50 protein-coding genes and 1 pseudogene (2 of these 51 running past the window's edge) are annotated in these 57,671 nt (G+C 44.4%); 14 read left to right on the top strand and 37 right to left on the bottom strand.

From position 1 onward, the window contains the following. A protein-coding gene (locus DW251_RS01650; protein WP_118300024.1) for an ATP-binding protein crosses the window boundary here: on the top strand, positions 1–581 show its final stretch. It extends 829 nt beyond the left edge of the window; the window shows 581 of its 1,410 coding nt (coding positions 830–1,410); its start codon lies beyond the left edge, outside the window; its stop codon occupies positions 579–581. 278 nt (positions 582–859) lie between these two features. Here DW251_RS01650 and DW251_RS01660 read toward each other — a convergent pair whose 3' ends face one another. From DW251_RS01660 to DW251_RS01685, 7 genes are all read right to left on the bottom strand, one after another. Beyond that, on the bottom strand, positions 860–1,324 hold the full coding sequence (locus tag DW251_RS01660) for an Hsp20/alpha crystallin family protein (protein ID WP_021870290.1): 465 nt from the start codon (positions 1,322–1,324) through the stop codon (positions 860–862). A 175-nt stretch (positions 1,325–1,499) separates the two neighbouring features. After that, positions 1,500–1,646 carry a hypothetical protein gene (locus DW251_RS01665; RefSeq protein ID WP_243034837.1) on the bottom strand — a complete coding sequence of 49 codons (147 nt, stop codon included), beginning with the start codon at positions 1,644–1,646 and terminating at the stop codon, positions 1,500–1,502. 352 nt (positions 1,647–1,998) lie between these two features. Next, a complete protein-coding gene (locus tag DW251_RS01670) occupies positions 1,999–2,877 on the bottom strand; it encodes an MATE family efflux transporter (protein ID WP_243034838.1) in 879 nt (292 codons plus the stop codon). A 70-nt stretch (positions 2,878–2,947) separates the two neighbouring features. Continuing rightward, positions 2,948–3,535: a cytidylate kinase-like family protein gene (locus tag DW251_RS01675; RefSeq protein ID WP_118300025.1), complete on the bottom strand. Its 588-nt coding sequence runs from the start codon at positions 3,533–3,535 to the stop codon at positions 2,948–2,950. A 13-nt stretch (positions 3,536–3,548) separates the two neighbouring features. Continuing rightward, the gene (locus DW251_RS01680; protein ID WP_118300026.1) at positions 3,549–4,916 is read right to left on the bottom strand and encodes an MATE family efflux transporter; all 1,368 of its coding nucleotides are present in this window, start codon (positions 4,914–4,916) and stop codon (positions 3,549–3,551) included. Positions 4,917–5,003: 87 nt separating this feature from the next. Beyond that, a complete protein-coding gene (locus DW251_RS17850) occupies positions 5,004–5,153 on the bottom strand; it encodes a hypothetical protein (protein ID WP_182433555.1) in 150 nt (49 codons plus the stop codon). Positions 5,154–5,372: 219 nt separating this feature from the next. Continuing rightward, the gene (locus tag DW251_RS01685) at positions 5,373–6,533 is read right to left on the bottom strand and encodes a pyridoxal phosphate-dependent aminotransferase (RefSeq protein ID WP_118300027.1); all 1,161 of its coding nucleotides are present in this window, start codon (positions 6,531–6,533) and stop codon (positions 5,373–5,375) included. A 198-nt stretch (positions 6,534–6,731) separates the two neighbouring features. Between DW251_RS01685 and DW251_RS01690 the strand changes: the two genes are divergently transcribed. From DW251_RS01690 to DW251_RS01700, 3 genes are all read left to right on the top strand, one after another. Further along, positions 6,732–7,649 (top strand): LysR family transcriptional regulator, encoded by a 918-nt coding sequence (locus tag DW251_RS01690; RefSeq protein WP_118300028.1) that lies wholly within the window; start codon positions 6,732–6,734, stop codon positions 7,647–7,649. 126 nt (positions 7,650–7,775) lie between these two features. Then, positions 7,776–8,579 carry a threonine/serine exporter family protein gene (locus DW251_RS01695; RefSeq protein WP_243034839.1) on the top strand — a complete coding sequence of 268 codons (804 nt, stop codon included), beginning with the start codon at positions 7,776–7,778 and terminating at the stop codon, positions 8,577–8,579. Next, positions 8,576–9,028: a threonine/serine exporter family protein gene (locus DW251_RS01700; protein WP_021870281.1), complete on the top strand. Its 453-nt coding sequence runs from the start codon at positions 8,576–8,578 to the stop codon at positions 9,026–9,028. Before DW251_RS01695 ends, DW251_RS01700 begins: the two co-directional genes overlap by 4 nt. A 335-nt stretch (positions 9,029–9,363) precedes the next feature. On the opposite strand, the gene DW251_RS01705 is transcribed toward DW251_RS01700, so the two are convergent. Beyond that, complete coding sequence (locus DW251_RS01705) at positions 9,364–11,325, bottom strand: aconitate hydratase (protein WP_118300029.1); 1,962 nt, start codon at positions 11,323–11,325, stop codon at positions 9,364–9,366. Positions 11,326–11,373: 48 nt separating this feature from the next. Continuing rightward, a complete protein-coding gene (locus DW251_RS01710) occupies positions 11,374–12,420 on the bottom strand; it encodes a DUF4349 domain-containing protein (protein ID WP_021869212.1) in 1,047 nt (348 codons plus the stop codon). Between the two features lie 365 nt (positions 12,421–12,785). Between DW251_RS01710 and DW251_RS01715 the strand changes: the two genes are divergently transcribed. The 4 genes and pseudogenes from DW251_RS01715 (at position 12,786) to DW251_RS01735 (ending at position 15,367) form a co-directional block, all read left to right on the top strand. Then, positions 12,786–13,130, top strand: a complete 345-nt coding sequence (locus tag DW251_RS01715; protein WP_021869213.1) for a VOC family protein — start codon at positions 12,786–12,788, stop codon at positions 13,128–13,130. A 261-nt stretch (positions 13,131–13,391) separates the two neighbouring features. After that, positions 13,392–14,249 (top strand): YitT family protein, encoded by an 858-nt coding sequence (locus DW251_RS01725; RefSeq protein WP_021869214.1) that lies wholly within the window; start codon positions 13,392–13,394, stop codon positions 14,247–14,249. 127 nt (positions 14,250–14,376) lie between these two features. Next, positions 14,377–14,750: pseudogene (locus DW251_RS01730) on the top strand (MerR family transcriptional regulator). A 56-nt stretch (positions 14,751–14,806) separates the two neighbouring features. Continuing rightward, positions 14,807–15,367 carry a flavin reductase family protein gene (locus tag DW251_RS01735; protein ID WP_021869217.1) on the top strand — a complete coding sequence of 187 codons (561 nt, stop codon included), beginning with the start codon at positions 14,807–14,809 and terminating at the stop codon, positions 15,365–15,367. Between the two features lie 67 nt (positions 15,368–15,434). Here DW251_RS01735 and DW251_RS01740 read toward each other — a convergent pair whose 3' ends face one another. Genes DW251_RS01740 through DW251_RS01755 form a run of 4 tightly spaced genes read right to left on the bottom strand, consistent with a single transcriptional unit; the run spans position 15,435 to position 20,602 of the window. Further along, complete coding sequence (locus tag DW251_RS01740) at positions 15,435–16,478, bottom strand: beta-propeller fold lactonase family protein (RefSeq protein ID WP_021869218.1); 1,044 nt, start codon at positions 16,476–16,478, stop codon at positions 15,435–15,437. Between the two features lie 2 nt (positions 16,479–16,480). After that, positions 16,481–17,581: a U32 family peptidase gene (locus tag DW251_RS01745; protein WP_021869219.1), complete on the bottom strand. Its 1,101-nt coding sequence runs from the start codon at positions 17,579–17,581 to the stop codon at positions 16,481–16,483. Between the two features lie 42 nt (positions 17,582–17,623). Further along, the gene (locus tag DW251_RS01750) at positions 17,624–19,231 is read right to left on the bottom strand and encodes a hypothetical protein (RefSeq protein WP_118300030.1); all 1,608 of its coding nucleotides are present in this window, start codon (positions 19,229–19,231) and stop codon (positions 17,624–17,626) included. 54 nt (positions 19,232–19,285) lie between these two features. Further along, the gene (locus tag DW251_RS01755; RefSeq protein ID WP_021869221.1) at positions 19,286–20,602 is read right to left on the bottom strand and encodes an MATE family efflux transporter; all 1,317 of its coding nucleotides are present in this window, start codon (positions 20,600–20,602) and stop codon (positions 19,286–19,288) included. Between the two features lie 50 nt (positions 20,603–20,652). On the opposite strand from DW251_RS01755, the gene DW251_RS01760 reads away from it, so the two are divergent. Further along, positions 20,653–21,435 (top strand): M20/M25/M40 family metallo-hydrolase, encoded by a 783-nt coding sequence (locus DW251_RS01760; RefSeq protein WP_118300031.1) that lies wholly within the window; start codon positions 20,653–20,655, stop codon positions 21,433–21,435. 240 nt (positions 21,436–21,675) lie between these two features. Here the strand turns inward: DW251_RS01760 and DW251_RS01765 are convergent, their stop codons facing one another. From DW251_RS01765 to DW251_RS01775, 3 genes are read right to left on the bottom strand one after another with little or no spacing between them, the layout of a single operon-like run. Next, entirely contained in the window at positions 21,676–22,821 is a 1,146-nt protein-coding gene (locus DW251_RS01765; protein WP_118300032.1) for a mandelate racemase/muconate lactonizing enzyme family protein, read from the bottom strand. A 42-nt stretch (positions 22,822–22,863) separates the two neighbouring features. Next, entirely contained in the window at positions 22,864–23,766 is a 903-nt protein-coding gene (locus DW251_RS01770; protein ID WP_021869224.1) for an alpha/beta hydrolase, read from the bottom strand. Between the two features lie 18 nt (positions 23,767–23,784). Further along, positions 23,785–25,080, bottom strand: coding sequence for an SLC13 family permease (locus DW251_RS01775; protein WP_243034840.1), 1,296 nt, complete (start codon positions 25,078–25,080; stop codon positions 23,785–23,787). 446 nt (positions 25,081–25,526) lie between these two features. On the opposite strand from DW251_RS01775, the gene DW251_RS01780 reads away from it, so the two are divergent. Then, positions 25,527–26,465 (top strand): helix-turn-helix domain-containing protein, encoded by a 939-nt coding sequence (locus DW251_RS01780; RefSeq protein WP_118300033.1) that lies wholly within the window; start codon positions 25,527–25,529, stop codon positions 26,463–26,465. Between the two features lie 104 nt (positions 26,466–26,569). Here the strand turns inward: DW251_RS01780 and DW251_RS01785 are convergent, their stop codons facing one another. The 8 genes from DW251_RS01785 to DW251_RS17860 all read right to left on the bottom strand — a co-directional run bounded on the left by DW251_RS01785 (position 26,570) and on the right by DW251_RS17860 (position 35,494). After that, positions 26,570–28,069: a tagaturonate reductase gene (locus DW251_RS01785; protein WP_021869226.1), complete on the bottom strand. Its 1,500-nt coding sequence runs from the start codon at positions 28,067–28,069 to the stop codon at positions 26,570–26,572. 465 nt (positions 28,070–28,534) lie between these two features. After that, positions 28,535–32,746, bottom strand: coding sequence for an InlB B-repeat-containing protein (locus tag DW251_RS01790; protein ID WP_147352207.1), 4,212 nt, complete (start codon positions 32,744–32,746; stop codon positions 28,535–28,537). Between the two features lie 15 nt (positions 32,747–32,761). Continuing rightward, on the bottom strand, positions 32,762–33,073 hold the full coding sequence (locus DW251_RS01795; RefSeq protein ID WP_118300035.1) for a hypothetical protein: 312 nt from the start codon (positions 33,071–33,073) through the stop codon (positions 32,762–32,764). Positions 33,074–33,493: 420 nt separating this feature from the next. After that, on the bottom strand, positions 33,494–33,865 hold the full coding sequence (locus DW251_RS18465) for a PrsW family glutamic-type intramembrane protease (RefSeq protein ID WP_279217485.1): 372 nt from the start codon (positions 33,863–33,865) through the stop codon (positions 33,494–33,496). Then, positions 33,862–34,473 carry a hypothetical protein gene (locus tag DW251_RS01805; protein WP_118300036.1) on the bottom strand — a complete coding sequence of 204 codons (612 nt, stop codon included), beginning with the start codon at positions 34,471–34,473 and terminating at the stop codon, positions 33,862–33,864. Before DW251_RS01805 ends, DW251_RS18465 begins: the two co-directional genes overlap by 4 nt. Further along, the gene (locus DW251_RS01810) at positions 34,463–34,813 is read right to left on the bottom strand and encodes a DUF4179 domain-containing protein (RefSeq protein WP_118300037.1); all 351 of its coding nucleotides are present in this window, start codon (positions 34,811–34,813) and stop codon (positions 34,463–34,465) included. The genes DW251_RS01805 and DW251_RS01810 overlap by 11 nt, the downstream gene beginning before the upstream one ends. Continuing rightward, a complete protein-coding gene (locus DW251_RS01815) occupies positions 34,800–35,354 on the bottom strand; it encodes a sigma-70 family RNA polymerase sigma factor (protein WP_118300038.1) in 555 nt (184 codons plus the stop codon). Before DW251_RS01815 ends, DW251_RS01810 begins: the two co-directional genes overlap by 14 nt. Beyond that, the gene (locus DW251_RS17860) at positions 35,351–35,494 is read right to left on the bottom strand and encodes a hypothetical protein (RefSeq protein ID WP_182433557.1); all 144 of its coding nucleotides are present in this window, start codon (positions 35,492–35,494) and stop codon (positions 35,351–35,353) included. Before DW251_RS17860 ends, DW251_RS01815 begins: the two co-directional genes overlap by 4 nt. Before the next feature lie 326 nt (positions 35,495–35,820). On the opposite strand from DW251_RS17860, the gene DW251_RS01820 reads away from it, so the two are divergent. After that, positions 35,821–36,867: an XdhC/CoxI family protein gene (locus DW251_RS01820; protein ID WP_021868707.1), complete on the top strand. Its 1,047-nt coding sequence runs from the start codon at positions 35,821–35,823 to the stop codon at positions 36,865–36,867. Positions 36,868–37,036: 169 nt separating this feature from the next. Here the strand turns inward: DW251_RS01820 and DW251_RS01825 are convergent, their stop codons facing one another. Together DW251_RS01825 and hydE are read right to left on the bottom strand one after the other, a co-directional pair. Further along, positions 37,037–37,576: a histidine phosphatase family protein gene (locus tag DW251_RS01825; protein WP_021868708.1), complete on the bottom strand. Its 540-nt coding sequence runs from the start codon at positions 37,574–37,576 to the stop codon at positions 37,037–37,039. 60 nt (positions 37,577–37,636) lie between these two features. Next, positions 37,637–38,686, bottom strand: coding sequence for a [FeFe] hydrogenase H-cluster radical SAM maturase HydE (hydE, locus tag DW251_RS01830; RefSeq protein ID WP_118300039.1), 1,050 nt, complete (start codon positions 38,684–38,686; stop codon positions 37,637–37,639). A 220-nt stretch (positions 38,687–38,906) separates the two neighbouring features. Here hydE and DW251_RS01835 point away from each other — a divergent pair, with 220 nt between their 5' ends. Next, entirely contained in the window at positions 38,907–39,182 is a 276-nt protein-coding gene (locus DW251_RS01835; RefSeq protein WP_021868710.1) for a metal-sensing transcriptional repressor, read from the top strand. A gap of 250 nt (positions 39,183–39,432) precedes the next feature. Continuing rightward, positions 39,433–41,310, top strand: a complete 1,878-nt coding sequence (locus DW251_RS01840; protein WP_118300040.1) for a cation-translocating P-type ATPase — start codon at positions 39,433–39,435, stop codon at positions 41,308–41,310. Positions 41,311–41,460: 150 nt separating this feature from the next. On the opposite strand, the gene citF is transcribed toward DW251_RS01840, so the two are convergent. The 4 genes from citF to DW251_RS01860 all read right to left on the bottom strand — a co-directional run bounded on the left by citF (position 41,461) and on the right by DW251_RS01860 (position 46,798). Next, positions 41,461–43,017, bottom strand: coding sequence for a citrate lyase subunit alpha (citF, locus tag DW251_RS01845; protein WP_118300041.1), 1,557 nt, complete (start codon positions 43,015–43,017; stop codon positions 41,461–41,463). 1 nt (position 43,018) lies between these two features. Further along, the gene (locus DW251_RS01850; protein ID WP_118300042.1) at positions 43,019–43,921 is read right to left on the bottom strand and encodes an aldolase/citrate lyase family protein; all 903 of its coding nucleotides are present in this window, start codon (positions 43,919–43,921) and stop codon (positions 43,019–43,021) included. After that, on the bottom strand, positions 43,918–44,217 hold the full coding sequence (gene citD, locus DW251_RS01855; RefSeq protein ID WP_021868958.1) for a citrate lyase acyl carrier protein: 300 nt from the start codon (positions 44,215–44,217) through the stop codon (positions 43,918–43,920). The genes DW251_RS01850 and citD overlap by 4 nt, the downstream gene beginning before the upstream one ends. A gap of 274 nt (positions 44,218–44,491) precedes the next feature. Next, positions 44,492–46,798 carry a hydratase gene (locus tag DW251_RS01860; protein WP_118300043.1) on the bottom strand — a complete coding sequence of 769 codons (2,307 nt, stop codon included), beginning with the start codon at positions 46,796–46,798 and terminating at the stop codon, positions 44,492–44,494. A gap of 268 nt (positions 46,799–47,066) precedes the next feature. Between DW251_RS01860 and DW251_RS01865 the strand changes: the two genes are divergently transcribed. Continuing rightward, on the top strand, positions 47,067–48,005 hold the full coding sequence (locus DW251_RS01865; protein ID WP_118300044.1) for a LysR family transcriptional regulator: 939 nt from the start codon (positions 47,067–47,069) through the stop codon (positions 48,003–48,005). Between the two features lie 76 nt (positions 48,006–48,081). On the opposite strand, the gene asnB is transcribed toward DW251_RS01865, so the two are convergent. The 7 genes from asnB to DW251_RS01900 form a co-directional block, all read right to left on the bottom strand. Beyond that, on the bottom strand, positions 48,082–49,932 hold the full coding sequence (gene asnB / locus DW251_RS01870; RefSeq protein ID WP_118300045.1) for an asparagine synthase (glutamine-hydrolyzing): 1,851 nt from the start codon (positions 49,930–49,932) through the stop codon (positions 48,082–48,084). A 70-nt stretch (positions 49,933–50,002) separates the two neighbouring features. Then, positions 50,003–51,439 (bottom strand): citrate transporter, encoded by a 1,437-nt coding sequence (locus DW251_RS01875; protein ID WP_118300046.1) that lies wholly within the window; start codon positions 51,437–51,439, stop codon positions 50,003–50,005. Between the two features lie 161 nt (positions 51,440–51,600). Continuing rightward, the gene (locus tag DW251_RS01880) at positions 51,601–52,743 is read right to left on the bottom strand and encodes a PrpF domain-containing protein (protein WP_118300047.1); all 1,143 of its coding nucleotides are present in this window, start codon (positions 52,741–52,743) and stop codon (positions 51,601–51,603) included. Between the two features lie 11 nt (positions 52,744–52,754). Further along, on the bottom strand, positions 52,755–53,912 hold the full coding sequence (locus DW251_RS01885; RefSeq protein WP_118300048.1) for an isocitrate/isopropylmalate family dehydrogenase: 1,158 nt from the start codon (positions 53,910–53,912) through the stop codon (positions 52,755–52,757). Between the two features lie 188 nt (positions 53,913–54,100). Next, on the bottom strand, positions 54,101–55,258 hold the full coding sequence (locus tag DW251_RS01890) for a LysR substrate-binding domain-containing protein (protein WP_118300049.1): 1,158 nt from the start codon (positions 55,256–55,258) through the stop codon (positions 54,101–54,103). Between the two features lie 243 nt (positions 55,259–55,501). Continuing rightward, positions 55,502–56,812, bottom strand: coding sequence for an O-acetylhomoserine aminocarboxypropyltransferase/cysteine synthase family protein (locus DW251_RS01895; RefSeq protein WP_021868950.1), 1,311 nt, complete (start codon positions 56,810–56,812; stop codon positions 55,502–55,504). A 132-nt stretch (positions 56,813–56,944) separates the two neighbouring features. Further along, positions 56,945–57,671 carry the 3' portion of a LysR family transcriptional regulator gene (locus tag DW251_RS01900; protein WP_021868949.1) on the bottom strand. The gene runs 191 nt beyond the window's last position, so only the last 727 of its 918 coding nucleotides appear in the window; the start codon falls outside the window, past its right edge — the gene reads right to left on this strand; the stop codon is at positions 56,945–56,947.

Raw genomic sequence — 57,671 nt, forward strand, 5'->3', positions numbered from 1 at the left:
TCGAGGAAGTATGGGAACCTACAAAAGAGCGGCTTCAAAGCTGCTATGATGAACTCGGCCGGATCTCCGGTATCATTTCTGACCTGGAAAAACTGCGCCAGATCGAGGCTTCCAATATGGTTCTGGAGAAAGAACCAGTTGACCTTTTAGAATTGGCTCAGGCAGTAAAAACTGCTTTTGAACCGGAACTGGCAAAAAAGAAACTCACCTGCATGGTAACAGGTGAGTCTGCTATTATCTCCGGAGACCAGAGACGGCTCCACCAGGTGATCTTCAACCTGGTATCCAATGCTGTTAAATATTCTACCGAAAGCGGTCAGATCCTGATAGATATCCACAATTCAGGCAAAAACGTGCAGCTGACCGTCAAAGATCAGGGCATCGGTATCGCTAAAGAAGACATTCCTCTGATCTTTGAACGCTTCTACCGTACCGACCGCTCCCGCAACCGCAAAACCGGCGGCGCAGGTATTGGTCTGACCATTGTAAAAGCCATTGTGCTGGCACATGGTGGAAATATTTCTGTGGAAAGTGTAAAAGGCTGCGGAAGCTGCTTTATGGTGGTATTACCGAAAAAATAAATCCCGCTTTTATTTATCCTAACACTGATGTTCCCCACAGTGATGTTCTCCGCAGGAATGTCCCGCTCCATGCTCATGATGAGTGCAGTGCACATCCGGGTTATAGTCTAATTTTCCTTCTGCATATGCTTTTATTTGTCTGGCGGAGCTGTCGGCCCTTTTACAGCTGCCGGTGCAGCAAAAAGCCGCCGGAAAAAGCTTTTACACTTCTTCCGGCGGCTCTTATTTATAACCTTATGACCTTATTTAGTTGACCAGCTCCCGCTCCCTGTTTCATATTAACCTTCAATAGAAACATACTTCTTCTGCTCTACTGCCGGCTTTGCTTCCTTCTTCGGAACGAACAACTTCAGGATACCATGTTTGAACTCACCCTTGATATCTTCTTCTGTGATGTCTTCGCCTACATAGAAGCTTCTCTCACAGGATCCTGCGTAACGCTCTTTACGAATGTAACGGCCAGATTTCTTATCCTGTTCGTCTTTATCAAGTCCCTTGGCTGCACTGATGGTCATATAACCATTCTCCAGGGATACCTTGATCTCATCTTTTGTAAATCCAGGCAGATCCATTTCCAGCTCATAACCGCCTTCGGTTTCCTTGATATCAGTCTTCATCAGGTTTTTACCTCTGCGGCCGTACAGCTTCTTTTCTACATTGCTTTCTGTGTTATCATCAAAAAATGGAAAATCCTTCATAAAGTTATCAAATAAATCTTCTCCAAAAATACTAGGCATTAACATAAGTCATCTCTCCTTTTCCTATACTCTCTATGTTTTATTTTACTTGTTATCTTCTGGAACCGGGGATGTCTGGAAACTTCCCGGAACCTTTGGCATCTTACTTCTTTGCCTCTTTGTTCCTTTCTGTTTCCCTTCCTTTGTTCTAGCTGTAATATAACACTTATTATTAGCAATGTCAAGAGGCGAGTGCTAATTTTTTATAAAAAACTTCCACACCGAGCTGGTCACGGAACAGCTCATAATCAATGGATAAATCAAACCATCGAGAAGTTTTATCCTCTGCTGATTTGGTCGTTTCAATCAATACGCTACATTCTTCCATCGTAATTCAGTCCTTTCTTCTGATTTTGAGTATGAAAAAAGCAGTCGATCATAACGGAAAGACTGCTTTAAACCATATCCTTTATTGCTTTGTGTGGAGATTTAACTGATTGTCTATGTCCCGTCCGGCATACATTACTCTAAGAAAAGCAATATATTCAAAAATTCCTCTCAAATCACTGTCAGCCTGTTCGGATACTTCTATTTCATATATCATAAGCCATAATCCTTGCGAATGTCAGCACAATAGCAATACTAATTTTATGCTCCAATAATCTTATTGAATATGTTCACATATAATAATGAGGTCACATTCCATGACCTCATCACTTTCATTTTTTCCAGATCTGCCATTATTCGGCTATACTCTGTTCCAGCGGCATAGAGGCCAGAAATGACAGTTCTTTCTTTTCAGCTATTCCCAGATAAATGATTGCAAATACAACTGTTACTGTTTCACTGATGAGAAAGCTCCACCATATTCCATTGATTCCCATCATCTTACCCATAATTGATGCAAGTGGAAGCAAAATGATCACCTGCCTTAGCGCGGAAATTAAAAGACTGGCTATTCCTCTTGAAAAGCCCTGTAAAGCATAGCAGGTCATAACAGAAATTCCTCCAAACACAAAACTAAGTCCCAAAATACGCAATGCAGTCACACCCAGTAAAAACATTTCTTCTGATGGTGCAAATGCTGATATTAACTGTATCGGCAGCATCTCCATTATGATCAAACCAACCAGTCCGATCAAAGCAGAATACGCCCCGCTAAGCCGGATAACTTTCTTAATCCGTTCTGCATGTTTTGCGCCAATGTTAAATGCTACGATCGGGATCAAAGCATTATTTAATCCAAAAACTGCCATATACACAAATGTCTGTAATTTAAAATATGCTCCAAATACTGCTGTCGAAGTTGTTGAAAAATCCAGAAGAAGTTTGTTAATGCCAAAACACATAACGCTGGACATAGATTGCATAATAATCGTTGGAATTCCAACAGTGCAAATCCCCTTAAAATAATAGCTTTCTAATTTAATGCATTTAAAATCAAACTGCACATCTGTATTTTTAGTCAGATTAAAATATAATCCCAACAGCATTGCTATGATCTGACCTGCCACTGTAGCAATTGCCGCACCTCTGGTTCCCATTGCCGGCAAACCGAAATATCCAAAAATAAAGATGGGATCTAAAATAATGTTGATGACCGCACCAACGATCTGCATTACTTAACATTAATTAATCCTGGATCATTCATATGCAAAACCATAAATAATCCAGGATCATCTATACTTTTTATTTACTGCATTCTATGATAATTGCTTCACACTTATCATATCCAATCTCTGAACTGTTCAGACACAACGTATAATTGCTGGCTTTTCCCCAGTTCTGCTCCGTATAAAAGTTGTAATTTGCCATACGTCTTTTATCTGTGTCTGCCATCATTTTAACAGCTTCCTGCTCTCCTACATTGTATAAATGGGTGATACGCTGTATTTTTTCCGGCATATCCCCATGAATAAATACATTCAGCACATCGTCCCGGTCTTTCAGGATAAAATCAGCATTTCTTCCAATGATCACGCAGGGCTCCTTCCCAGCCAGATCTAAAATAACTTTTCTCTGTGCCTCATACACCATATCTTCCACTGATTTTCCTGTAATATCACGTCCTACAAGTGCATATGCAAATAATCCTTTCTTCGGAGACAGCTCTGCTTTTTCCTGGATATAATCTGGAGACAGACCTGACTCTTCTGCAATATGACTAATGATGTTTTTATCATAATAGGCTATTCCCAGTTTCTTTGCTACTTCTTCACCGATAAAACGTCCACCGCTTCCAAATTCCCTGCTGATCGTAATAATTTTTTTTGCCATTTCCAGTTCCTCCTTAAATTAAAGTATTAACTCTGTTTTTTCTGATTTTCTTTAAAAATACATATCCAACCAGACATGCGATCACTTCAGTGACCGGAAATGCCCACCAGATCAGTGAAATTCCCATCTGTCCATTTCTGACAAATAATGAAAAGATTCCCGCCAATGGCAATATGATAATAAGCTGTCTCAAAAGTGAAATAACCAGTGATTCCAAGCCGCCATCTAATGCCTGATAAATTCCCTGATAAGCAACGTTAATTCCGGCAAACAGAAAGCTGACAGAGATCACTCTCATTGCACCGATAAAATATTCTCTTGACTGTCCTGCATTAAACAAAGTTGCAAATGCCCCAGGGAAAATCTCTGTGATCCCAATTCCCAGGATCATTAATGCAATGGTATAGATCAGGCCATATTTGATCCCATCCTGAATTCTCTTTTTATTTCTCATTCCATATGCAAATGCAATGATGGGAGTGATCGCATCCCTCAGGCCAAAGGCAAGGAAGAGAACGAACTGCTGAACCTTATAGAACAATCCATAAGCTGTCTGTGCTGACGGATTGAATTTCAGGATCAGATTCATCACATAAACCATAATGGACATCAATGCCTGCGCAATAATTGCAGGAAGTCCGATCGCATAGATTTCTTTTATAACACCGGCATCCGGCTTCATGTATTTCACTCCATGCCCGAATTCCTTATTCAGCCTTATATGAAATATAAGCAGCAATACTGCTGATGCTACCTGGCCAATTACAGTTGCGTAGGCCGCACCTTCCACTCCCATTTCGGGACAAGGTCCAATACCATAGATCATGACCGGATCAAGGATAATATTTACAACAGCTCCAACTACCTGGCCAATTGTTGAATAAAGGGAACGGCCCGTTGCCTGTAATAACTTTTCAAATAAAGAAAAGAAAATAATACCAAAAGAGATCACGCAGCATATCCTCAGATAACTGACTCCCATTTCCAATGCTTCTGCATCAACTGTCTGTGATGAAATATATGCTCTCACACCAAAGATGCCAAACAATAAACATACCACATAAATGATCACACCAAGAAACAGGCTGTTTCCTGCTACCTTTGCAGCCTTTTTACTGTTCCCCTGTCCCAGTGTCCTTGCAAGAAGCGCATTTGTTCCTACACCTGTTCCGATCCCCACTGCCACCATAAGCATCTGCACCGGAAATACCAGGGTCAGTGCATTTAATGCTGCTTCACTGCCCACTCTCATATTTCCTACAAATGCACTGTCTACAATGTTATAGACCGCCTGCAATGCCATGGATAAGATCATAGGGATCCCCATCTGGATCATCAGCTTATTCACCGGCATATCTTTCATCTTGTTACTTTCTGCCATTTTGTTTTAACTCCTCTCTTTTTGGCACAAAAAAAGTGCGCACCTTGTCATATAAGCTGGACTTACGCTGACAAGCTACACACTTTTTCATGGCAAATATTCTATTTTAATAAAATAAAAACGAGCAGCATGTAAACTGGATTTACGCTCACCTGCTACTCGTTCGTTGTAATTATATTTCCTGTTTTTCAAAAAGTCAAACAAAATTTTTCTGGCATTTTCTCTTTTATGAACCATTTATGATAATGTCCTAATATACCACAAGGAAAACGATATCACTGTAAGTCATCCCATCGGATTTATATAATAAAATTTGGCACGATCCACATACCAGTCTTTTCAAACATATTATAAGCAGAAATACCGCATGCCACCGCCTATAAGGATAAGCACTACCGGCAAACTCCCCCATAACGATCAGGCGGTCTGGTGAAATTCAGGCATTTACCTGTATATTTACATAATACTTTCCATAAACCGCTGGATCCGGTCCATCCCCCGGTTAATCTGCTCCATGGATGTTGCATAGGAAAGGCGCACATATCCTTCGCCCTGTTCTCCAAATGCTGATCCGGGAGCTGTTACGACGCCTTCTTTCTCCAGAAGTTTCTCGCAAAATTCCACAGAAGTCATCCCTGTTTCTTTAATATTTACAAACGCATAGAATGCTCCGTTTGGCGGTGTACAGGATAAACCTTTGATGCCATTGATCCGCTCCAGAACGAGTTTTCTTCTTTCTGCATACTGTCTGTTCATCATTGCAATATCTTCATCGCCATTTTTTAACGCTTCAATTCCTGCATACTGTACAAACTCGGGAAGACAGGAAGGCATATTTTCCTGCAACTTTGGCAGTCTGGAAAGGATATTTCTTGGTCCCGCCATATATCCAAGACGCCAGCCTGTCATGGCATATGTTTTTGAAAAAGAATCTACATAAATAGTGCGTTCTCTCATTCCATCTAAAACTGCAATATTGATATAATCTGTATCATTATAGATAAGATGTTTATATACAGCATCGTAGATCACATAAAGATCATATTCTAAAGCTACTTTTGCAACGGTCTCCATGGTTTCCCTTGTTGCAACGCCTCCCGTAGGATTGCAGGGAGAATTAAGGATAATGGCTTTTGTTTTATCTGTCACTCTGCTTTTAAGGTTTTCATAAGTAAAATTAAAATTATCCTTTTCATACACAGGCACCGGAACTGCAACTGCACGGTTCATCACAATCTCGCCTACATAATTGGTATAAGACGGATCTGCGATCAGGATCTCATCCCCAGGATTAACAAGGGCAAGGATCGCCATATACATTCCCATCATTCCGCCTACTGTTACTACAATCTCACCTTCTGGATCGTAATCTACTTTGTCGTACTGTTTTAAAGCTCTGGAAATTTCCTGACGCAGCGGTAAAATGCCTGCATTATCCGTATAATGGGTACACCCTTCATCTAACTTTTTCTTTGCGGCTTCAATAATGTGCTTTGGTGTCACAAAATCTGGCTCACCAAGAACAAAACTTACAGTATCTTTTTTATTTTTTGCCAGATCATACATTCTTCTGATTCCTGACTGCGGCAGATTTAAAAAACTACTTGTTGGCTTCATTTTGTCTCCCCTCCGTTTATTTAGAAATACCTTCTCGAGCAAGTATACCTTTTCGTTTTTCTATCGACTTCTTAACTGTAACATAGTCTTATTATGAATGGAATTGCTATGTATTCATATTAAGTTGAACAAAATTCACCATCCTTATTTACATTTGTTTGTACAGAAATTATAATTTCTAACAAGGAGGGAATCACTATGACATTATCAGATTATATTATTTTTACAACTGTTTCCGAACTGAAAAATATGAGCCTTGCTTCTGATAAACTCTACCTGACAAGGTCTGCTATCAGCCATGCCATTTCCCGCATAGAACGAGAAATCGGCTTTCCATTATTTATAAAAAATACGCACGGAATCGAACTTACAGACAACGGAACTAACCTTCTTCCCCTTGCATACGCTGTTATACAAAGCCACCAGCATTTCAATGAAAAAATCGCAGCGATCAATGGACTGGCTTCTGGCAATGTCCGCCTTGGAACCTGCTCCAGCATCTGCATTAACTGGATACCTGAACTTGTGAATAATTTCCGTCATCATTATCCTGACATACAGATTCATATATTTGCAGGTATCAATAATGCGCAGATTGTAAAAAAACTGGAGCAAAATGAAATCGATATTGGTATTAGTTCTTACTACTCTTGTGATACCATCAACTCCTCTGTCATCAGCTCTACCGTCATCTATGAAGATGAAATGGTTTGTGTTGCAAATTCCAACTTTCATACAGCCACTCCTGGGATCATCACTGCGGAAGAACTGCAAAATTCTGCTTTCATCATCAGTGATCAGGACTATGGTGTAGAATCCCGCAGTGTTCTTGAAAAACTTCACTTAAATGCAAATTCCACCATTACAGCCACTGACGATGCAGGACTGGTTGCAATGGCATCTGCTGGCTTAGGCTTTTGTATTTTAGGGCGCCTGATATTAAAAGGGACAACTTCCCCTGTAAATGTTTATTCCTTCCATCCACAGCAATTCCGCCATATTGCTTTGCTGCAAAAGAAGAATACAACACCTTCTCCTGCTGCAGAAATTTTCCAGAAACATATTATAAGCTATGCCTCTTCCTATCCAAATCCAGCAATTCCATTCAACATTTGATGAAAAATGTTCAATGGTTCTGTATCTGACAGGTACTTGTAAAAAAATCACTTGCTCCGTATAATAAACGTAGATCTATTACCAAACAAAGCATTCCTGAAAATATTTATTAAAAGGGGAAGCAAAATGCAGATAAAACAAGAAAATGACGGACACGCCATTATTGATCATCTGACAGGAGAAGAAGTATTGACCTGCGCCATTAATATTGGAGAACAACTTTTAATGAGTGGTGCAGAAATCAGCCGTGTAGAAGATACGATACGCAGGATCTGTGCAGCTTACGATATCAGGCAAAGCCATATATTTTCCATTGCATCCTGCATCATCGTGACATTAGAAACAAAAGATCATAAATGGATCACCCAGACCCGGCGGATATTAAGCTATGGAACAGATATGTGGAAGCTGGACCGGTTAAATAATCTTTCCCGGCTGATATGTTCAACAAAACCACCATTAGAAAGGATCAACCGGGAATATGCACTTATATTAAACGGGCCGGTCTATCCTCCTGTGGTCCAATGCCTTATCTACGCAATGACAGCCGGTGCATTTGCGATCTTCTTTGGCGGAAATCTATTGGACGGTTTTTCTGCCATGTTTGTGGGGGCACTGATCCGGATAACATTGTACGCATTTACCGCAATAAAAATGAAAGCCATTTTTTCTAATATCCTGTGTTCCATGATCTCCGGTATGGTATGTATCCTTACCCACTATATCGGTCTCGGACATCATGTAGAAATGATCATGATCGGAAATATCATGCTTTTAATTCCCGGTGTCCTGATGACAAACTCTTTCCGTGATTTCATCAGTGGCGATATGATCAGCGGACTTTTACACTTTTCAGAAGCGATCATCACTGCCATCTGCATTGCTGCCGGATTTATTTTTTCAAAAATACTGCTTGGAGGTATCTTATGAATCAGGAACTTATCTCTGTCATTTCAGCATTTTTCGGTTCTCTGGGATTTTCTATCATCTACAACATCAGAGGACTGCGGATCTGGATCCCGGCAATTGGAGGTGCTGTTTTCTGGGCTGTGTATCTGATATTCCTTCATTTTATAAATAATGAATTTTTAGGTTTTTTCTTTGTGGCGATCCTGATCACAATTTATTCAGAAATATGGGCAAGAATATTAAAAACACCTTCCACCGTTATTTTAATGCCCACAGTTATTCCACTGATCCCCGGCGGATCACTATACTATGCAATGGATGCCGCTCTCCGGCATGATATGCCACAATTTTTCTTAAAAGCCCAGGCCGCTGTCGGACTTGCTGTGGCACTTGCAGCAGGTATCATGGCCGTAACCTCCATGCAGCATTTAATATCGGCGCTTATAAAAATGATTAAACCAGCCCCATGACCGGAAAATTACCGGAAAAACGGCCGCAAAGATAAGTGCAGGAAAGACTCCGGGAGTACATCTATCTAAAAAAAGAGAACCAGCCGCCGCAGCTGCCGGTTCTCCCCTGATCATTTTACTTTTCTTTTCAGGATCACCATGGCTAAGAGGATCAATCCACTAAATATCAAATTTGCCATTGCTACCTTCGTCTCTAAACGAATAGGCTAATATCCACACATTAGACAGTGTGATATCCATTTCTTTTAATGTACTTAATGCGACACGATAAAATAAAGGGCATTGATACATTTGTATCTAAATTACTATTATCATACCTCATTGATAAGCATTTATCAAATATTCCCCTGCTTTGCCAGTTCCTTCTTCAAATACCGCAACTGGCCTCCGCAGAGCACTACTTCCAGTTCATTATCTGTCAGGTCTAGCTTTGTCTTAAAAATAAAGCCTTTTGTCACATCTTTGACTACTACTCTCCTTGTTGGAATCTGGTCCAGGAAATTTTCAATCTCCAGTTCATCTCTCAGATCAACTTTTTCATAATCTGCCGGATCCTCAAAAAGCATTGGCACGATGCCGTGGTTTACCAGATTTCCCTTGTGGATACGGGCAATGCTCTTTGCGATCACACATTTTATACCCAGATACATTGGATTAATGGCTGCATGCTCTCTGGAAGAGCCCTGACCATAGTTTTCACCACCGATAATGATACTGGATCCCATTTCTCTTGCTCTTTCAGAAAACTCAGTATCATATCTGTAGTAGCAGTATTTGGACATCAGCGGGATATTGGAACGCATGCTGGAAAATTCCGCGCTGGCCGGTGTTATATCGTCAGTGGAAATGTTGTCGCCGCCTTTTAAGCTTACCGGCACTTTTAAGTGCTGAACCGGTACTTCCGGAACCGGCAGGAACTTGATGTTTGGTCCACGGACAATTTCTACCTTCTTTGCTTCCTCTTCTGGAAGAGGTTTGATGATCAGGTTGTCATTGATCTCATACTCTTCTTTTTCATGAACTTCTGCCAGAATATCGATCTGATCTCCTAAAATATCTGCTGCTGATGCAAAAGTACCCATAATAGCAGTGGCGGCTGCGCTTTCCGGGCTTACCAGATAGATCTTGGCATTTGGATTTCCTGCACGACCCTTAAAATTACGGTTAGAAGTACGCACTGCAATTCCTTCTGTAGCCGGTGTCTGGCCAATGGCGCAGCATGGTCCACAGGCAATCTCCAATATACGCACACCTGAATCCATAAGCATTCCCAGATAGCCATCTTCCATCAGTGCCTTATAGGTCTGTCTGGAGGCAATGGCACAGGTACAGCTTACATTATCATTTACCTTATGTCCTTTAAATACCAGGGCTGCCTTTGCAATATCTGCATAGCTTGCATTAGTACAGCTGCCGATAAATACCTGCTGAACAGGAAGTTTTTCTACCTCGGATAGTGGTTTTACATTGTCCGGCTGATGAGGACATGCCACTAATGGCTGTAAGGAACTAAGATCCAGGTCGATCACTTCGTCATATTCTGCGTCCTCATCCGCAAGCAGCTCTCTGTACTCATCTTCTCTTTTCTGGGACTTCATGAATTTACGTACCTGTTCATCTGCCGGGAAAATGGACGTGGTTGCACCCAATTCTGCCCCCATATTTGTAATAGTCGCTCTCTGAGGTACTTCCAGAGTTGCTGCACCAGGACCTGCATATTCGTATACATTTCCAAGACCGCCTTTAATGGTCACACGGCGCAGCATCTCTAAAATTACCTCTTTTGCGTTGACACCTGGATTTAAAGCGCCGGTCAGGTTAACTTTGATCACTCTCGGCATTTTCAGACGCATAGGAACGCCGGTCATGGCAGTAGCAACATCCATACCTCCTACACCGATACACAGCATACCAATAGAACCGCCGTGAGGTGTATGGCTGTCACCTCCCATGCTTACCTTTCCAGGAGCGCCGAAGCGTGATACCTGGACTGCATGACAGATACCGTTTCCAGGTCTGGAAACATGAACACCGAAATGCTCAGCTGCAGACTGTAAGTAAATATGGTCATCCGGAGTCTTATGATCTACATAAAGAAGATTATGATCCAGATAGCTTACGCTGCATTCTGTGCGGATCCGGTCCAGGCCAATGGCTTCAAATGCCAGATATGTCATAACTGCGTTAATATCATGTGTCAGTGTCTGATCTACTTTTATAAAAACTTCTTCTCCGGCTTTCATGCTTCCGGATACATAGTGAGCTTCAATGATTTTTCTTGTAAGTGATTTTCCCATAGTGTTCTGTCTCCTGGAATTTAAGTATCTACATAATCATTTCTTTAACTACTGTTTCCGCTGATCCGGTGCCGGGTTGTCTTTTTCTCCTCCCTGCATATGATCATAATCCTGCAGTTTAACCTGAGATACCTCTGTATCCTTCTTTCTGCCGATTCTTATTTTTCCAGATTTCCGGCTCCTGAAAGTTTTCCGGAGCTTCCACACCAGGCACCCGATCACTGCTGCTGTTATCCAGAACGGGCTGGTAATGATCACACAGATTCCAAAGTTTTTCACTCCTTCTGCCAACCGCCTTCCATTATCTGACAATCCCTTTAAAATCTGCTCTCCAGCAGATTCCGGAACAGCCTCGGTATACCGCTTCACTTCGTTAATATTTAACGTCACCTGACTGTACTCGATCTGGTTGTCATAGAGACGCAGCTGGGATTCGTAAGATTCCAGTTCATAACGGATATCTGACAGCCGCTCTTCTAATGCGATGATGCTATCCATGGAGTCTGCCTTTTCAAGCAGTACCCACAAACGGTCCTGTTCAATCTTTAATGTCTTTTTGCGGCTCTCGATGTCACTGTACTGCAGTGTCACATCCTTGGTGCTTTCTGACCTTCTAACTACGTTTCCTGCTGACTCCACACCATTTAAGAATTCATCCAACCGGTCCTTGGGCACACGTACGGTCAGATCAGCCCAGCGCATCATAGGATTGCCCTGCCAGTCTAATTGATTGCCAGAAACATTTTCATTTTCAATATATCCGCCGAACTGCCTGATCTGTGTTTTCAAAGCTGTCATCAACTGCTCAAACTGCTCAGTCTCAACGTCCATGCTGGCAGTTCTGATCAGCTTTCGGCCTGTTTCTACTGTTGCCATATTCTCTGTTCCTGATGCTGTGCCCGCTGCTGTATCCACAAAAGCTGATGCCCCTTCCCCGGACATCTCCCCCTTCTCATTCTCCACATCCATGGCAGCGGCTGCTGTCTCCATGATATACCCGTTATTGATGCTGTTTTTAGAACCGCTTGCGGCTCCACACCCTGAAATGACTGCCACTACTCCGGCAATTGCAATACCACGCCAATACTTCCTCATAATTTTCCTCCTTCCATGTCTAATGTTCTCCCGGAATCTTTTTTCATTTCAAAAAATAATCTGATTTTTTACCACGCTGCCTTCCTTGTATTTTCAGTATATCAGATTTCTTCCCGTCAAACCTATCTTTTCCCTTAACTTTGTGCAAAGATTCTCTTGCAGACAGTGCAATAACCTATCAAACACACTGATGATTTTGCTAAGTATATCCTGCCTTCTTCTTACATGCCCCATTAAAAAAACTTATATGTCTTATTTAAAAAAAACTATTTTCACATCCAGAGTATTGCTGTATAATCATATCCATACTTAATCATACATTTTATGGCCTTTTCCAAGAAAAAGAAGCCAGAAAGGACATTTTTATGACCAAGCTCGATCATGCTGCTATCCGCACAGTTCATTACGAGGAAGCACAAACGTTTTTTAAGGATGTTTTTAATATGCATATGTGGAGGGAGATTGGTGAAAAACCAGGACGCAAATGCTGGTTCAAAGAAGGGATCCAGTTATGCGAAGCAACAGAAATATCTGTTTCTGCTGAAAACGGCTACGACCATATTTCCCTTGCTGTAGACTCTGTTCCTGAAATCATGAAAAAAATCAAAGCATATCCTGTTACCCCTATTAACGACCACTGGTTCTCACTTCCAAACGGAACAAAAATCGAATTAAAGCTTCTTTCAGACTGGAAATTGAATGAGGAATAATATTTTATAAAGCTCTCTGGAAAGTGGGGTAATCTTCTTTATTTTACTTTGTTTCTGTCTTCTGTAAGAAATTCTTCCTGTGGAAATGCCACACCATCTTCTACTACTTCATTCCAAATACGGATCATATCTGAGAGGTCTTTTTGCTAAAAGTATATCCCCGCTTTCTAAAACAATCAAGCTATGGTAAAATGAATGTTGCAGATACAGTTACACTTCCTGGTTTAACTGTAACCAACTATAATCCCACAGAGGTGTGTCATGAACCATTCAAACAACCATGTTACAGAACTGATCAAAGAAACTCTGGTCCTTACAGCAGCTATGGCCATCGTAGCCGGAGCTGTGTACTTCTTTCTTTTACCAAGCCATGCTTCCGTAAGCAGTATCTCCGGTCTTGGTATTATCTTATCTAACTTTGTCCCTCTGCCCCTTTCAGCCATCACCATGATCTTAAATATACTTTTACTGATCATCGGATTTTTTACCTGCGGAAAAGAATTCGGGGCTAAAACCGTATACACCAGTATTGTACTTCCCCTTTTCCTGGCCCTTTTTGAAAGAATCTTCCCGAACATCGGCTCCTTAACTGACAGTCAGGAACTGGATGTTTTATGCTATGTTTTAACAGTCAGTATCGGTTTAAGCATCCTGTTTAACCGAAATGCTTCTTCCGGTGGTCTGGATATCGTTGCCAAGATCATGAACAAATATCTCCATATGGATCTTGGAAAAGCCATGTCCTTATCCGGCATGTGCGTTGCTCTTTCAGCGGCTTTGGTATACGACAAGAAAACCGTTGTTTTAAGTATTCTGGGAACTTATTTTAACGGTATTATCCTGGATCATTTTATCTTTAACCATAATGTAAAGCGCCGGGTCTGCATTATCACAAAAAAAGAAGAAGAGCTGCGCCATTTTATCATTAATGACCTGCACAGCGGCGCTACGATCTATGAGTCGATCGGCGCCTACAATATGGAAAAGCGCAATGAGATCATTACTATTGTAGACAAATCGGAGTACCAGAAACTGATGAATTATATCAATCGTGAAGACCCACATGCATTTATCACTGTATATACAGTATCTGATATACGGTATCAGCCCAAGAAGTAATTTTGCCTCTGCTTTGCGGCAATTAACATTCCACTTTGCCTGTATATCTTGACTTAGAGTCAGCTCCAGGTTGTATAATGTTTTCAGACCAGAAAACTATACTTTTATGAAAAAGGAGTGTGAAACCGTGACCATCAAAGAAGTAAGCCAGAAATACAATATTTCCAGTGATACACTGCGCTACTACGAGCGTGTGGGAATGATCCCGCCTGTGACCCGGACTGCCGGAGGCATCCGCGATTCGGCGAGTCTGATCTTGGCTGGGTAGAACTGGCCCTGTGTATGCGTGGCGCCGGACTTCCTGTAGAAGCCATGATCGAATATGTAAAACTGTGCCAGCAGGGAGATTCCACCATCGAAGCCAGAATGCTTCTTTTAAAGGAGCAGATGGAAACCTTATTAGAGCAGAAAGCACAGATTGAAAGCACCATCAAGCGGCTGGATTTCAAGATCTCCCGCTATGAGGAAGCAGTAAAGACAGGAAAACTTACCTGGGAATAAACGAATTTGGAACTATTTTAAAATCTACTACACTATCATAATAAGGAGAATTTATCATGAGAAAGAATTTTGGAGCAAAACCATACACCTATCCACAGCCAGTATTTATGATCGCAACTTACGATGAAAACGGCACTCCAGATGTGATGAACGCAGCTTGGGGCGGCATCAGTGAAGGAAATGAACTTTCCATGTGCATCAGCGAAGGCCACAAAACCACAAAGAACCTTTTAGCCCGCAAAGCCTTTACTGTAAGCATGGCAGATGCGCCTCATATGACAGCCTGCGACTACGTAGGCATTGTTTCTGCAAACAAAGTACCTGATAAATTTGAAAAAGCCGGTTTCCATGCTGTAAAATCGGAGTTTGTTGATGCTCCTCTTATTGAAGAGCTGGCAGTTACTGTAGAATGCAGACTGAAAAGCTATGATGCCAAAACCTGCCGTCTGGTAGGTGAGATCGTCAATGTCAGTGTTGATGAGAAAGTATTAGATGAAAACGGAAATGTAGACATCGCAAAAGCACAGCCGATCACCTTTGACCCATTTAACAACAAGTACGTTGTTTTAGGTGATGTTGTAGGAAATGCCTTTACTGATGGTAAAAAACTGATGTAATACAAATTACGTCCGTAAAAGTGTAAAAACTCCCTCTGTACGTCAAAGATACAGGGGGAGTTTTTGTTTAATCTGCAAACAGAATACACACCGGGCTGCCGGTATGCACAATATTCAATGTTGGGATCAGTGCCCCGGTCATATTGTCAAAATCAAATTCTATAATGGTATCACTGTCCTCATTTGCAACGTAGCACTTTCCATTGTCTCCAAAACAGAAGAACCGTGGAGTTTTTCCCAGGCATGGGTAAAATCCTACGTTTCGCATATAACCGGTCAGCGGGTCGATACGGTAGACTGCAATACTGTCTGTATAACGGTTGGATACAAGAACAAATTTGCCTGAAGGGTCAACCATGACCTCGCTGGCATCGGAATATCCAGTCACTGTTTCCGGCACAGTGGTCAGCTCCTGCAACGCCTCAAAGGTACCATTTTCATCATCAAAACGGAAGAAAAGAACTTTATTTCCCTTCTCCTCACACATATACACCCAGAGGTTATTTGGGTGCACTGCTGCGTGACGGGGCTCATCCCATGTTCTGGATAAAAACTGAGCCGTCTGAGTAAACTGTCCGGTCTCATGATCATAACGTAAGGCCCGCATCTGTCCATAACCATTTACACGGCTCTGGGCACAGGCAAATAAAAAGTTCTTCTTTTTATCCCAAAGACACTGATGAATGGTTGATACCTTTCCCGGTTCCTTGCCCTCATAGGTAAATTCTGCGATCACTTCTCCCAGGGAACCGTCATTCTTCCGGTCAATGGTGTAAATGGTACCTCCCTGTAAAGTGGCAACGATTACATGTTTATTGTTGCGGTCCACTGTTATATCCACAGGATTTCTGCCGCCAATATCAATGGTATTTATATGCTCTAATGTATGATCTTTTAAAATACGGTAACTGGAAACCTTCGTAATATCCCCATGAACACTGTAAAGATATTTTCCTTCGCCATCCAGAGTCTGAAAAGACGGGTTTGGCTCTGTTTCCAGACACTGCAGGCATTTCCAGCTGCCATCTGGCTGGATTTCATAAGTTTTAAGACCTTCTCCCCGGGCATTTCTCTCTTTCGTTGTCCGGCATCCTACATAAGCATAGCGCATGATTATTTCCTCCGTTTTATATGTTCACCACTTCTGTTGTTTTTGCAAAAGGATAGCACATTCATATAATAACACATTCCACTACATTTTCCAGCTGAACCAAACAGTTCCTTTTTCATTTGAGAGATATATGTTTCTTCCGCTTTTAATCCGGCTGGAATGTTTCCAGTTTTTTCCATATCTAGGACATCTTTTAATATTTCCAGTGCCTTTCGAAGATTTCTAATGTCACGTTCCATGTAGTCAATATAATTTCCTCGCCCCACTAATTTTAAATGGGTAATGCCTGCTTTTTTCAGACTGTATAAAGCGCAGAGACCACAGCCAGTCTGTCCACAAAGATAGCTGTCATCTTCCGGTTCATCCACATTTTCTGCTGATCCAATGTTTTTCATTTCATTTTCCTGGAGTTTCACTGGCAATGGGCTTGTTTTCAATCTGTTTTCTGCTGATACACATTCTCTGATCCGCCCCAATTCATAGGGAACCAGACAAAGATGGCACATTTCATCGCAGTGGAGAGAATTGCAGAATGCACCGGTAAACTGACACATTTCATTTAGTGCAAAGGCTTCAAATTCTGTGGTCTGTCCTGCTTTGCTGATAATGGATCCCATATCTTCTATACTGTTTTTTCTGTGAAAGATCAGACGCTTCAGGTTCCGTTTTTCAAAAGTCTTTAGCATTTCGCTGTTGACCTCTGCTGTTTCACCACTCAGGTGAATATCACAATCTATCCTCTGCTGGCGCAGATATAAAAGCAGCGCCGGATCTGCGATGATAAAGCTTTGAAAGCCGATAGACATACACTGTAGAATGATATTAGCAATTTCCAGGTATTGTTCTGGAATGTAGTATAAAGAGTTAAAGGTTAGGTGGACTGGTTTTTCGTATTTTTTTACCATAGAAGCCAGTATTTCCAGTTCACTGAACGCGCCTAACTGTACATTGGAACAAAGGACTTCCCTGCGGTTAAGAGGCAGAAGTGTCCCATATTTTTCCGTCCATGAATAAGGGACGTAGCCACAGAAAAATTCGTCTGCCCCGGCTTTTACATAGGGGATATATTCATCTATAGAACCAAGTCCGGCTACGATCTTCATCTGTACTTTTCCCTCCTTTTCTGATCATGTACTCTTATTTTTTTATCTTTTAACACCTGAATCCAGCAGGTTCACTACCAGACGGTCCACACCCGCTTTTTTCCATTCTTTCAGTATTTTTTCTGTTTTTATTTTCGTTCCTATTTCAGTTCCTGTTCCTGAACCAGAACCATCCTCAAAAATACGACTGTCCAGTGCAAATAACGAATTATATCTGCCAATCATTATCAAATGATCCGGATACAAAAATGCATAGTCTTTACAAAACTTCGGACATTCCTCTGCCAGCTTCTGCTTTCCCCGCTCTCCTGTCATACACTTTGCATACAATGTGCAGTACTGGGAGGTATTGGTCTGGTAAAAAGGAAGATGCAGGCTGTTTTTTCCTGGAGGCAGAGTCATATCATAGCCGCAGCTTTCCCACTCATACCTTACAATGCCGTATTCTTTCTTCAGATATTCCCTGTAAAAATCAGCATTTAAATTATTTTCTGACAGATATTTATCTGCATCTGCCCCGATCTGTTCCATGGTCCCTGTTTTATAATGCAGCCTCGGATCTTTCCGCCGCTTATTTAATAAAATGCCAAGTGCCGGAACAAGCAAAGATTTCCCCTTTAACATTTCTGCCATAGCCCAGTCATTGACCTGTATCTCCAAAATAACCTTATTTTCTTCGCACCAATTTTCCAGCTTTTCTATCAGCTGACCTGTGTTTTCTAACATAAATTCACGGATATAAGAGAATGTCAAAGTTACCTGCAAGCTCTCTTTTCTGGCTTTTTCAAGAAGCTGAAACAACTGGTCTTCCTTTGGAAAAAGCAGGTGGCAGAAGGAATTTCCGATGTAAAGACGCTGTGGAAAGTGATCGGAAAGCCAGTGCCCGGACAGGTAATTTCGCTTCCAGTAATTTTCCATGAAGGTTGTAAGATCCTTGGATAAATATTCCTCGTAAAGCCAGGGATTATCCAACTCCAATGTATACTCAGATACCGGACTTTCTGAGCCAACCTCCAATCCAGTTTTCAATTTCTGTTTTGCATCCTGTACTGTTTTCTTTGCTTTTTCTGCTTCTACTTCTTTTTCATCCCTGTGAATTTCTTTCGTCTCTCTGAAAAACCAGGCTTTTTTCTGCTCTTCAAAGTCCCTGGCAGTGACCACATCCCCGCCTTCCGGGTACGCTGTCATAAAACTTGCCAGTTCTTCACTGTCTCCCAGTAACTTCATCCGGATATACCGGTCATACCACCCTAAAAGATACTGTACCTGTTTGCGGTATTCTATAAATTCTGCACTATCATTATCATCTATAAAATGACTGTCCCACATAATATCTTTATTTTTTATATGATCCAGATATAGAGTATACTCATAATAAAATTCATATTCTCCGCTGCATTCCAGTGTATAAGAATGCAGTTCTACCTGCTCATACTCCAGTTTCGGATAATGATAAAAGCAGACTCGAAATAATTCCGGGTCTGCTATTTTTTCTGCTGTGCGGAAGGTAAAACCGTTTTCCGCAAGCTCTATGATACGAATTTCTTTTTCACCGGCAAAACCGGCGATCAGTCCAAAAGGGAGCATGGACACTCCCTGTATCTTTTCTCTGACCTTGTTTTTGATCGTTCTGTCCTCATTTTTATCCAAACAACCATGCCTCCGTTATTCCAAACCACCTGGACTTTGCCTTTTCAACATGTCTTAAAGTTTCGATCTTAACATACAAACCAGTCCTGTAATATCTGCCAGTACCCAACCGATGGGGATCGCCGCCCAGATACCTACTTCTCCTACTTTCGCAGACAACACATAAGCTAAAAGTACACGCATTCCTAAAGAAATAACCGTAAGGACTACGGACATTCCCGCCCGCTTTACAGCACGGTAATAACCGTAGAACAGGAACAGACAGCCAATTCCCCAGTAAAATGCACCTTCTACCCGCAGATATTTAATACCACAGGCAATAACCTCTGTTTCTGCCTTGCTTACGAAAATGCCCATTAACTGTCCTGCAAAGATAAATACCAGGGCAGAGATAAAGATACAGAACAGAATACTCAGTGCAAAAGCCTGTTTTGTGCCCTTTTTAATACGTTCTCTGTTTCCTGCTCCATAATTCTGTGCAATAAAGGTAGAATAAGCATTACCAAAATCCTGAACCGGCAGATAGGCAAAGGAGTCAATCTTCACCGCTGCCGCAAAAGCTGCCATGACTACCGGGCCAAAGCTGTTTACCAGTCCCTGGACCATAAGGATGCCGAAATTCATTACCGACTGCTGGATACAGGTCATAGAAGACAGGTTGACGATCTCTTTTAAAATGCCGCCATTCCATTTAAGCTCACTCTTTTTGGGGATCACCTGCGGACAGCAGCGAAGGGCGAAAACCGTGATACCAAGTCCCGAAATGTACTGTGCGATAATGGTAGCCAGTGCCGCACCGCCGATCCCCATAGACCACACGGCCACAAACAGCAGATCCAGTACAATGTTAATAACCGTAGAAACTGCCAAAAACACCAGCGGCACCGTAGAATTTCCCATTGCCCGCAGCAGACAGGCAAAGAAGTTATAAAGGGATGTTGCGATCAGGCCTGCAAAGATGATCAACAGATACTGGCGCATTCCCTGCCATACCTCTTCCGGCACCTTTAAAAATGCCAGAATGCCATCCAGTCCCAGATAGACCAGGATATTTAAGACTACTGTTACTGCCATGATCAGCACAAAGGCATGAAATACAGAGGATTTTAATGTTTTTTCATCCCCTCTGCCCTTGTAAATAGAAAACAGCGCCCCGGAACCTAAACTTAAGCCCAGAAAGATAGACGTAAGAAAAGTCATCAGTGTATAAGCAGAACCAACTGCCGCCAACGCATCTCTTCCCAGCACCCGGCCTACGATCAAAGTGTCTGCAATGTTGTAAAACTGCTGGAGCAGATTTCCTGCCATCATAGGCAGAGCAAATAAAAGAAGGGAACGGGAAATGTTCCCCTTTGTTAGATCGTGATACATAAAATATTACCTCTTTTGCATAAAACTGCACCCGGCTTCTGCCAACACAGATGTACCGCCGGACAAAATGTCACTTTGTCCATTATATAACACAATATAAAAAAAAGTCCAGACAGAAAGCAGCTGCTTCCATCCGGACCCTTCAACACGGCACAAAATCCGGGCAGCTTTTCTGGAAAACCGGCGCTGTTTTTGCTTCCAGCGACTGTATTGAGATCCATATTCACGGAAAAGGCGGACATGCTTCCACCCCGTTTCTGGCCATCAATCCTATTTTGATCGCAGCTGAAATAATAAACAGCCTTCAGGGACTGGTATCCAGAGAATCCACCTATAATGTACCTGCTGTATTAACAGTCACCGGTATTACTGCCGGAAATGGAGCTTATAACATTATCCCAAATTCTGCCACTATTGTAGGCGGTCTTCGTACCCAGAGTCTTGAAGTGCGCAGCCACCTGTTAAAACGTATGGAAGAGATCAGTAAACAGTGTGCTGCCATGTACGGCGCAACTGCTGAAATGAAAGTTCCGTCCGGCTGCCCTCCGGTGATCAATGACCCAACTGTGACTGCCGATTTCATTACAGCAGCAAAAAAAGTCTTCCCGGCAGAGGATATCCTGGAACTGGATCATTCTTCCATGGGTGGAGAGGACTCTTCCTACTTCTTTACAGAAGTGCCTGGCTGTTATGCGTTTCTGTATAATTCCATTCCTTCTGATGATGGAAAGGAATATCCACACCATAATGGCCGTTTCTGCATTGACGACTCCGTTCTGTATCTTGCCAGCGCTGTGTTTGCACAGGCAGTAGCAGACCAGATCTGTAAATGAACTTTATTAAAACAGGCTGCAACGAGAATTATTCCCATTGCAGCCGTATTTGTCCCCTCTGATACCGGATTGCTACGTGCATTGCACTCCCGCAATCCTAAAAACATTCGTAATCCGCTCATTTTTCTTCAAAAAATGGCTTCTTACTCATGTTTTGGCGGGTCCCAAGTTCAAAAATCCTACTGCAAGCAAGCTTGCGTCGGATTTCTGACCTTTTGACCCTGGTATCATATTATGTTATCACCAGTCTTTTACAGACCCGTCAAAGGCCCTGCGGGCTGCATTGCTGCCACGCTCATTGGCCGGATACAGTTCTTCTGCATCATCTGCCAGTTCCACACCAATACCAGGTGCTTCCGGGATCAGCATGCATCCATTTTCAAAGCGCAGCGGTTCTTTTACCATCTTATCTTCTGCACCGTTTAAGCAGAAACCAGGCAGTTCCTGGATGCCAAGATTTGGAATGGAGGCACAGATCTGCAGGCATGCTGCTGTGGATACAGGTCCCAGTGGATTGTGGGGGATCACAAGGACGTCATGAGCCTCTGCCAGCGCGCAGATCTTCTTGCTGGTAGTGATACCGCCTACTGCACATACATCCGGGCGGACATACTGGCAGGCGTGACGTGCCATTAATACCTCAAATTCACGCAGGTCGATAAAGCGCTCTCCAGTGGCAATGGGAACGCCCACTTTGGATGCAACCTCTGCCATGGTATCTACATTATCCGGCGGAACCGGATCTTCTAAGATCATAGGACGGTAAGGCTCTACTGCACGTCCAAATGCAACTGCCTCCGGCAGAGTCATGCCACGATGCACTTCCAGTACAAAGTCAAAATCATTTCCAACTGCTTCACGGCAGACACGTACCTTTTCTACTTCACGTTCAATACGGCTGGAATAAAATTCCCCTTTTCCATCTGGTGCGCTGACCGGACCGTTGCAGAAGATTTTTGCAGCTGTAAAGCCCATTTCCTGCAACTGCTGATACTGCTTTGCAAGCTCATTGTTATCTTCTGTGAGATGCATAACAGATGCATAAACGCGGACTTTTTCGCGGGTCTTTCCGCCTAAAAGCTCATAAACTGGAACTCCAAGTGCCTTACCCTTAATATCCCACAGTGCAATATCAATAGCAGAAATAGCGCTCATAATAACAGAACCGCGGAAATACACGGAACGCAGGAAATTCTGGTTAAAATCCTCAATACGGAACGGATCTTTTCCGATCAGGTAATCTGCAAACTTTTCAATGGCTGCTGCTGTGGCCCGTAAATACCCCCAGTTACCAGCCTCGCCAAGACCTGTGATCCCGGCATCAGTATATATCTGTACAAACAGGTAATGCTTTGCAAAACGCAGCTTTACATCTGTAATCTTCATTGTCTTACTCCTCATATAATATCTTTTCTTTTGACATTTGTTCTATCTTAAATGCTCCTGAAAAAATTTGTACTGACGATCCAGTGCCCGTTCCCAGCCAGGTGTCCGGTTTGTAGTAAATCCATGCATAGCCTCTGTGATCCGCTGCATTGTCACACAGACTCCGGCTTTTGCCAGACGCATTCCAAATGCTTCTGTATCATCTCTGAGGCTGTCTTCCCCGGCTGATATGATCAGACAGTCTGGAAACGCGGCCAATGCCTGATCTTTGGCAAATGCAGGTGAACACAAAGGATCTGATGGATCTGCATCTCCTACATAAAAATCAGTGTACATTTTTTCTGTCTCCGCACGTTTTACCCAAAATGGATCTTTCTTCAGTTCTTCTGACAATCTTTCTACTGGATCTACGGTATTATCTGTAGGGAAATATTCCATTAATGCACAACAAGGATGCAGTTCTTTCGTCTCCTCATTTTTGATCAGAACAGATGCTACTAAATTCCCTCCTGCACTATGTCCGGCAAGAATGATCTTTTCCTGGTCAATTCCAAGTTCTGTACTATGTTCAAATGCATAACTTACGATCTCATAAGCTTCCTCTGCCGCAAAAGGAAATGGATTTTCCGGTGCAAGGCTGTAGTCAATATCCCATACCAGGCAATTTAGTTGTTCCATGGCCCAGCAGCAATACCTGCGGTCCCGGTCTGTACGGCCTTTCAGAAATCCACCGCCATGAAAATTTAACAGCAGTGCAGCCTGTTCTGGTAAATTTTCTGGACGTTCTTCAAAAACATGCACCGTTTTTCCGTTTTTTGTGCGGATCCAAAGTTCTGTTTCTTTTCCCGGCAGCGCTGCAAGTTCTTCTTCGCTTACCGGACCAAACCGATCACGGCTGCGTACCATATCCGCAATTTCGATTTTTTCTTCCTGGGTCATAGCCATATCCACTCCTTCTTCTCTTTAAAATGCCGGAAATACGGTCATAGTATAAAAGATATAAATAAATGGCAGGATCAATGTGATCAAGGCACCGCTCTTAAAAATTGCCCTTAAGTCATAACCTCCATCTGCCATACACATAGGAACAGCCGGAGTTGCCATAGGTGTTAAAAATGCAGTCAGGGAACCTGCATTAACTAACAGTACCAGTCCAACAGGGTTTGCGCCCAGCGCAGAACTTGTAAGCAGACAGATTGGAACAAATACTGCAGATACAGAACGGTTCAGCATAAACTGAGTAAGTACAAACGGGATCAGGAAAAACAGTGCGCCAAGAACATAATTGTTATGTGTTCCACCAACAGCTGATGCAAGGGTATTTCCGATCATATCGCCTGCACCGGTATTTGTCAGTGCTGTTCCCAGAGCCAGTGCGCCTACAAACAACATCAGCATATCCCACGGAATGTCGCGCAGCGCAGCTTTCTGGTCTACAACACCAAATAATACCATAAGAAGGCTTCCGGTCAATGCAACAGACCATGTAGCAAGATGTAACTGGCTGGAGAAAATGAGGCATAAGATCGTACCAAAGAAAATTGCGATTCCGATCTTGTCTACAACCGGACTGAGTTTCTGCTCCTGTTTTCCAGCATTTCTCTTTTCCAGGGCTTCAATAGGAACTACCGGTGTTTTAGGTGTGAATTTCGGTCCAATAAATAATGCCCAGAGAGGAACAATAATAAGGATCGGCCAGGTACCAATGGTAAAATCTACAGCACGGATACTCATATCAGTAAATCCGTAGGTTTCCATAAATCCGGTAAACTGTCCTGCCTGCTGGATAGCAGTAGATAGCGGCAGGATGCCGCAGCATGCCACACATACAACCATAACCGGGAACATGTACTGGGTACGGCTGTGACCAGTGTTGTCACAAAGAGCTGCCAGCAGGGGACTTACGATCGCATATACAACCATCGGACTGGCAATAAAGTTAGTCAGTAATACAGCAATCAGGATATATCCAAAATAGGCTGTGAGAAAACTTCCTCTTGTCAATTTCATAATAGCATCACACATTCCATCTACCAGAGATGTGCGGCGGAAACCTGCCGCTACTATAAACATAGTTGCCATAAGCAGCGTATTAGCATTTGAAAAACCAGCCAGTGCGCCAGTTGCATCAATGCAGCCTGTAAAATACAGTGCAGTCAGAGAGAGCATTGCTGTTAGCCACATTGGTATCTTATTCATCATATAGCTGACCAGAGTAGCTGCAAAGATCACCATACAGATCATCATTTGAGTATTCATATTCTTTTCCCTTCCATTATTACATCATTATTAAATTATAGTCTGAAAACTCCATAAGCTTTTAGCTGCCCGGGCCGGGGCTCATTGTTGTTATGCTCATCCTAACAGAATGTGAATTTTTTGTCGCTGTGAATATTCGCAGCTTTTTACTGCACTCTGTTTTCCATTTTCCTCTTCTGCCCTCAGTCCCTACTGTCTTTTACCGTAAAAAATCCAAATATTTCCCCTGTTTATTTCGTCATTTTTTTGTCCTGATTCTTGTGCATTCTGCCAGTTTCCAAGGTTTTTCTTTTGTATTTAAGGAAAAACAATCGTTGACACAGGCCACATTAAACAGTATTCTGAAATCAGGTTTAAAATCTGGATCGTATCTTTTCTAAATTTTACAACAGGGAAAATGTTTGGATTTTGAAAAATAAAATTTTAGAGAATAAAAAGGAGCCCCTATGGAAGAAACTTATTATGAAATGGATCTGCCCCGTGAAAATATCCACCTGCGCTGCTTTGCACACAGCATTATGAATTACCGTTATCACTGGCACCCGGATGAATATGAGCTGAGCATCGTTCTTAAAGGCAACCAGGAATACTGCCGTGGTACAGAAACACACTCTCTTTTTGAAGATGACCTTATCCTGACAGCACCAGGCAACGGCCACGCCTCCATGCGCCAGCAGCCTGACACCCGGGCTCTGGTCCTGCATTTTCCGTCAAATGCATTAAAACTTTTAGTTAAAAAGGGATATATTTACCAGTTTCCCTCCTGTCTTTCCAATGAAAACAACCGTTACGAAGAACGTTTCTGCCGCATCCGCTTTTATGCCAGCCAGATCTGGCAGTCACTAGAATGTGGCGGTACCTATGCCCAGTTAAGTGCAAAAGCAAACCTGGAGCTGCTCCTTATCACACTTTTTACAGAATTTGATCCCCAACAGATCAATCTGATCTCTGAAGAAGACAAACGACGCGCTACGATCCATCTTCTCCTCAGTTATGTAGAGGAACATTATGCAGAAAAATTATCCCTGGAGGATCTGGCAGACTACGCCCAGTACAACCGGACCTATGTTTCAACTCTATTTAAACAAATGGTAGGTATCAATTTCCACGAATATCTTACAAGAGTAAGATTTCAGCATGCCTTAAATGACCTGACCTACACCAGGGATAACCTGACGGACATTGCATTAAAAAATGGCTTTCCTGATCTAAAGACTCTCACTGCCCGTTTCCGTTCCACCTTCCAGCGCACTCCCGCCCAGTACCGGGCGGCGTTAAAACCAGATGAAGTGCTCTATGATAAAGTGCGGCAGTTCTTAGATCCACAGGATATGGTGCTGAGAAAAAAACTGGGGGAATACGCAAAAACCGGAATAATAAAATAGTATTCTGAAATCCTTACAAAAAGGGCTGCCCATTTTCGGACAGCCCCTTCATTTCTTAAATAATGTATAGATTTTATATCAAATAAGACCTATATTCTTCCATTTTACAGGCAGCTAGCATATGCAGCCTTAGCGCCTTTTTCACGGATCAGCTTCAGGTCAGCTGCAACCTTAGCTTCCAGACCTTCGATCTGGGTCAGATCCTGATCCCACATCTTTTCATTGGTCAGAACTGCGTGTACCAGTTCTTCTGCAGAAGCATCCTTGTGATCGTTGTAGAATTCCAGTACCCAACGGTCATCACTTACAGTGTACTCGTTGCCAGCCGGACGCTTGCAAACCAGACCTGCATCTGTAAGAGACTGGATATCATTGCTGTAGAATGCGATGTATGCAGCCAGTGACATGGTCAGGCACTCTGGCAGAGCACCTTTTTCCTTGATGTATTCCAGGAAGGAAGGCATATTTCTTGCTTTCCACTTAGAGGTGGAGTTTAAGGAAATGCTCATCAGTTCATGGTTTACAAATGGGTTGTTGAAACGATCAGATACAGCTGCTGCAAAGTTTAACAGATCGTTCTTGTCCAGTGGCAGGGTTGGGATAACTTCATCGTAAAGCATCTTGTTCATGAAGCCCTTGATGGTCTCATCGTTCATGCAGTCACGAACAATGTTCTCGCCAGCCAGGTAAGCACCCAGAACGAAACCTGTATGAGCGCCGTTTAAGATACGAACTTTTCTCTTCTTGTATGGGCTCATATCCGGAGTAACGAATACCTTGTCTAACAGACCAGCCTTCTTAAATGGCAGTACGTCATTTAACTTCTCATCGCCTTCGATTACCCAAACGCCGAATACTTCACCAACGTCGGTCAGAGGATCTTCGTAGCCGTTCTTTGCATCCAGAGCCTTAACTTCTTCTGCGTCACGGATACGTCCTGGAACGATACGGTCTACTAAGGAACCACAGAAAATGCAGTCTTCATTTACATACTTCTTGAAGTCAGCGCCCAGTTCCCACTGATCAATGTACTGGTTTACGCACTTTAACAGTTCTTTACCGTTGTTGTCGATCAGCTCGCAAGCCAGCATGATAATTCCTGGCTTACCAGCCTGGAAACGATGATACAGAACCTGGGTCAGCTTTCCCGGGAAGCTTGCCGGTGGGCAGTCATCCTTCTTACAGGATGGATCATACTGGATACCAGCCTCAGTTGTGTTGGAAACGATGATCTGCAGATCGTCGCTTGCAGCAACTTCCATCATCTTATCGTAATCAGCTTTCTCATATGGATTTAAGCAGTTAGCAACGCTGGAGATCACACGCTTGTCATCTACCTTCTTGCCGTTTTCGCTTCCACGCAGGTACAGAGTGTACAGACCTTCCTGCTCATTGATCATCTTTGAAAGACCTGGTGCGATTGGCTGTACCAGGCAGCATTTGCCGTTCCATCCGGCTTTCTCGTTTGCAAGGTCAAACCAGTAATCTACGAATGCGCGAAGGAAGTTTCCCTCACCAAACTGTAAAACCTTCACCGGAGCATCCTCCAGGATATAGCCATCGTAACCGGATTTCTTTAATACATCATAATTCAGAAGTGCCATAATTTAATATTCTCCTTTCCTATGCGGATCATTCCCTGATATTGTTTCCTGTTTCGCTTTCTGGACTCTTCCGGAATTTTCCGGAAACCATTTCCTTTCCGAAACCCCGGAAATGTCCTCTCTGAATTGCAGTATACCACACTTTTTCTACTTTTCAAATACAAAATTGTAAATACTTACATAAATTTTGTAAACGCTTACATTTTCTGCTGTTTTTCCTGGAAAATGCCGGGGATTTTCCTTTCGAAATGCCTTTATATCTGTGTTTCAAATGATCATCTTCATTTTTTGTATGAGATATGAAAAATGTTAATTAAAAATAACGAACACACATTAATTCATATAAAAATAATGTGTGTTCGTCAAATAAATTATTTAATGCTTCATGAAAATATTCCAGGAATATATTACTATAAGTCGTGCCCTATATGATATTAACTCTTTTCATGCGCACCTCTGACCATTTTATATTCCGGCTGATTTATTTTTCTTTGCCATCCACGCGCCATTTTCGTCTACATAATATCCGTCTGGTGTTTTCCGTCCGGCATACATAATGCCCTTTCTACCATCAGATACCTGGTGGAAATAATACCAGGCACCACCAAGCCGAACCCATCCAGTCTGCATACCTCGTTCCGGATCGATATAGAACCAGCCGCCAAATGTATCATCCCTCAGCCAGCCGATTTTAGCATAACCATTCTCGTCAAATGCCCACCAACTGCCATTGATAAGTTCCCAGACATATGCAGTGCCGGACGTACCACGCTTTTGGCCTTTCGGATAGCTGTTATCCGCAAAACGGAGCCACCAGCCATGATCATCCTGCATCCAGTGACTGTAACCGTCATTGGCAATGCTGTTGGCTGCGCCGGTAATGATGCCGCGATCACTGCTGGTCCATCCCCTGATCGGATCTTTTCTGATTGCGGAAGAGGATGTATCACGGTCAGAGGAAGAATCTCTGCCACTGCCATCGCTTGATTTTCGTTCAAAAACAGCTTTCACAACCACATTACCGGCCGGCATGGTAAATACATCGCCACTGATTGTCACGTCGCCGGAAACAATATGCCATTCCTTAAAGCGATAGCCACTGTTTGGTGTTGATGTCAGCGTGATTTTCCCGCCCATCGTTGCAGAAGCCGGAGCAGCAGATGCAGATCCGTTCCCATCGTTTTCTACAGTCACGTTGTAAACAGTCAGGTCATAGTAGAGTTTCAAGGTCACAATATCTGCCGCACTGCTGATCTTTTTTAATGTACCACTGGTAACACTTCCCGCTACATCCGGGTTATAAGTGTAGCCTGTGTAGATTTTCGGCTCGGCGGTAACATTCGCGCCGATTTTGTCTCCAAGTTTCTCTGTTTCTTCCAGCATATAACCATTGTTACCGGCCTTGTAATGCTCCACAATATAGTTTACCGTATCGCCGGGGATAATTGGCGTGGTGTTCCGCGTCCACTTTGCATAGAACTCCTTGTTGCCCATGTCGGCGCTGCTAATCTCCGTAACAGGCGCACCGGAAAAATCGCTGTCTGCATACCAACCTTCAAATGTATAGCCTTCGTGGGTCATATCATTTGATGTAGGCAAGGTTGCACCATTGCCGTAGGTATAGCTTGTTATGTCCTTTCCACTGGCAATCGTTCCACCGTTGGGGTTCAGCGTTACTACGTAGATGTTCGCATTCCACTTTGCATAGAACTCTTTGTTTCCTATGTCAGTGTTGCTGATCTCCATAACAGGAGCGCCGGAAAAACTGCTGTCCGCATACCAACCATCAAATGTATAGCCCTCTCGGGTCATATCATTTGCTGTCGGCAAGGTTGCTCCTTCGCCATAGGTATAGCTTATCACATCTTTTCCGTCAGCAATCGTACCACCGTTTGTTTCCAGCATTACGGTATAAGTCATAGGTGTCCATTGCGCCGTCAGGGAAGTCACACCTGCAGGAACATCTGCACCAGGAATATAAGAATTCCCATCGCTGCCCTGCCAGCAGAAATCAGTATCCGTTTTCCCGATTGGACTGGACAGGCCGGAACTTTCGGGAGCCGTGAAGCTCTCACTGTTTTTCACAACGATATTTACCGTGCCTGTGGTATCGCCAATTTTCCCATCATTTAAGTCAAGCACTATGGTTTTCAGTCCGTCATAGCCCAACGTATCAGCGTCCAGAATTTCAAGAATAGGACGGAAACCGTATTTTGGGAGCGATGCTGCTTTATGTTCCATATTACAGGAGAACGCAGATATCATACGTCCGCGTATTGTACGAAACTGCCTGAAGGCAGATGTATTCGCAGTGTCCTGCCCATAAGACCAAATGCCTTCCCAATTTTTGATATAATCGCTTACATTGGTTTGAGTACTTTGATTGGCTTTCTTCAAAATTGTGTCCCACTCGTTGTTGTCTGGGGTACTGCCGCCATTATCACCATAAGCATAGGTGTGTCCTGCTGATGGCGCACGCAGTGTGTATGCCACACGGTTGTTCTGAAAGTCTGTGCCAAAAATCAGCTTGTTATCATTTAGAATTTTCCAGCTTATGGTATGGGTCATAGTATAGTCGGCAATGAACAGACTGTGCTTGTAAGTATATCCGTACTTTGCATCTTTATCTGTGACTTGGGAAGCTTCCTCGGAGGAGGTCAGCACATTTTCAGATGCAGGTTTCAGCACATAAGCGTTGAGACTCCCTACATAAGTAAAAGGCACATAGTGTCGGGATGTATCCGGCAATGCGTTATTTGTTGAACCCGGAATCCCCGCACTGGATAAGTCAAACCAGTAGGTCGTGCCAGGCGTAAGATTGAACTGCTCACTGACTTTCCCATTAACAGTCAGCGTAATATTCTGGAATTCACTGGCGTAGTCGGTCTTATAATCGCCATTATACTGCTCGCTGAACACTTTCAGGGTATAGGTTCCTGCTGTAAGGTCGGACGGAATCTCCACGCTTGCCGTGCCATTTGCACTGTTCTGTGCGATGCGCCCGTAATAGAGGATATTGCCGCTGTTGTCTGCGAGCATAGCGGAAACATATTCGTTCTTGCCCGTACCCGCGCCGGAGTAAGTAACGGTCAGGTTTTCACCTACCCTTACCAATGTGCTGCTCGCAGAAGCGCTGAAACTGCGGCTTGTATCTTTCAACGTCAGTTTCCATTCCGCGCTGCCTGTGCCAACTTCGGTCAGATTACCGTTTACCGCAGCATCCGTTTTTCCGCCGTCAGCGGCAGATGTGAAGAGGATAGAATCCGAATTTAAGTTAAAAGCGGGACGAGCCGCCCAGTCGTGGTTCACGAGGCTATTGACCACTTCACCGTCGTCGTAGACCGTGCCCGTATAGTAACCAATGCCGGAGTCAGGAGAACGGAGCCACCACACGCCCGCACTCTGCGCGGTGTTTGTTGCCGCCAGTCCTGGTGCATCACAATAATTTCCCACATAGTCCGCCAGTTCCCGCACAGACAGGAAAAATAGCTTGTCGTTTGCAGTTAATCTACTTTCGCCCCAAGGAATAGAATACAAACCACTTTCGCCACTGTCGGTCTTTGCAACACCAAACATAACGGCCTGCTCTGCCGTGGAAAAATTGCTTGTATTGCCTACAAAGCTGCTGCACCAAGTCTGTGCGTCGCTGCCTTGATAGGCATTACCCTTGCTATAGTTACTGTTAAATTGTACGTCAGACGCCAACAAATACTCCGACAGCAGGAACATTCCGCTTGTTGTTCCATCGTTGGCCGTGTCCGCATCCAGTACCCGCCACTTAATAGGCGTGCTGCTATTTCCGCTGTTTACACCGAAATAAACGTAGCTGTTGGGGACATAATAGCTGCCCTTGCCCTCTTCCTCTTCTTCTGTCGGTCCACTGATCCCACCTGTACCAAGCTGGATGGCAGGGCCGTCATAATCCGCCAGCATAACTGCATTGGACTGGGTCGCTACTCCATACAGCAGCTGTTCCAATGCGGCAGCGACCTCCATGTAATGGGATAAATCAAGCTCGTCTATTTCCTCGTCAGAAAGTTCCGCTTTTGCATCGTCAATGGCATCCAGCTGGGCCTTTACTTTTTCCGCATTACCTTTCCTGACTTCTTCCACATCTGGCAGCGCGTCGATCATAGCCTGCACACCCGCCACAGTGACAGCTTTGGCATTAGACGGGGTAGCTGTTTTCATGTCATCATCCACGCCACATATCTCGCATTCAAATTCGCAGGGTGTTCCCCTGGTAGCGGGGGAATAGCCACATTCATCATCATGCTCATGCCGGCAGTTCAGTTTTTTTGTAATACACTCGCTGTCCTCCTCGCACATATGGGGACAATCTTCCGGTTCCCACCGGTCTGCATCGGATGGAGTGGCCTCATCATCCCATATAATTTCATCCGGGTAACAATCCTCGTCATGCCTGTGGGTACATTTGACCACTTCCGTATAGCAATCGTCTGTGTGCTCGTGACTGCAGTCTGTTCCTGCTATTCCCTCGGAGTATCCACATTCATCATCATGTTCCGGATGATGTTCACACAAGCCGCCTGCGTATTCTTCCATAACGGCATCCTTACGGTTCGTCGCAAAAACGGTTGTGGGCATCATCGTCATCACCATGCTGCATATCAGCAGGGTACTGAGCATTCTGTTCAATCGCTTTTTCATATTCATTCCTCACTTTCTTCCTTATCCGATGTATGGCCATTTTTTCTTCCTCCAACGGATACAGATGATCGTCATCACCACACCGGCTGTAAAAGAGGCGATGCCAATGGTCACATACAGATCTGCTCCGTTTCGCAGCAGAACCGCGCCGTAGCCTTCTGCCACAGAAGATATCCCCGGTTCCTGTATGTGCCCAAGCAAAATTCCTATTCCGGCTAAAAGAAACAGGCTGCATACTGTCAGACAGGAGATCTCACGCCATTCATATCGCCGCCGGTATTGCCGTGTCCTGGACTGTATTTTTCGCATCCGGATTTCAGTTATGCCGTTCATCGTCACACTCCTTCCCTTATTGTAGATGCTTTACACACCCCTCTACTTACTAAAAGACACGAAATTTAAAATCTTCTCACTAAAAATCAAAAATTTTTGAAAAAATTTTAAGCCGCCCCAAAACGGGACGGCTCAATGTGCCTTGTTCGTATTATTTTAAAGATATGGTGAACTTAGGAAGAAGGATTTTTGCTATGAAAAGGCAGAGGATCAAAATAGAGGGAAAGAGATACCCTGCCGTTTTCCATCCACCATCGGCTGTTATCAGCAGGTTATAAATTCCATGAAAACCTGTGCAGGCGCCTAAAATTCCGGCAGTTCCGGTAACTGACAGCCAGCGGTGGCGAAAGACATAGGAGATGCCGAATCCGGAAAGGATCCCGCAAAGGATATGCAGCCCGCCCGCAGAAATCCCCCGGATCAGCAGGAGCTGAAGTTAGCCGCACCGTTTTCCGTCAGGTAGCATGCATTTTCAAAAGTTGCAAAACCTGCGGCAATGGCAATTGCCACCATAGGCAGTTCTCTCGGCTCCGGCTCAAAAATCAAAAAGTAAAATAACAACGGAAGCAGCTTTAATAATTCTTCACATACAGGCGTGATCTCAATAGCGGCAACTGTTCCATCCACGCCGTATAGCCACATAAAAAAGCTGTTGACATAGGCACTCAACAGACAAATCCCCATTCCAATGGTCACAAACAGGGTATAGCTTCTGGACCGTCCTCTTATAAAGAACAGCGACAGTATCATCGGTATGGCGAGGCAGAGAAAGATATTTTCGATATAAGTCATTTCCCCACCTCCCGCAGAGTAAATGGCAGCAATGCTACCATGGATAGTGTCAGTGTAATGTCCACGGCAAAATAAAGATTAAAGCAGGTATAATCCTGTATAAAATCGGAAACCAGATACAGAAGTACCTGCAGAACGATGCAGCCAGCCATCAGACCATCCGTGCTTCGATATGGCTGAACACTTTGCATGCCAAACACCGAAAGATACATGTTCACTCCCGCTACGAGTGCAAACAGCGCGGAAAAGAAATAGGAAGGCCCAAAGGCATGGTCGGCAAAAGCGACCACTGCGACAAGCACCGCCGCGCTGCCTGCAAACCACGAGAAGCGGTATCCGATCCTCTCTATCCGCAGGATCTGCACAGACAGATAGAAAAGCCATGCAGCCAGCCAGGAAATCTCAGCTACATAGAAAACCTGCGGCACTTTTCCCATAATGACCAGATACAGGATATAGTATGTCGTTCCCATGCAGAAACAGGCATATGCCAAAGCGAGGATCAGCAAACTCCTGCTTTTATACCGCAAAGCCAGAAAAAGAGCTGCAATGGTGCAAAATCCTAATATGATTATCTGAAAGCTATTGTCAATCAGTTCAAAGTTCATCTTCTTTTTCCTCTCTGCTCCTGCGCTCATTTCTGCGCCGCAGACGGTAAAGCAGCACGGTTACGCATACACCAAGTAAAAAAGCAAGCAGTCCCATGATGATATAACCAAGAGCAGCATGACTGCCGATCATACTTGCTGCTCCCGAAGAATGGATAATACTTCCTGCCGCAGGTTCTGTCATTAGTTCCGGCATCCATGCCCCGATACCCGTAACCAAAAGCAGACAAACTGCTATGCAGACCGCATCAAGCCCTCTCTGTATTCTGTTTTGCTTTTCCCGTTTTATTTCTGCTGTCCGTTTATGAATCAGCCTGGAACGTTCTTCATTCGTCCGCATATTCAAATCCCTCCTGCTCCAAAATTGCCTTCAAACTCTGCTTGCCGCGGTATACAAGATTTTTGATTTGCTGTTCACTTTTAGACATAACCGCTGCCGCGTTCCGATAGCTCATTTCCTCCAGATAAATCAGGTATACTGCTTCCCGGTATTCCGGTTTCAGTTTATCCAGTGCCGCATAGAGCTGCCGATCCCGCTCATTCCGAAAAACTTTGGTCTCAGCCAGGGTTTTATCTGGCAGTTCAAAATCCAGGTCATCAATCCACAGGAAGATGTGGCGGTGTTTTTTGCTATGCCGCAGGGCAAGGTTGCGGGCTGTTTTGTAAAGATATGCCTTGAAGCTGCCCTCTCCCGTAATAGGACGCTCTTTTGCAAATATCTGGGAAAAGGCTTCTATCATCAGGTCCTCAGCCTCATGAATATCCTTGATATAACCGTTTATGTAAAAGATCAGCATATCAGCGTATTTTTCTACCAGCAGATCAGCTGCATTGGTTTCTCCACGCAGATATTGCTGATATATAGTTTCATCGGTAATCACACCTGTCTGCCTCCCATCCGATTTCTACTGGCACGGATCAAACGTTTTTTCTGATTTTCCCGGGATTTCCCATAATTGGTCCCATGTTCTGGAATTTCCCACTTGTGTGAAGCTTCTTTTACAGATACATAGCCATTCATTCATACATCGCCTTTCTGAAAGATATGATCAAGTTCATCATACCTGCTTTATAAACATGAGCAGGGACAATGTCCCCTTATGAAAAATATCCTATCTGAAATCTGTTGCACCTAGTATATGCGAATGTCAGCACATTTTCAAGTGAAGAAACTGGAATGTTGCTTGCCCCTGTTCCCAGAAGATGCTATAATGAATAATATTTAGCAAGCGTTATTAAAAATATATAATAACGAGTTCCAATATCTGTGCAGATATTCCATCAGCATACTGCAGATAGACAAAACGATATGTACTCCAAGAGTACATTAAAAAACGGGGGGTTAAAATGTCAGAAACAACAGAATTTAAAGATGTATACGAAGCTATAGCAAGTGTCAGTCCCAACAGGCAGAACATTCTCTATACAGTTTTAGAAGAAGACGCCTTCGGGGAAAAAGCGTTCTTTTCAGATGATAAACTGGTCTGGGAAAGCACAAAAGGTGGGTTCTTCTCCCAGAACCAGGAAGAAGTTGGAAAACTCCATGACAGCGGACAGGCCACAGCCGCCGGAAAGAAACTGTTCTGCGACTGCTTAGGTGGTGAAAAGCGCCTGGTGATCTGCGGAGGCGGTCATGTTTCCATGCCGGTGATCCAGCTTGGCGCCATGATGGAATTTACAGTGACTGTTTTAGAGGACCGTCCTCTGTATGCCAACAATGCCAGAAGAGCCGGTGCCCACCAGGTGATCTGCGACTCCTTTGAAAATGGTCTTGACCAGATCGAAGGTTCCAAAGATACCTATTTTGTCATCCTTACCAGAGGCCACAGATATGATCAGGTCTGTCTGGAACGGATTGCCAAAATGCCTCACGCCTATATTGGTATGATCGGCAGCCGCAAACGTGTGGCAAAAGTAAAGGAAGTTTTGATTGAAAACGGTACCGACCCGGAAGTTTTAAACCAGGTCTATACGCCTATCGGCTTAAATATCGGTGCGGAAACACCAGAAGAGATCGGCGTTGCCATTATGGCAGAGATCATTCAGGTAAAGAACCAGAAGCTGCGCAGCTGCGGCTTTCCAACAGAAGTATCCCGCTTTTTAAATAATCACTCTCCTGAGCGGCTTCCGGCTATCCTGACTACCATCGTAGCCCGCCACGGCTCTGCTCCGCGAAGCGTTGGCACCAAAATGTTAGTCCTTCAGGACGGAACCATTATCGGCACCATTGGCGGCGGCTGTATGGAAGCAGCGGTTGTGCGCCGCGCGCTGGAAATGATCCATGATAAGGATCAGTCTCCTATCCTTTATCACGGGGATCTTACAGGACAGGACGCTGAGGATGATGGTATGGTCTGCGGCGGAGTGGTTGATATTTTGATGGAGCGGGTGTGATCCTGATATACCACGTTCAAGATAACTGACGCATTTCCACACCGGACACAGTCATTTATGACAAATCCCCTCATCAGCTGTTTATTACTCTGTAAACCGCTGATGAGGGGACTTTTATTGCCATACATATTGAAAATATGGAGAATGCGCCCGTGACGCGTTTCCTGATTTAAAAATCATATCTTTTTATCTCACAGTTTTTGATCCCATAAGCTGCAAATTCTTCATTTGTCATATCATGGAAATAGGACTGCACCACTCGGGCAATGCCATTGTGAGCTACCAGGATATATGTTTTCTTATCTGACTGACTCTTGATCTCATCTAAAAGATTATAAATTCTCTGTGCCAGACGAAGCATAGACTCACCGGTTTCATAGCTGCACGCAAAGGACTGTTTGGCCTTCTTAAAGTCTTCACCACCTCTTGGTGTTGACTCCCATATACCAAAATTCTGCTCCTTTAACCGTAATTCTTCACGGACCGGAATGCCTGTGATCTCAGAAATGTGTTTTGCTGTATCTGCAGCCCGCATCAAAGGGGAATACAGAATCTCGTCTGCCTGGATATGCTCTTCTAATATCTTCTTTCCTGTTTCTATTGCCTGTTCATGACCAAGCTGTGTCAGTGCAATATCCGTTGCCCCACAGATCTTTCCTTCCACATTCCATACAGTCTGTCCATGTCTTACAAAATAAAAATGTCCCATTATATTAATTTCCTCCTACTAAATTCATAACATACTTTTCCACCTTTTGCGGCGTAAACATTATAACGCCACATCTCCCCTGTCTTCCACCAGTTCAAATCCAACTGACTTCACCCGGTTCTTAAGACAGACTCTGCACTCAGCCGCTTCATCACCGGTACAGATTTTATTGTCATACAGTTCATATTTCTTGCGGTCCTTTACAGGGGATAAATTAGGCATTACTACGTTTGCACCTGCCAGCAGTCCCTTTTCTCTTCCCTTTGGATCTGCAGTTCCAAGAGCTGTTGTTGCCGGAAGCAGACATTTTGGAAGGATGATACGAAGAACCGATAATAAAAACAGCGTCAATTCCACGCTTCCTGCAGGCTCATCAGCAAATTTGGTATCATGATGGGGGATAAATGGGCCGATCCCCACCATTTCCGGATTTAATTCTTTTAAAAAGATCAGGTCCTCTGCCAGGCACTCCAGCGTCTGTCCCGGCGCACCTACCATAAAACCGGCACCGGTCTGATAGCCCAATTCTTTTAAATTCCGCAGACACTGCTTCCTGTTCGCAAGACTCATCTGTTCCGGATGTAGATGGCGGTAATGGTCTTCATTTGCAGTTTCATGACGCAGCAGATACCGGTCTGCTCCTGCTTCTTTGTAAAGGCGGTAGCTTTCCTTGGTTTTTTCTCCAATGGAAAGAGTGATGGCACAGTCTGGATAACTGTTACGGATCTTCTTAACGATATCCACAATCTTTTCATCTGTAAAATAAGGATCTTCTCCTCCCTGGAGTACAAAGGTACGAAAGCCCAGTTCATATCCATTTTTGCAGCAGTCTAAAATCTCTTCTTCTGTAAGACGATAACGGCTGGCGTTTTTATTATCCCGGCGGATACCGCAGTAATAGCAGTTGTTTTTACAGAAATTGGTAAATTCGATAAGACCACGCATGTATACTTTATTTCCATAATATTTTTCACGAAGTCTCGCTGCCTCCTGCCCCAGACAGACCACAGTTTCCTTATCCTGATAACTGCCTAATAATTCCATATATTCTTCTTTTTCCAGATAACTCTGGTGGATCAGCTTTTCTGCTAGTTCCAGTGATCGTTTCATATTCTGTCTTCCTCGTTCTTTCAAAACCTGAAAGCTGGCTGCTCCTTACAGTCAGCGTTCTCACAGCTGCCGCCAGCCTTCATAGTAAAATGCATCTCCTGCAAGTTTACTCTGAAACAACACTTCCTGTCAATTCTTCCCTTCATTGACAAACCGCCAAAATTTGGTTACACTTACTTATACTCCAAAGGTTCATCCGCGGATAAGGAGGTAAAATACTATGAGACAGTGCATGGATTCAGATAATCTGCACAGACGTTTAAAAAAGATCATCGGACAGGTCCAGGCTATTGACCGTATGATCGATGAAGATATTCCCTGCGAAGAGATCCTTTCCCAGATCAATGCTGCAAAATCCGCTTTAAACGGCTGCGGTAAAGTGGTATTGGAAGGCCACATTAAACACTGTGTCCGGGACGGCATCGAACATGGTGACGCAGATAAGACCATTGAAAGCTTTACAAAGGCAGTGGAGCGCTTTGCCAACATGCAATGACGTCAGTGTTCAAAGATTGAAAATTCAACGCAATCTAACATCATATACTAATATCCAAAGTCAGTCCATTCAGGGCTGGCTTTTTTGTGTGCAAAAAAGAGCCTTACTCTTTGGATCCTTTTATAATTGCTTCTTGACAACATATACCCCTATAGGTATAATGCAGATATGTTAGGTATACCCCCATAGGTATAAAAGTCATATGCATTCTCACATAACATTTGCAATAATGCAGAAAGAAGGAGCCATTATGAAAGAGTCTGTTAAAAAACTGGAAGCTCTTATGGAGATCGGCGGTATAAAGAAAGACATCTGTTTCCTGGTCATTTCCGGTATTGCACTGATCATCAGTATTTTTAAACTGATCCCGCTGCCATTTGACGCAGCCTGGGTTGCCATTATTCTGTGTGGTATTCCCATTATCATGGAAGCTGTCATTGGTCTGATCACAGAATTTGACATCAAAGCCGATGTTCTTGTATCTCTGGCGCTGATCGCCTCTGTCTTTATCGATGAAGATTTTGCTGCCGGTGAAGTGGCATTTATCATGCAGTTAGGTGCTTTGTTAGAGGAACTGACTGTTGCAAAAGCCCGGGCCGGAATTGAAAAGCTGGTGCGCCTGACACCACAGACTGCAAGGCTGGTCAAGGATGGCACAGAAACCATAGTTGCTGCAACGGATGTAGCTGTAGACGATATTCTCCGCGTCCTTCCCGGTGAGACCATTCCTGTAGACGGTGTGATCCTTTCAGGAAATACATCGGTAAACCAGGCTGTTATGACCGGTGAGTCTCTTCCTGTAGACAAGACTGTTGGAGATGAAGTTTCTTCCGGTACAGTGAACCAGTTTGGTACCTTTGAAATGAAGGCTACTAAGGTTGGCGAAGACAGCTCTATCCAGCGAATGATCCGTCTGGTGCAGTCAGCAGATGCAGGAAAGGCAAAGATCGTTGGTCTGGCTGACCGTTTTGCAACCTGGATCGTGGTAATTGCATTAAGCGCTGCTGCTCTTACCTGGCTGTTTACCGGTCAGATCATCCGAGCCGTTACTATTCTGGTTGTTTTCTGCCCCTGCGCTCTGGTCCTGGCCACTCCTACTGCCATTATGGCTGCCATTGGAAATGCCACAAAGCACGGATTTTTGGTACGTGAAGGGGACGCTCTGGAAAAGCTGGCAAAGGTTTCTAAGATTACCTTTGATAAAACAGGTACTTTAACCTGTGGTACTCCAAAAGTAGTTACCGCCTGCAGCGCTCATCCAGGCTACTCCAGCGAAGATATCTACCGCTTCTGTGCCGGAGCAGAACAGCACTCGGAGCATCCTCTTGGAAAAGCGGTTCTTGGCTGTTTTAAACAGAAATACGGCGCCGTCCCTGCAGTGGATGATTTCCATATGATCCCCGGCCGTGGTGTTTCTGCTTTAATAGAAGGCAAAATGATACTGGCAGGAAATATGGAAATGATGGCTGAAAATAAGATCTCTTTCAATCAGGATATTACAGAAAAAGCAGAAGGCTTCCTGGCCCAGGGCTGTACTGTGATCTATGTGGCTTTTGACGGCATTCTGGCTGGTTTCCTGGCTCTTTCTGATACAGTGCGTATGGAAAGTGCCTCTATGATCAGCCGGCTTCACAGTCTGAATGTAGAACCTGTCCTTCTTACAGGAGACCATGAAAATGCAGCCGCTTCTATTGCCGGACAACTGCATATCAAAGAAGTACAGGCAAACTGTCTCCCGGAAGATAAACTGAACTTTATCCGTTCCTGTCAGGAGAAAAAGGAACTGGTATGTATGATCGGGGACGGAGTTAACGACGCTCCTGCTTTAAAAGCTGCCGATGTTGGTATTGCCATGGGCGGTGTGGGAAGTGATATTGCGGTAGATGCAGCAGATATTGCGCTGGTGGATGACGAGGTAAAAGAAATCCCTCATCTGGTAGCTCTTTCCAAGCGCATGATGACTACCATTAAGGTCAATATGACTTTTTCCATGGCACTGAATTTCCTGGCTATCACACTGGCTATTACAGGAAAGTTAAATCCGGTTGTGGGAGCGCTGGTGCATAATGCAGGATCTGTATTGGTTATTACCAATTCAGCATTGCTTTTGAAGTGGAAATTGAAGTAGAAAAAAGTCCATGCAGGCTGCCAGTGCGGCAGCGGCATGGACTTTTTTTTCAGACTTATAAATTTTGCAGACTCACAAACTTCTCAGACTCACAAACCCGCGCTTACGCGCTCCACTGCCTGCTTACGCAGGCGGTTTGTTCGTTGCTGACTAAGCAAACTCATATGGCTTGACCTGGCGTACAACGTCCATGATCGTGCCATCGCGGGCTTCGATGATACCTACTACTCTGTCTCCAAACTGAACCTTCTCCGGTTCGCCTACGATAGAGTATGCGATGTCACGCAGTTCTTCAATGGTCTTAAATGGCAGGTCTACACCCTTCATTGCCTCGATCAGATCCTGTCTTCTTGGGTTGATGGCAATACCGTAATCCGTGATAACTACGTCAATGCTCTCTCCAGGAGTGGTTACTGTGGTAACTTCGCTGCAGATAGCCGGGATCCTTCCCTGAAGCAGTGGAGCGATTACGATAGTACACTTAGCTCCTGCTGCTGTATCAGGATGTCCGCCCTGTGCACCGGTGATCACACCGTCAGAACCTACAACTACGTTACAGTTAAAGTTTACGTCTACTTCCAGTGCTGCCAGGATTACGAAATCCAGCTTATTTACAACAGCACCCTTGTTAAATGGGTCCGCGTACTCACCGGCAGAAATACGGAAATGCTTTAAGTTCTTTACAGACTCTACAGCTGCAAGGTCAAAGTCCTGAGTATCAAGCAGGCAGTCTACCTGGTTGTTGATCAGCAGGTCGCACATTGGCTTTGTCAGGCCGCCTACGCCAAAACGCATGCGGATATTTCTTTCCTTCATGATCTTAGCCAGGGAAATGGTGGATGCGATAGACGCACCGCCTACACCGGTCTGGTAAGAGAATCCGTCCTTGAAATATGGGCTGTTTACTACGAACTGGGTACAGTAGTCAGCCATCATCAGCTTTCTCATATCCGTAGTCGGCTTTGCTGCGCCGGTAGCGATCTTCTTCGGATCACCGATAGCGTCTACTACTACCACATAGTCAACCTTGGTCATGGAAATATGTGCCGGGAAGTTCGGGAATGGTACCAGGCAGTCGGTAATAGCTACTACCTTATCTGCATAGTCACCATCCACCATAGCGTAGGAAAGCACGCCACAGTCACTCTTACCACCGATACCACGGCAGTTGCCATAGTCATCACAGGTTGGTGTTCCGATAAATGCAATATCAATTCTTGTCTCACCGCTCTCGATCGCTCTTACACGGCCACCGTGGGAACGCATGATTGCAAGTCCCTTTAATTTACCTGCAGAGATTGCTTCACCGATCTTACCGCGGACACCGGAGGACTGGATATTGGTAATGGTTCCGTCTTCGATATAAGGAACGATCGGGTCATGTGCCTTACCAAGAGAACTTGCGCAGATGGTGATATCCTTGATACCCATCTTATGAACTTCTTCCATGACCATATTTACGATATAGTCACCATCACGGAAATGATGATGGAAGCCTAAAGTCATGCCGTCCTTGATGCCGCATTTTATCAGCACATCATGGATGTTGGCAACCAGCTTGCTCTGTGTATTGTTTACCACACATTTTGTATACGGGCCGTCCTTTTTGTATACATATCCGTCCCTGTAATGATTTCCCTGGAATACCTCTTTACCGGTCATCTCCAGGATCTCTTCTGGTATATCTCTTCCAACTGCATTTATCATTTTACAGATCCCCCTTATATACGCCTGATGCCTTGGCAAGTTCGATGGTTCTCTTTGCGCCGTCATAGAATGCAATGTCGATCATCTTGCCGTCTACAGTGAATACGCCGATACCCAGTTTCTTCTTTTCGTCGATCTCCTTAACTACTTTCTCAGCAAAAATGATATCCTTCTGGGTTGGTGTGAAGATCTCATGTACAATGTTGATCTGACGTGGGTTGATAATGGATTTTCCATCAAATCCCATTAAATGGATGGTCTCTACGTCGTGACGGAAACCTTCCATGTCATCCAGGTTTGTGTATACAGTATCAAAACACTGTACACCAGCTGCACGGGCTGCGATGATCATGTTCTGGCGTGCACCCATCAGTTCAAGACCGGTACCGGTAATGTGTGTCTGTAAGTCCTTTGTATAGTCACCACCGGAAAGAGCGATACCAAACAGTCTCTCAGATGCTTCGCAGATATCCAGGGCTTTCATAACACCTCTTGCAGACTCGATCGCTGCCATGATCAGTGTGTGGCCTTCCGGGATACCGTACTTCTTTTCGCACTCTTCTACTACAGCTTCTACTCTCTGTACATCCAGTGCGCTTTCTGTCTTAGGGATACGGATGGCATCACAGCCGCCTGCTACTGCACAGCGGATATCTTCTTCCCAATATGGGGTGTCAAGGCCATTGATACGGACAACTCTCTCACAACCTCTGTAGTTGATCTCTTTTAATGCGTGATACAGAGAGAAACGTGCTGCATCTTTCTGGTTCTCAGCAACTGCATCCTCCAGATCCAGCATAATGGAGTCTGGTTTGTAGATATATGGGTCTTTGATCAGACCTGGCTTCTGTGCATTTAAGAACATCATGGTTCTTCTTAAACGTTTCTTATTCGCATTGATCATCTTATTGCACCTCCCCACGGAATGTCCTCGATCTGGTCTACAGAACGGAATACCGCACCTTCTACTCTTGCCTTAATGGTGCAGTCTAAAGCGCCCTTATCCACCACTGAGATTTTTACATCCTTTACATCCAGGTTCTCCAGTGTCTGAAGGACTACCTTGCGGATCTGGTTGCCATACTGATTGATGACAGCACTTTCCAGGCTAAATTCCACAGAACCATTTCCCGGTTCTACGGTTACCTGACAGTCACTGGATTCCAGAGTTCCTGCCATGGCCGGTTTCTTGATCTCCATCTTTATTTCCTCCTATTTTTAACGATGTCTTTTCAACATCTTTTTGTTACCCCCGCATCTGTGCAAAAGCATTTTCAAACGGGCACTGCCACACATTTTCCAGATCATTTTGAATCAGGAAAATATGTGGCACTGTGTTTATCTTTAAACTCACGAACCCGCGCTATCGCGCTCTACTGCCTGCTACCGCAGGCTGTTCGTTCGTTAATGGCCCAAGAAAAACAAATGTCTGCTTCGCAGCCGCTTGTTTTTCTTTTGGGCACATTACATTATACTACTTTAAGCCTTTTCTTGCACGGTTATAATTGATCAGACAGCCTGCTTTTACGATCTTTCTTTCATCTGCAGTCATATCTGCCACGTACAGACTGATCTCTTTTACCGCCTTGGTATCTGCATTGATCACATAAGCCTTAATGTCTTTTAAATCACTATCCAGTGCTGCTTTTGCACCTGGAACGTAGATATAGTCTCCTACTTCAAACTCAGGCTCTTCTACCATCTGGAATGGGATCATTCCCCAGTTCATTACATTAGAACGATAACGCTTGGTTGCGTATTCTTTTGTGATGTTTGCAAGTCCGCCGATGACTCTCTGGCAGCTTGCAGCCTGTTCTCTTGCAGAACCATCACCAGGCTTTACAGCATAGATCATGCTTCCGATCTCTGTTTCCATTTCATTTACATTTTCCTGACCGGAAATGGTATGGATGGCATCAAATACCCCATTCAGGTCTGCATCTAACTCTGATGGCTTCTGTCCTGCTGTTCTTGCCTTCTCTAATTTGTCTACCGCCTTGCTCTTTCCTACGTATTCAGGATCTCTTCTGGATAATGTAAACTCAGCCAGTCCTAATGGGTTGGAACGATAGGAAGAGGTCTCACCAGATGGGATCAGCTCATCGGTCGTGGTTACTTCGTCCATGATCTTGGAGCATACCTTTAAGAGGATATTGTCAGTTAATGGGCTCATTTCCGGCCAGTCCTTGATATTTGGACCATATACCAGGCTGTCCTCCTCATGAGGTGCTCTGTAACCATTGTATACACGGCGGTCATAAACAGTCTTATCAAAGTTGTATTCAGGAACATCGCCCCAGCAGTCTAAGTCGGTAGCTGGTGTAAGGATACCGCCGTTTGCTGCAGTTGCTGCGATAGAACGTGCATCCATTAATGCTACTGCTGACATCTGGCCGTTTCCTGGCTTGCTGCCTTCCCGGTTCGGGAAGTTTCTGGTTGTATGACGGATACTTAAGCCATTGTTGCAAGGTGTATCACCGGCGCCGAAGCATGGTCCGCAGAATGCGGTTCTGATGATAGCGCCTGCTTCCATCAGATCTGCGATCAGGCCCTTTCTTACCAGGTCGATAAATACAGGCTGGGAAGAAGGATATACAGCCAGTGAGAATTCGCCATCGCCGCAGCTCTTTCCCTTTAATGCATGTGCTGCTTCTACTACGTTGGTGAAATTACCGCCTGCACAGCCAGCGATAATTCCCTGCTGTACTCTTAAACGTCCGTTTTCGATCTTATCAGTCAGTGTAAATGGAGCTCTTCCGCCGCTGACTTTCTCAGCTTCTTTCTCTACGCTTCTTAAGATATCGCCCAGGTTTGCATTTAACTCATCAATCTCATATGTATTGCTTGGATGGAACGGAAGGGCGATCATTGGCTTGATGGTGCTTAAATCTACGTAAACACAGCCATCATAGTAAGCTACATCTGCCGGATTTAATTCCTTGTAAGCATCTCCTCTGCCATGAGCAGTTAAAAATGCCTTTGTATCTTCATCAGTGCGCCAGATAGATGTTAAGCAGGTAGTTTCTGTTGTCATAACATCTACGCCGTTTCTGTAGTCGGTTGTCATAGAAGCAACACCAGGTCCTACAAATTCCATTACTTTATTCTTTACATAACCCTTCTTGAATACTGCGCCGATAATAGAAAGTGCCACGTCCTGAGGTCCGATGCCAGGTCCCGGCTTTCCGGTAAGGTAAATTGCAACAACACCTGGATAAGCAACATCATATGTATCACATAACAGCTGTTTTACCAGCTCGCCGCCGCCTTCACCGATAGCCATGGTTCCTAATGCACCGTAGCGAGTGTGGGAGTCAGAACCTAAGATCATGCGTCCGCAGCCTGCATGCATTTCACGCATGTACTGATGGATAACTGCAATGTGAGGTGGAACATAGATGCCGCCATACTTCTTTGCTGCGGAAAGACCAAACATGTGGTCATCTTCGTTGATGGTTCCGCCTACTGCACAAAGGGAGTTGTGGCAGTTGGTCAGTACATATGGCAGTGGGAATTTTTCCATTCCGGATGCCTTTGCTGTCTGGACAATACCAACGAATGTGATATCATGGGATGCCATTGCATCGAATTTAAGTTTTAAGTGCTCCATATCTCCTGAAGTGTTGTGGGCACTTAAAATGGAACAGGCCATTGTGCCTTTCTTTGCTTCTTCTTTATTTGCTGCTTTTCCTGTAAGAGCCTGTACTTTTGCTGCCTCAGACTCCGGTACGATCTCGGTGCCGTTTACAAGGTAGATGCCCTCATCATATAACTTTACCATAATGTTTCTTCTCCTTTTCTGTTCTTGAATGGTTATTGACCATCCTCTCCCGGAGGAGCTGGTCTTTTATTATCTGCTTCTTAAGTTTGTTTCTTTTTGTTTCTGAATTAACTATACACCTCTTTACTTTTATAGGCAAATACTATATATATAATAACAGATATACATTTTTACCTATGCGATAGCGAACCTCCTGCGTCAGCAGGCAAATAAGCGAGCAAACGCGCGTTCGCGAGTATAACACCAAGTACATACAAGGAGGCTCCCCATGACCAGCCGTGAATTAGAATACATAAAAACAGTAGCAGATGAAAAAAGCATCTCCTCTGCTGCCAGAAAACTTTACATCGCCCAGCCGTCCCTAAGCCAGTCTTTACAGAGGATCGAGGAAAATCTGGGGGCAAAACTTTTTAACAGGACGCCTTCCGGCCTGACACTGACCTATGCAGGAGAGCGCTGCTATCAGATGGCCTGCCAGGTTCTTAAGATCTACAGTGATTTTGAAGCAGAGATCAGCGACATCAACCAGTTAAAAACCGGACGTATCGTAATGGGGACTACCAACCATTTAGGTACTGTCATCCTCCCTGAAATACTGCTGGAATTTAAGGAAAACAGCCCTTCTGTTGAACTGGAGATCCTGGAGGACAATACGGGAAATCTGGAAGCAAAACTTCTTACCGGCGCTATGGATTTTGCTCTTCTCCATGCCCCGAAGCTGGCTCCAAATCCTTTATTAAATTATGAATTTCTCTCAGAGGATCCTTTTGTCATAGCACTTGCTGCCGGACATCCCCTGATCGAAAAGGCGCAAAAAAAACCGGGATATCTCTTCCCGGTTTTAGATGTACGTTTATTGAAAAATGAACCTTTGATCCTGCTCCATCCCCAGCAGCGCATCCGTCATGTATCGGACGCCATACTGGCAAAAGCAAAGATTACGCCAAATATCGTGCTGACGATAAAGAATTACGAGACAGCCCAGCGTCTGGCCGGTCAGGGCATTGGCATTACCTTTCTGCCTATGGATTACGCCGCCCTGACCTATGCAGACCATCCGCCGGTGTTATTATCCATTGATGAGTCCTACAGCCCCAGCTGGGATCTGAGTATTGCCACCTTAAAGGGCGGATTTTTGTCCAGAGCGGATCAGTATTTCCTGGAACTGGTACGGCAGACATTTGCCCAGGAACCTAATGACAAATAGTACATCCGGAATTTTTCTCCTCTCATTCCTGTACCTGCCAATATGCAACGCTCCCGCCCACAAGGGCGGGATGCTATCACACGATCTCAATATTATACTTCTTCAACCAATAATCCACCTGTATCATATAAGCCAGCATCTGCGGCCCCGCCATCAGCTGACCATACCATGGCTTTCCATAATCTGAGGGGCTTTCCAGGAATTTCTCTGTTTTGGCCTTATCCAGAAACTGCAATACAGGTGAGGTATTGTCTTCTAAAATCTCACGCACCCGGCCCACCAGCAGCGCCTCATAAGCTCTGTCATAGGTCTTTGGATACGGGGATTTTCTGCGCCACAGCACTTCATCCGGCAGCAGACCTTTTCCAGACTCTCTTAGCAGATGTTTTGCCACCCCATCCCTTGTTTTCATGTACCATGGCACATTCCACAGATATTCTACAATGCGGTGGTCTGCAAAAGGCACTCTTGCTTCCAGTCCGGAATGCATGCTGGTACGGTCCATACGGTCTAATAATGTCTGCATAAACCATCTCAGGTTCAGCCACGCGATCTCACGGCGGCGAGCTTCTTCTGGTGTATCCTCTGCCAGTCTGGGTGTTTCTGCTACTGACTTTTCATAAGTTGCCTGCACATATTCATCCATGTGAAGTTCCCGGATGAAATCATCAGAAAGCAGCACCTTTCTGGCTGAAAGATCCATAGTCCATGGAAATGTTTTCGCCTCAAAGCACTCTTTTTTGTGAAACCATGGATAGCCCCCAAATATCTCATCTGCACATTCCCCGGTCAGAGCCACCTTATGGGTACGGCTGACCTGGGAGCAGAAATACAACAAAGATGAGTCTACATCTGCCATGGCAGGCAGATCTCTGGCTTCTACAGACGTATAAAGCAGATCCGCCTGGGTCACATTGTCACATTCCAGATAATGATGATCTGAACCTAAATATTTCACCATAATGTCCACAAAAGGCCGGTCCATAGACGGCTGGAAGGCATTGGCAGTAAAATATTTGTGGTTATCCTTAAAATCAAAAGAAAAGGTAGTCAGCTGTTTATTTTTCTTCTTCAGTTCTGCGCTGCACACTGCTGATACCAGGCTGCTGTCCACACCACCGGACAAAAAGGTACACACAGGAACATCGGAAATGATCTGGCGGCGGATGGCATCCCGGACCAGAAATGCCGTCTTTTCTACCGTTTGCTCGTAACTGTCCGTATGAGGCTTACTCTCTAATTTCCAGTAACATTCTGTATGCAGACCTGCTGCATTGCATACAAGATAGTGGGCCGGAAGGAGTTCTTCTATGTCCTTGAAAACGCCGCATCCATAGGTTTTCGCAGGCCCGATGCTGAATATCTCGTTTAAACCCTTTTTATCCAGTTTTGGCGTAACACCCGGATATGCGAAAAGTCCCTTGATCTCAGAGGAAAAAATGACCTGGTCATGAAAACAGGTATAAAATAATGGCTTTACTCCCAGACGGTCACGGAACAGCACCAGGCAGTCTTTTACCGGGTCCATGATCCCGAAAGCGAATATGCCGTTCATCTGCTTTACAAAATCCGGACCGTATTCCATATATCCTGTAAGGACCACTTCTGTGTCGCCGGTAGTGGAAAATTCCCAGCCTTTTTTCAGTAAATCTTCTTTCAACTCTGTGGTATTATACAGTTCCCCGTTGTATACGATCCCAAAGGTCTTATCTCCTGTTTTTTTAAGGATTGGCTGACGGCCGGAAACCAGATCCCGCACCGACAGTCTCACATGGGCTAACCCAAAATGAGAGTCCAGATAATTTCCCTGTTCATCCGGCCCACGATGCTTCTGCACTTTTTCCATATCTTCCAGTATCTGACGGTAGTGATCTTCCTCTGTGAGATAGTCAAAATGACTCTGATAAAATCCGGCGATCCCGCACATATGATAACCTCCTCTTAAACTCAGGTTCACACGCTATCGCGCCCTACTGCCTGCTTGCGCAGGCGGAACCTTACAACACAAGACACGCCACCAGAAAAGTGCATGTCAGGCCAATAAATACCGGCAGCATATTTTTCCTTGCCAGTTCCACCGGATCTACATTACAGATAGCTGCCACCGGTATCAGTCCCCATGGCACTACCGTTCCGCCACCGATAAAAATAGCACTGATCTGTCCCAGACATGCCAGGACCGGAATGGAAGCGCCTGTAGCTGTGCCAAAGGTCCTCGCCAGGGCACCTGTAAGAGGAAGCCCGGAAAAGCCGGAGCCATCCAGTCCTGTAAGACCACCGATCACCAGCTGCAATAAGGCTGTCATATACCTGTTTAAAGGAGCATGATGGGCCAGCCACAGCGCCCAGTCATTTAAAATTCCACGCTCATAGGAGTCTCCCAAAATATGGGTAATACCATTGCCTCCCAGGAAGAAAAAGGCACCGATCACAATGACCGGAGCAAAAATGCGGATGGCAAATAAAAATCCATCTGTTACGTATTCCGTCACCTTTTCAAGAGAACCGGCCTTAAACTCCATGACCGCGCCCACACACATAAGAATAACTGCAGTCCCCGCAACCAGGCTGGTGGCATCTCCGCCCTTTAATTTGAATAAGAACATAAACAGGATATCCATAAGAAAAGCAATGGGAGTAAGAACCGCCAGAGTCTTAGCAGTGGTGGAATATTGCTTCTTCCTATCCCCCTTTTCTTCCGGAGTCTCTTCTCCACTGTCTTCCTGCTTTTCAGGCAGATCCGTTATTTTCAGATTGTTCCTCTGATCTTCATTTTTTCTCTGTCCTGCCAATGTCATCCGGTTGAGCAAAAACGCACTGCATACACAGGTAATACCCATGATCCAGAACAGTGGCCGGCCCTTGCTTAAAATATCGGTTGTGGAAATATCTGCCGCTCCCGCGGAAATGGCCGGTGCCCCCTGGATCACTGCATCATAGCTGAGGGCAAAACCATGGCCGAACAAATTCATTGCCATGGCTGCTGCAAGCGGTGTTAATCCGGACTGCACAGCAATTGGAAGTACAATAGCACCTACCAGTGCCACTGCCGGAGATGGCCACAAAAACAGGGAAAATACAAACATGATGCCACCTAAGATCCACCAGGAAACAGCAGGAGTCCTCATAACTTTTGACACCGGCTTCATAAGAAGGGCATCGCTTCCCAATTCCCGTAAACATTTTGAAAATGCCGTTACCAGGGCAATGGTAGCGATCACCTCGCGAAATTCACTGATAGCATAGATAATAGAACTGAAAATGGTCTGTATTCCTCCTGCCAGACTGCATTTTCCAACAACGCCAATTCCAAAAAGAAAGGCAATGCAGACCAATGGCGTATCTTTTCGCAATATCATGGTAAATAAGATCACCAGCACCCCCACCAGGTAAAACCAGTGGACCGGTGTTAATGCAATATAAGCTTCAGGCATATAAAAGCTCCTGTATTTCATACTTATTACCATGGTATGCAGCTTACAAAAAAAGGACTCTGCGCCAGTGGGAAACATCCCACCGGACTGCAAAATCCTTTGATCTTAGACTCGCAAACCCGCGCTGTCGCGCTCTATTGCCTGCTGACGCAGGCTGTTTGCTATTTTCTCACATAGACCATTCCATCCATGATCCTTCTTGCAGTTCTCTGTACTGCAACACCAGGAAGAACTAATTCTCCATTCTCCTCTTTCAGGTCCGGGTACATGGTCATAACACCGCTTGGATGGCCGATGCGCACATTGGTCTTTCCTTCTTCCGGCTTTCCAAGCTCTTCATACAGCAGACTTCCTTTTAAGAAAGCTGCTACGGAAATTGAGCTGGCTGAAGTCAGAGGGCATGCCTTGTGGCACTTAAATACAGAGATCACACGGGCGCAAACGTCCATATCCTCTGCATTTACCTGCTGTCCTGCAATATCCACATAGCTCTGTGGCTTTGTGAAAAATCCTACTTTTGGCACTGCAGGGCTGTTAGAAGTTGCATCTTCTAAATCCTTTGCAAAGCCCATTTTGCAGCAGGCTGCACCGCGGATCTTCTCCAATATTTCACTGGCTGCCTTGTTGCTGTTTACCTCTTCCGGCAGTTCACGGCCTGTAAGACCGATATCCTCTGCACGAACCAGGACCATTGGGTTAGACACATCCAGAATGGTCGCCTCGATCGGTCCAAATCCCGGAATATCCAGCACGTCCTTTGGATTTCCTGTTGGAAGCAGCTTTCCTGTCTTTGCACCGGCCGGATTTAAGAAATTGACCTTCAATTCAGCTGCTGTTCCGTCTACACCTGCAATAGCACAGTCACCCTCCTGGGCAAATGTCTTGGTTTCAGGATCGATCGGAACGGTTACATTGATATATTTATCTGTGTTACGGTTTAGCATACGAACAGTGGTGATCGGCTCTACAATATCTACCATACCTTCTTCTACTGCATAAGGTCCTACTGCTGCTGTCATATTTCCACAGTTGGACTTATAATCCACCTGACTCTTACCTACAATGACCTGGCCTACCAGATATTCTACATCTACACCTGGTTCTTCACTTTTCCATACAATAACGATCTTATTGTTGGAAGACACAGTACCGCCAAGACCGTCGATCTGCTTTGGATCCGGGTCGCCCATGCACTGTAAAAAAATGTTATCCCATTCTTTTCTGTCCTCCGGAAGGTCTTCTTTATGGAACATACAGCCTTTGCTGGTGCCCCCACGCATAAATACAGTTTTAAATTTTCTCATGTTTCCTGCCTCTATTTCAGCTTTTCAATGGTCTCAATAATATAATCGGTATATTCTTTTGCACTTGCATCCTCTGTAAAAGTAGTCAGTACCACTTTCTTCTCTGTGGTACATACATCCAGTGCCTTTTCCAGAAGAACCTTCTTGTCTGCATAGCCAATATGAGCTAACATCATGCCAGCTGCACGGATCAGGGAGCTTGGATCTGCGTACTCGCCTCTGCCGTGGCTCATCAGATATGGAGCAGTTCCATGGATCGCCTCGAACATGGCATATTTATTACCGATATTGGAAGAAGAAGCAGTTCCCAGACCGCCCTGATGCTCTGCTGCAATATCTGTTACAATATCGCCGTACAGGTTTGGAAGTACTACTACTTCAATACCCTTGTTAAACTCAGGATCCAGCATTTTAGCGCACATAGCATCTACTAAACGCTCCTGGATCTCGATCTCCGGATATTCCTCGCCTACCTTGCGCACTGCCTTGATAAAGTTTCCATCAGCCAGCTTTACAATATTTGCCTTTGTTACAATGGTTACGTTCTTCTTACCATTTTTTCTTGCAAACTCAAAAGCAGCTCTTGCAATACGTTCACTTCCCTGCTTGGTCTGTACCTTAAAGTCTACTGCCAGATCTTCATCTACCTGGATACCCTTATTTCCCCAGATATATTCACCTTCAATATTCTCTCTGAAGAAAGTCCAGTCAATGCCCTTGTCCGGGATACGGATCGGACGGACAGCAGCAAACAGCTCCAGGCCGCGACGCAGCAGGCTGTTAGCAGATACCAGGTTTGGCCATGGCTCACCGGCTCTTGGAGTTACCATCGGTCCTTTGATGATAACATCACATTTTTTGATCTCTTCAAATACATCATCTGGCAGACTCTGAAGCTTTGCAGCTCTGTTCTCAATGGTCATGCCTTCAATATGGCGCAGTTCTACTTTGCCGGACGCGATCTCATCCGGAATCAGTGCCTTGATCACGCGGACTGCCTGCTCCATAATGATCGGACCAATACCGTCTCCTGGAAGGATGCCTACAACGATCTTATCCAGCTTTGAAAAATCTTTTACTTCCGTACCCTGTTTCATACGTTCGATCCGTTCAAACTCAGACTGGATCAGTTCCCCAAATTTTTCCTGTGCCTGTGAAATAGCGCTCATTTTTCCTTCTCCTTTTCTTTCTTTGAAATGATCTTAAATTGATTTTAAATGGTTGTATGTGTATGTTACTTTTTTCACTTTCTTATTTTTATATTAATACAAAAACAGTAATAGGTAAAATACATTACATACCAGTTTTTATATAGGTAAAATGCAACACTATTTTTCAGAATTTTCTTTATATTTCCTTATTCCAGACACTCTTTTAATGTACGCAAAAATTCCCTGGAAGCCCTTGAAAGTTTCTCATCAGCAGGATAAGCAGCCACCAGCTTCCAGGACGCTCCCAGTTCTTTATCCAGCGGATAACAGCTTAATCCCTCTGTCCCCGAATACAGCGTCATATAAGACTTTGGCAGAAAAGTAGCTCCCATTCCCCCTGCCGCCAGACGTTTGGCTGTTTCCATGCTCTTTGTAGTGCAGCAGATATCCGGCCGGATCCCGGCTTTTCTTAAGATCTCATCTGCCACCTGGCGCAGTTTCTGTCTGCTTGCCACCATAACAAAGGGGATCTTTTTCAGTTGCCTTATATCTTCTGCCTTTAACGACTTTTCCTCTGACAGCGATACCTGTGACTGAAAAATTTCCGGCACTGCAAGATAAAAAGGATCCTCAGAAAATTCATCATAGCATACTTCATCCAATGCTTTCTGAAAATGCATAATGCAGAAGTCCACTTTATGAGACAGCATCATTTTTTCCAGTTCCTGGGAATTATTTTCACGGATAAATACCTTTACCCCCGGATAGCGCCTGCGAAACACAGGAACCACTACAGGCAGGATACAGGCCCCCAGGTTCATAGGGATGCCGATGGTTACTGTTCCTTTTTTCAGTTCCCGGTATTCTCCCAGTTCTTCCCGCATTTCCTTCCAGAGTTTCCATACTTCCTCTAACTGTTCTAAAAGCTCTGCGCCCGCTTTTGTCTCCTCTGCCCCCCTCCGGTCTCTCTGAAAGATCTTAAATCCCACTTCCTCTTCCGCTTCTTTTAAGACCTGGCTTAAGGAAGGCTGGGCAATAAAAAGAGTTTCCGCTGCCCCGGTAATACTCTTATTTTCCCGGATACATAAAAGATAGCGGATCTCATTTTCCGACCAGATCCGTTTTTCCTTTATTTCCTGCAGGCTTTTTAAGATCCTCTCCCCATAAGAAAGCACGGTTTCTCCCTCGGAAGTAGGGACCATTCCTTCCCGTATCCTGCGAAACAGCTGACAGCCCAGTTCATTTTCCACACTTTTAAGTCCCCTGGTAAGGGCAGAAGGCGTCCTGTCCACACAGGCCGCTGCCCCCCGGATTGTACCAGTCCGTGCGATCTCCCTGATGAAAATAAGCTGCTGTTGGTTCATAAGGCCCTCCTTCTGGTTTATTTGCTCTTAAACTCTTTCTTAAACCTCATTTTACCATATATCCGTCTGACTTCCCAGACCTGTAAAAGAATGTGCCTCGGTGTATACCAGGGAGTTCCAACGGAATTTCCTAGTATACACAAAACAGGCGCATCTTCCTGTTACGGAAAAATACGCCTGTTTTTATATATCACTTACCTATTTTATACGATTTCATTCACTTGCCATGCTATGTATACTGTTTTACTCAGCTACTGCCTTAAATGCCTCATCCAGATCTTCGATGATATCGTCAATGTTCTCAGTACCGATAGAAAGACGGATGGTGTTCGGGTAGATGCCCTGCTCTTTCAGCTCTTCTTCTGTCAGCTGTGCATGAGTAGTAGAAGCTGGATGGATAACCAGAGACTTAACATCTGCTACGTTTGCAAGTAAGGAGAACAGTTCCAGGTTGTCGATGAAGTCCTTTGCCTTCTGTGCATCGCCCTTGATCTCAAAGGTGAAGATAGAACCGCCGCCATTTGGGAAGTACTTCTTGTACAGTTTCTGCTGCTCTGGATCAGTTGATACAGATGGGTGATGAACCTTTTCTACCTGTGGATGGTTATTTAAGTACTGAACGACCTTCAGTGCATTTTCTACATGACGCTCTACACGAAGGGACAGTGTTTCCAGTCCCTGCAGGAAGAAGAACGCATGGAATGGGGATAAAGTTGCTCCGGTATCACGAAGTAAGATAGCGCGGATCTTAGTAACAAATGCTGCCGGTCCTACTGCCTTTACAAAGCTTACTCCATGGTAGCTTGGGTTTGGCTCAACTAAGGACGGGAACTTGCCGCTTGCTTCCCAGTCAAACTTACCGCTGTCTACGATCACACCGCCAATGGTGGTTCCATGTCCGCCAATGAACTTAGTTGCGGAATGTACAACGATGTCAGCACCGTATTCAATTGGGCGAACCAGATATGGGGTTGCGAATGTATTATCAACTACTAACGGGATCTTATGTGCATGTGCGATCTGTGCCAGTCTTTCAATATCAACTACATCAGAGTTAGGATTTCCCAGAGTCTCTACGTGGATCGCCTTGGTGTTTTCCTGGATGGCTGCCTCAACCTGCTCGTAGTTAAATGGATCTACGAAAGTGGTCTTGATGCCGTACTCTGGAAGAGTGTGGGCAAACAGGTTGTAAGTTCCGCCGTAAATATTCTCAGCTGCTACAATGTGGTCACCTGCATGTGCCAGGTTCTGGAAAGTATATGCGATAGCTGCTGCACCGGAAGCTACTGCTAAAGCTGCAACGCCACCCTCTAAGGCTGCAATTCTCTTTTCAAATACATCTTCTGTTGGGTTGGTCAGACGTCCGTAAATATTTCCGGCATCGGTCAGTCCAAATCTTGCTGCTGCATGATCGCAGTTGCGGAATACATAGGAAGAGGTCTGGTAGATCGGTACGGCTCTTGCATCGGTTACCGGGTCTGGCTGCTCCTGTCCTACATGAAGCTGTAATGTCTCAAATTTAAAGTTTCTTTCATCGTAAGATTTCTTTCCCATGTTATTGTCCTCCTGGATTAAAAATATATCAGTCATTTACCTACTGTTTTTGTTTGTTTTTGTTTATGGACAAATAATAACACTACTTTTTCCATCTGTCTAATACACAAAAAAAAGAGCTCGTTATAGTTTTTACCTATAGCGGGCATCTTCATTCTTATATTTCCGTATCTCATCCAGATATTTCTGGCCCAAAGGACTGATGGCTACTCCCTTGCGGCACAGATACCCAATAGTCATCACTTCGTCAGACTCCAATGGCACTGCACAGTAATCACCGCCATTTAATTCCTCGCAGATAATACCGGAGCAAAGAGTATAGCCATTTAAGCCTTTCATCAGGTTTAACATGGTTGCACGGTCATTGGCACGGATCAGCTGCTTATATTCATAAGTAGAAAGGACTTCTTCTGCAAAATAGAAGGAATTATTGTTTCCCTGCTCAAACGCCAGACATGGATAGGGCTGCAGATCATCCATAGTAACAGACTCTCTGGATGCCAGTGGATTTCCCTTCCACATATAGGCATAGATCCCGCAATCCAGAAGCCTGTGAAATTCCAGCCCGAACTCTGTAAACAGCTTTGTCAGCACCTTGCTGTTAAAATCATTAAGATATAAAATGCCGATCTCACTTTTAAAGTTCTTCACATCTTCGATCACTTCGTAGGTCTTGGTCTCATGAACTGCAAATTCATACTTGTCCATTCCAAACTGGCGCACCATTTCCACAAAGGCCTGGACAGCAAAGGAATAATGCTGCATGGACACACTGAACTTCTTGCGCACATTTTCTTTTTCAATGTACTTGGACTCGATCAGGCGGTACTGTTCCACCACCTGTCTGGCATAGCCTAAA

The sequence above is a fragment of the Clostridium sp. AM22-11AC genome (genome assembly GCF_003473545.1).
Classification (GTDB): Bacteria; Bacillota; Clostridia; order Lachnospirales; family Lachnospiraceae; genus Enterocloster.

What these genes read in the sequence shown, in the direction of transcription:
- DW251_RS01660 (WP_021870290.1), bottom strand. Translation starts at nt 1,324, where the DNA reads ATGTTAATGCCTAGTATTTTTGGAGAAGATTTATTTGATAACTTTATG.
- DW251_RS01665 (WP_243034837.1), bottom strand. Translation starts at nt 1,646, where the DNA reads ATGGAAGAATGTAGCGTATTGATTGAAACGACCAAATCAGCAGAGGAT.
- DW251_RS01670 (WP_243034838.1), bottom strand. Translation starts at nt 2,877, where the DNA reads ATGCAGATCGTTGGTGCGGTCATCAACATTATTTTAGATCCCATCTTT.
- DW251_RS01675 (WP_118300025.1), bottom strand. Translation starts at nt 3,535, where the DNA reads ATGGCAAAAAAAATTATTACGATCAGCAGGGAATTTGGAAGCGGTGGA.
- DW251_RS01680 (WP_118300026.1), bottom strand. Translation starts at nt 4,916, where the DNA reads ATGGCAGAAAGTAACAAGATGAAAGATATGCCGGTGAATAAGCTGATG.
- DW251_RS17850 (WP_182433555.1), bottom strand. Translation starts at nt 5,153, where the DNA reads ATGGTTCATAAAAGAGAAAATGCCAGAAAAATTTTGTTTGACTTTTTG.
- DW251_RS01685 (WP_118300027.1), bottom strand. Translation starts at nt 6,533, where the DNA reads ATGAAGCCAACAAGTAGTTTTTTAAATCTGCCGCAGTCAGGAATCAGA.
- DW251_RS01690 (WP_118300028.1), top strand. Translation starts at nt 6,732, where the DNA reads ATGACATTATCAGATTATATTATTTTTACAACTGTTTCCGAACTGAAA.
- DW251_RS01695 (WP_243034839.1), top strand. Translation starts at nt 7,776, where the DNA reads ATGCAGATAAAACAAGAAAATGACGGACACGCCATTATTGATCATCTG.
- DW251_RS01700 (WP_021870281.1), top strand. Translation starts at nt 8,576, where the DNA reads ATGAATCAGGAACTTATCTCTGTCATTTCAGCATTTTTCGGTTCTCTG.
- DW251_RS01705 (WP_118300029.1), bottom strand. Translation starts at nt 11,325, where the DNA reads ATGGGAAAATCACTTACAAGAAAAATCATTGAAGCTCACTATGTATCC.
- DW251_RS01710 (WP_021869212.1), bottom strand. Translation starts at nt 12,420, where the DNA reads ATGAGGAAGTATTGGCGTGGTATTGCAATTGCCGGAGTAGTGGCAGTC.
- DW251_RS01715 (WP_021869213.1), top strand. Translation starts at nt 12,786, where the DNA reads ATGACCAAGCTCGATCATGCTGCTATCCGCACAGTTCATTACGAGGAA.
- DW251_RS01725 (WP_021869214.1), top strand. Translation starts at nt 13,392, where the DNA reads ATGAACCATTCAAACAACCATGTTACAGAACTGATCAAAGAAACTCTG.
- DW251_RS01735 (WP_021869217.1), top strand. Translation starts at nt 14,807, where the DNA reads ATGAGAAAGAATTTTGGAGCAAAACCATACACCTATCCACAGCCAGTA.
- DW251_RS01740 (WP_021869218.1), bottom strand. Translation starts at nt 16,478, where the DNA reads ATGCGCTATGCTTATGTAGGATGCCGGACAACGAAAGAGAGAAATGCC.
- DW251_RS01745 (WP_021869219.1), bottom strand. Translation starts at nt 17,581, where the DNA reads ATGAAGATCGTAGCCGGACTTGGTTCTATAGATGAATATATCCCCTAT.
- DW251_RS01755 (WP_021869221.1), bottom strand. Translation starts at nt 20,602, where the DNA reads ATGTATCACGATCTAACAAAGGGGAACATTTCCCGTTCCCTTCTTTTA.
- DW251_RS01760 (WP_118300031.1), top strand. Translation starts at nt 20,653, where the DNA reads ATGTACCGCCGGACAAAATGTCACTTTGTCCATTATATAACACAATAT.
- DW251_RS01765 (WP_118300032.1), bottom strand. Translation starts at nt 22,821, where the DNA reads ATGAAGATTACAGATGTAAAGCTGCGTTTTGCAAAGCATTACCTGTTT.
- DW251_RS01770 (WP_021869224.1), bottom strand. Translation starts at nt 23,766, where the DNA reads ATGGCTATGACCCAGGAAGAAAAAATCGAAATTGCGGATATGGTACGC.
- DW251_RS01775 (WP_243034840.1), bottom strand. Translation starts at nt 25,080, where the DNA reads ATGAATACTCAAATGATGATCTGTATGGTGATCTTTGCAGCTACTCTG.
- DW251_RS01780 (WP_118300033.1), top strand. Translation starts at nt 25,527, where the DNA reads ATGGAAGAAACTTATTATGAAATGGATCTGCCCCGTGAAAATATCCAC.
- DW251_RS01785 (WP_021869226.1), bottom strand. Translation starts at nt 28,069, where the DNA reads ATGGCACTTCTGAATTATGATGTATTAAAGAAATCCGGTTACGATGGC.
- DW251_RS01790 (WP_147352207.1), bottom strand. Translation starts at nt 32,746, where the DNA reads ATGAATATGAAAAAGCGATTGAACAGAATGCTCAGTACCCTGCTGATA.
- DW251_RS01795 (WP_118300035.1), bottom strand. Translation starts at nt 33,073, where the DNA reads ATGAACGGCATAACTGAAATCCGGATGCGAAAAATACAGTCCAGGACA.
- DW251_RS18465 (WP_279217485.1), bottom strand. Translation starts at nt 33,865, where the DNA reads ATGACTTATATCGAAAATATCTTTCTCTGCCTCGCCATACCGATGATA.
- DW251_RS01805 (WP_118300036.1), bottom strand. Translation starts at nt 34,473, where the DNA reads ATGAACTTTGAACTGATTGACAATAGCTTTCAGATAATCATATTAGGA.
- DW251_RS01810 (WP_118300037.1), bottom strand. Translation starts at nt 34,813, where the DNA reads ATGCGGACGAATGAAGAACGTTCCAGGCTGATTCATAAACGGACAGCA.
- DW251_RS17860 (WP_182433557.1), bottom strand. Translation starts at nt 35,494, where the DNA reads ATGAATGGCTATGTATCTGTAAAAGAAGCTTCACACAAGTGGGAAATT.
- DW251_RS01820 (WP_021868707.1), top strand. Translation starts at nt 35,821, where the DNA reads ATGTCAGAAACAACAGAATTTAAAGATGTATACGAAGCTATAGCAAGT.
- DW251_RS01825 (WP_021868708.1), bottom strand. Translation starts at nt 37,576, where the DNA reads ATGGGACATTTTTATTTTGTAAGACATGGACAGACTGTATGGAATGTG.
- hydE (WP_118300039.1), bottom strand. Translation starts at nt 38,686, where the DNA reads ATGAAACGATCACTGGAACTAGCAGAAAAGCTGATCCACCAGAGTTAT.
- DW251_RS01835 (WP_021868710.1), top strand. Translation starts at nt 38,907, where the DNA reads ATGAGACAGTGCATGGATTCAGATAATCTGCACAGACGTTTAAAAAAG.
- DW251_RS01840 (WP_118300040.1), top strand. Translation starts at nt 39,433, where the DNA reads ATGAAAGAGTCTGTTAAAAAACTGGAAGCTCTTATGGAGATCGGCGGT.
- citF (WP_118300041.1), bottom strand. Translation starts at nt 43,017, where the DNA reads ATGATAAATGCAGTTGGAAGAGATATACCAGAAGAGATCCTGGAGATG.
- DW251_RS01850 (WP_118300042.1), bottom strand. Translation starts at nt 43,921, where the DNA reads ATGATCAATGCGAATAAGAAACGTTTAAGAAGAACCATGATGTTCTTA.
- citD (WP_021868958.1), bottom strand. Translation starts at nt 44,217, where the DNA reads ATGGAGATCAAGAAACCGGCCATGGCAGGAACTCTGGAATCCAGTGAC.
- DW251_RS01860 (WP_118300043.1), bottom strand. Translation starts at nt 46,798, where the DNA reads ATGGTAAAGTTATATGATGAGGGCATCTACCTTGTAAACGGCACCGAG.
- DW251_RS01865 (WP_118300044.1), top strand. Translation starts at nt 47,067, where the DNA reads ATGACCAGCCGTGAATTAGAATACATAAAAACAGTAGCAGATGAAAAA.
- asnB (WP_118300045.1), bottom strand. Translation starts at nt 49,932, where the DNA reads ATGTGCGGGATCGCCGGATTTTATCAGAGTCATTTTGACTATCTCACA.
- DW251_RS01875 (WP_118300046.1), bottom strand. Translation starts at nt 51,439, where the DNA reads ATGCCTGAAGCTTATATTGCATTAACACCGGTCCACTGGTTTTACCTG.
- DW251_RS01880 (WP_118300047.1), bottom strand. Translation starts at nt 52,743, where the DNA reads ATGAGAAAATTTAAAACTGTATTTATGCGTGGGGGCACCAGCAAAGGC.
- DW251_RS01885 (WP_118300048.1), bottom strand. Translation starts at nt 53,912, where the DNA reads ATGAGCGCTATTTCACAGGCACAGGAAAAATTTGGGGAACTGATCCAG.
- DW251_RS01890 (WP_118300049.1), bottom strand. Translation starts at nt 55,258, where the DNA reads ATGAACCAACAGCAGCTTATTTTCATCAGGGAGATCGCACGGACTGGT.
- DW251_RS01895 (WP_021868950.1), bottom strand. Translation starts at nt 56,812, where the DNA reads ATGGGAAAGAAATCTTACGATGAAAGAAACTTTAAATTTGAGACATTA.